Below are 57,671 nucleotides of genomic sequence, written 5' to 3'. Positions count from 1 at the left end.
GGCGGCGGTTACTTTCTGTCAGGGTATTGAGGGATTGGATGATGCCATTTGGCTGCTGGTGCACGATGCGCAAGCGCTGTATGGCTTCGCCACGCTAAAACAGCGGCTGAGTGAACATTTTGCCGGGGATGAAGCGCTGGCGCAGGCGGTTAGCGCACGCGTGCTGGGTTGTCGACGTCAGTTTGATTTTGTTACCGATGAATGGCGTGACGCACTGCTGCAGGATGTCGAAAGCGCTGGCGCAGCATCGCCAGTGATTTCACTCAGCGCCCAGCTCACTCGCCTGCCCGACCGCTTCAGTGCTGCGCATTTGCAGCCGCTGCTGAACACGGGCTGGGGCAGCGAACGCATCTTCACGCTGTTGCAAGCGGTGGCTTTCGCCAGCTGGCAGGATCGCCTGCTGATGGCGCTCGGCGAACCCCGTTAATCGGGCAGATGTCGCCGCGCTTCATCAAAGAAATGCTGAGCCAGCGGCGATGCTCTGCCCGGCTCGGCAATCACTAATGCCGCCTGCCGGCCCATCGGCGCCATCTCAATCGGCCGCCGCGCCAGATTCTGCATCAGCTCCGGCAACAGATGCCCGCGTGGCGACACCATCACGCCCAAACCAACCTGCGCACTTTGCAGCAGTTGCATAATCGACGCGCTCTCAACGATCACACGTGGGATCAAGCCGGTTTCCCGCAGCTGCCCATCAAGATAGCGTCGAAAATAGCGCGTAGGTTCCGCCAGACAAAGCGGCTGGCAGGCAAGCGTGGCGAGCGAGATGTTCTCTTGCTCGAGCAGCGCCGGAAAGTGCGCCGGATTGAACAGCGCCTCGACACCCGGATCTTTCAACAGCGCAGTTTGAAAATGCAGCTCGCGCAGTGACGTCAGTTCAAAAAAGCCGATACCGCCATCCACGGTGTGGCTGTTGAGCGCTTCCAGCAGCTGATCGGCGCTCATCGCGGCCACGCGATAATCCAGCTGTGGATAACGCGCTTCAACCGCTTTCAACAACGCTGGCAGCGCCACGCTGCACTGCGGCATCACGCCAAGCCGCAAGGTGCCGTTGACGCCATGCTTGAGCGACTCCACTTCCAGCTTCAATCCCTGATACACCGAAACAATTTCCCGCGCCCAGGTCAGTACGCGCTCGCCTTCTGGCGTAAAGCCATCGAAATTATTACTGCGGTTGATCAGCGACAGCCCTAATTCGCGTTCGAGGTTTTTAAGGCGCATCGATAGCGTCGGCTGGCTGACAAAGCTGACCTCTGCCGCGCGGCCAAAGTGGCGTTCGCGTTCAAGATTTGTCAGATAGATTAATTGTTTGATGTCCATGGAAAGCAGAATTGGCTGGAAAACAGCAGTGTATCATGGCGGTTGCCGCTGCGCTGCGTCCACGCGCAGCGGCCATTGTGTTACGCCACACCCAAGGCACTTTTTACGTCGTTGGCGATCTTCTCGACCTGCGGGCCGTAAATCACCTGGATATCATGTTCGCTGACGCGATTGATGCCGTTCGCGCCGGTGGTCAGTAACGTTTGATCGACCACCTCATTCATCTGTTTGACCCGCACCCGCAGCCGGGTGAAGCAGCAATCGACGTCCTCTATATTGGCTTCGCCGCCCAGCCCACTGATGATCACTTTGGTGCGCTCATCCGCCGCCACCTGTTCGGGTTTGTGCTCCTCATCGGATTCCCGTCCCGGCGTTTCAACCCGCATCCGCGTGATGACAAAACGGAAGCCGTAGTAGTAAATCGGCACGTAAATCACGCCGAGCACAATCGTCCACCACCAATGAGTTTTGCTGCCACCGAGAATGCCAAACACCACCAGATCGATGGCGCCGCCCTGCACGTTGCCAATCATCAAATGCAGCATCGACATCAACATAAATGACAGGCCGGTTAATAGCGCATGCAGGATATAGAGCACCGGCGACACGAAGATGAAACAGAACTCCAGCGGCTCGGTGATGCCGGTGGTAAAGGAAGTCAGTGCACCGGCCAGCACCAGCGCTTTAACGCGCTGCTTATGCTCAGGGCGCGCAGTGTGGTAGATCGCCAGCGCGGCGGCTGGTAAGCCAAACATCATTACCGGAATTTTGCCCTGCGCGAGGAACTGCGTCGCGCCGCGCACCGTATCGTCCGGGATGGCGCCGGGATGCGTTAGCGAGGTGTTGAAGATGTTCAGCGCGCCAACGATGCTTTGTCCATCAACCGTTGCCATGCCGCCAATCGGTGTGAAGCGCACGGTTTCGTTGAGGATATGGTGCAAACCGGTGGGAATCAGTAAGCGTTCGCTGGTGCCAAGCAGGAAGGCGCCGTATTGCCCGCTTTTACCAATCATCAAACCCACCCACGCGATGCCTTCGCCGATGGTCGGCCAAATCAACGCCAGCAGCACGCCCACCAGCGGCAGCACCACCACGGTCACGATCGGCACAAAGCGGCGTCCACCAAAGAAGCTGATCGCCGTCGGCAGTTGCTGAGTGTAAAAACGGTTATGCAGCAGCACGGTAATCAATCCAGCAATCACGCCGCCCAGCACGCTCATGTTGTAAGTAAAGATGCCGAGCATGTCGATGTATTCAGCCGACGTCATCATCGCTGCGGTTTGATCCATACCCGCTTTCTGCAGCGCTTCTGGCGTGGTGGTAGCGGCTGTCAAACCTTTTGACGCCAGCGTGGAGCTGATACCAACATTCATGGCGATATAGCCAATTACGGCGGCAAAGGCGGCGGTCGGTTTCTCCGCTTTCGCCAGCCCGATGGCGCTGGCCACCGCAAAGAACAGCGGCAAATTGGCGAACAGCGCGCCCGCCACCTTGCGGATAAACCCGATAATCAGCTGTGGCACCTGCAGACTGGCGAAGGCATCGCCGGTGATGGCCGGATTTTGCATTGCGGCGGCCAGGCCAAGAAAGATCCCTGCGGCAGCAATCACCGAGATGGGCATCATTAAGGCTTTACCGAAGGCGTGAATTTGGCTTGCCAGATTCTTCATGCTGCGTGCCCTTTTCAGAATGGAAAGAGCAATTATTAGTCAGTTATCTCAGCAGCACGTAACTGCCGCCCCTTAACAGCCGGGGAAGTTTGACTTAGGTCACGCTTTGCGTGCGTTTCACGATAAACGCCACCTATCGCACCATTAAACCAATCAATTAGACAACTTTTAAGGAGAGTCGCACACTTCCCGCTAACAGAAGACATATTCTGATAACAACTCATAAACAAATAAGCCTGCAACTATGAAATTTAAACGTAAGATTCAACCCTATCGCGCTGCTGCGGGCGGCTGGGGTTCATTGGAAGCCACCACCCGTTTCGTCCTTGATAGTAAAGCTGCCCTGAAGAACATGCGAAACCTGATGCGCATGAATAAAGCGCGCGGTTTCGACTGCCCAGGTTGCGCATGGGGCGATGACAACAAAAGCACCTTCAGCTTCTGTGAAAACGGGGCAAAAGCGGTGACGTGGGAAGCCACGCGTCGTGTGGTTGCGCCGGAATTTTTTGCCCAGCACAGCGTCAGCACTCTTTATCAGCAGAGCGATTACTTCCTTGAGTACCAGGGACGCTTAACCCATCCGATGCGCTACAACAGCGCGACCGACCACTACGAACCTATCAGTTGGGACGATGCGTTAGCCTTGATTGCTCGCCATTTGAAGGCGATGGATCATCCAAATCAAATGGAGCTTTACACCTCCGGCCGCGCCAGCAACGAAGCGTCCTGGCTCTATCAGCTGTTTGGCCGTGTGATGGGCACCAACAACTTCCCCGACTGCTCCAACATGTGCCACGAAGCCAGCGGCACCGGCCTGAAACGCAGCATCGGCGTGGGTAAAGGCACCATTCGTCTGGACGATTTTGATCATGCCGACGCGATTTTCGTGTTGGGTCAGAATCCGGGCACCAACCATCCGCGCATGCTGCACAGCCTGCGGCACGCGGCCGATCACGGCGCGAAAATTGTCACCTTTAACACGCTGCGCGAGCGCGGCCTCGAGCGTTTTGCCGATCCGCAAAAGCCGCTGGAGATTGTCACGTCGATGGCGGGCACCATCAGTTCCGCCTATTACCAACCTAATCTGGGCGGCGATATGGCAGCGGTGCGCGGCATGGTGAAAGCCCTGCTTGAGCTACAGCGTGCACGTTTGGCTGCCGGTGAAGAAGGTATTTTCGATCAGGCTTTTATCGATGCCAACACCCACGGTATTGACGCGTATCTTGCCGCCGTTGATAACACCCGCTGGGACGATATCGTGCGCCAATCCGGTCTCAGCGAAGTGCAGATTCGTGAGGCGGCGGCGATCTATCAAAGTGCTGAACGCGTGATTGTCACCTGGGCGATGGGCATTACTCAGCATAAACACTCGGTGGATACCGTTCGCGAGATCACCAACCTGCAGCTGCTGTTTGGTCAGTTGGGCAAGAAAGGCGCAGGCCTGTGTCCGGTGCGCGGCCACAGTAATGTGCAGGGCAACCGCACCATGGGCATCGATGAGAAACCGGGCAAGCCGTTCCTCGATGCACTCGGCGCGCACTTTGATTTCGAACCCCCGCGCGAGCATGGTCACAACACCGTTGAAGCGCTGAACGCGATGCTGCGTGACGAAGTGAAAGTGCTGATTGCGCTGGGCGGCAACCTCGCGGCGGCCGCACCGGATTCACCGGTCACCGAAGAAGCGTTGCAGCATTGCGGTTTGACCGTGCACATCAGCACCAAACTCAATCGCAGCCATTTGGTGCCGGGCCGCGAAGGGCTGATTCTGCCAACGCTGGGCCGTACCGAACGCGATCGTCAGGCAAGCGGTAATCAGTACATCACCGTGGAAGACTCGTTCAGCATGGTGCACGCCTCAGAAGGCGTCGGCATTCCCCTGGCAGAGACGCAGCGTTCTGAAACCGCGATTGTGGCTGGCATAGCCCATGCGACATTAGGCAGCGATAAAATCGACTGGCTGGCGATGGCAGGCAATTACGATCTGATTCGCGATCACATCGCCGCCACGATTCCCGGCTTTGCTGATTTCAATAACAAGTGCGACATTCCGGGCGGTTTCTACCTGGGTAGCGCTGCCGCCGAGCTGCGCTTCAATACGCCAAGCAAACGTGCTGAGTTCAGCGCCGCCGCCCTGCCAACGTCGCTGTTCCCGCAGTTAGGCGATGTCGCGGTGCCGTTCACGCTGCAAACCCTGCGTTCACACGATCAGTACAACACCACGATTTACGGCCTCGATGACCGTTATCGTGGCGTGTACGGTCAGCGCGAAGTGGTGTTTATCCATCCGGATGATATGACGTCGCTGGGCTTCACTGAAGGCCAGTTGGTGGATATCGAGACGCTGTGGAATGACGGTTTAACCCGTCGCGTCAGCGGTTTCAAGCTGGTGCCGTATAACATTCCGCGCGGTAACCTCGCGGCGTATTATCCGGAAACCAACCCGCTGGTGCCGCTCTCGAGTTTTGGCGACGGCAGCGGTACGCCGACCTCAAAATCGGTGCCGGTGAAGCTGGCATTAAGCGCCGCCACACCGTCACAACGTATCGCCTGACCAAAGCGTTATCAGAAGGTAAAAAGCCGCGTAAAGCGGCTTTTTAGCCTGTTTTGGCCTTGCCGCGCGGACCCGATTCGCGTAAAACTGTCAGCCGCTCTTAGGCCACGAAACTATATAAATTATGTTCCAGGATAATCCGCTGCTCGCGCAGCTTAAAGAGAAGCTTCACGCGCAGACTCCGCGCGTCGAAGGTGTTGTTAAAGGTACGGAAAAAGGCTTTGGCTTCCTCGAAGTTGATGCCCAGAAAAGCTACTTCATTCCGCCACCGCAGATGAAGAAAGTGATGCACGGCGACCGTATTTCAGCCGTGATCCACACCGATAAAGACCGCGAGAGTGCCGAGCCGGAAACCCTGGTTGAGCCGTTCCTGACCCGCTTTGTCGGCCGCGTGCAGAAGAAAGACGATCGCCTGTCAATTGTGCCGGATCATCCGCTGCTGAAAGAGGCGATTCAGTGCCGCGCCGAACGTGGCGTGACCCACGATTTCCAGAATGGCGATTGGGCGGTAGCAGAGATGCGTCGTCACCCGCTGAAAGGCGATCGCGGTTTCTATGCTGAGCTGACCGAATTCATTGTCACTGCGGACGATCACCTCGCGCCGTGGTGGGTAACGTTGTCGCGCCATAACCTCGAACGTCAGGCTCCGGACGTCGGTTTTGGTGAGATGCTCGACGAAAATCTGCAGCGTGAAGATTTGACCGCACTGAACTTCGTCACTATCGACAGCGCCAGCACCCAGGATATGGATGATGCGCTTTACGTGGAAGAGGCTGCCGACGGCAATCTGATCCTGACCATCGCCATCGCCGATCCAACCGCTTACGTGGCGGAAGGCAGCGAGCTGGATAAGCTGGCGTCGAAACGCGCGTTCACCAACTATCTGCCGGGCTTCAACATTCCGATGCTGCCGCGCGAACTCTCTGACGACGTCTGTTCCCTGCGTCCGAACGAGCGTCGTCCCGCGCTGGCTTGTCGCGTTACCGTGCTGAAAGATGGCAGCCTGGCTGATGACGTGCATTTCTTTGCTGCGTGGATCGAGTCGAAAGCCAAGCTGGTTTATGACGAAGTTTCTGATTGGCTGGAAAACAGCGGCAGCTGGCAGCCTGAGAACGACGCCATTGCCCAGCAGATTCGCCTGCTGCATCAGGTTTGCCTGGCGCGCAGCGAGTGGCGTCAAACCCACGCGCTGGTGTTTAAAGATCGTCCGGACTACCGCTTTGTGTTGGGCGAAAAAGGCGAAGTACTGGATATCATCTCTGAGCCACGTCGCATCGCCAATCGCATCGTTGAAGAGTCAATGATTCTGGCTAACGTCTGTGCCGCGAAAGTGCTGCAGGAGAAGCTGGGCTTCGGTATCTATAACCTGCACACCGGTTTCGATCTGGCCAATGCTGAGCAGGCCGCTGGCGTGCTGGCAGGGCATGGCATCACCGTGGATCCGCAGGCGATTACCACGCTGGAAGGCTTCCGCCAGCTGCGTCGTCAACTCGATGCGCAGCCAACCCAGTATCTGGATAGCCGCATTCGTCGCTTCCAGTCGTTTGCAGAAGTCGGCACCGAGCCGGGCCCGCACTTTGGTCTTGGCCTCGAAGCCTACGCGACCTGGACTTCGCCGATTCGTAAGTTCGGCGACATGATCAACCATCGCTTGCTGAAGGCGATCGTGCGCGGTGAAAGCACTGGCCGTCCGCAGGATGAGCTGACCACCATCATGAGCGAACGTCGTCGCCTGAACCGCATGGCCGAGCGCGATGTTGGGGACTGGTTGTATGCACGTTTCCTTGCACCGTTTGCCGCTACCGATCGCAAGTTCAGCGCCGAGATCATCGACGTGTCTCGCGGCGGCATGCGCGTTCGTCTGCTGGAGAATGGCGCGGTAGCCTTCATTCCGGCGCCGTTCATCCACGCGGTGCGTGATGAGCTGGTGTGCTCGCAGGAAAGCGGCACCGTGCAGATAAAAGGTGAAGTCGCTTACCGTGTCACTGACATCATCGACGTGACCATCGCCGAAGTGCGTATGGAAACCCGCAGCGTGGTCGCGCGTCCGGCCGCCTGAGCATGAAAACTCGCGGGATAACAGCCGTTATCCCGCATTTCTCTCCGCCCGCTTTAGCAAATGTTAAATTTGCTTTCCGCTTCACATTTCTAATGCCTTTGTCTGTCGTTAACAATTCATTACATTACTTTTAACTTGTTGTATTCGATCGCCTCTTTTCCCGGTCCCTACAAGGAGTTAACTCATGAACAACGTCAAAACCAGTCTCATCTGGTTAGCGGTGGCGTTAATTGGCGCGGGCGCATTTGCCATGCTGGCCCTCAGCCGTGGCGAACACGTCAACGCGGTGTGGCTGGTGATTGCCTCCGTCGCCTGCTACAGCATTGCCTATCGCTTTTACAGCCTGTTTATCGCTAAGCGTATTTTCGAACTGGACGATCGCCGTCGCACGCCGGCGGAGCGCTTAAGTGACGGCCTCGATTATGTGCCGACCAATAAATGGGTGCTATTCGGCCACCATTTTGCAGCGATTGCCGGTGCGGGCCCGCTGGTTGGCCCGATTCTCGCGGCGCAGATGGGCTTCCTGCCAGGCACCATCTGGATTCTGGTTGGCGTAATGTTTGCCGGTGCGGTGCAGGATTTCCTGATCCTGTTTATCTCAACGCGTCGTGATGGCCGCTCGCTGGGTGAGATGGCGCGTCAGGAGCTCGGCTCATTCGCTGGCGTGGTCACTATGCTGGGCGCGCTGGGTGTGATGATCGTCATCCTCTCCGCGCTGGCGCTGGTGGTGGTGAAGGCGCTGGCCAACAGTCCATGGGGTTTGTTCACCATTGCCGCAACCATTCCGATTGCGCTGTTTATGGGCGTGTATATGCGCTTCCTGCGTCCGGGAAAAATCGCGGAAGTGTCGATCATTGGCTTCGTGCTGATGATGGCGGCGATTATTTACGGCGGCAACGTGGCGGCCGATCCCTATTGGGGCCCACTGTTCACGCTGAAAGGCACGGAGCTGACGTGGGTGCTGGTGATCTACGGTTTTGTCGCCTCTTCGCTGCCGGTGTGGCTGCTGCTGGCACCGCGCGATTATCTCTCCACCTTCCTGAAAATTGGCGTGATCATCGGTTTGGCCATCGGCATCGTGTTTGCCATGCCCGAGATGAAGATGCCCGCAGTGACCAAATTTATTGATGGCACCGGGCCGGTCTTCTCCGGTGCGCTGTTCCCGTTCCTGTTTATCACCATCGCCTGTGGCGCCATTTCAGGTTTCCATGCGCTGGTTTCGAGCGGCACCACGCCGAAACTGGTGGAGCGCGAGAGTCATATCCGCTTCATCGGCTACGGCGCGATGCTGATGGAATCCTTTGTGGCGATCATGGCGCTGATTTGCGCCTCGGTGCTCGATCCGGGCGTCTACTTTGCCATGAACTCCCCTGCCGCGCTGATTGGCACCACGGTGGAAAATGCGTCGCAGGTGATTAACGGCTGGGGCTTCGTGGTGACGCCCGAGATGCTGAGCGGCATTGCGCGCGACGTCGGCGAAAGCACCATTCTTTCGCGTGCCGGTGGTGCACCAACCTTTGCGGTCGGCATGGCGCATATCATTACCGAAGTGTTTAACAGCCGCGCCATGATGGCGTTCTGGTATCACTTCGCCATCTTGTTTGAAGCGCTGTTTATCCTGACCGCTGTGGATGCCGGCACCCGCGCCTGTCGCTTTATGGTGCAGGATCTGGTGGGCACCGTGGTGCCGTCGATGGCGAATAACCGTTCATGGTTGGGCAACATGGCGGGAACCACCGTCGCGGTAGCGGGCTGGGGCTTCTTTGTGTATCAGGGCGTGGTCGATCCGCTCGGCGGCATCAATACGCTCTGGCCGCTGTTTGGTATCGGCAACCAGATGCTGGCGTCAATGGCGCTGATTCTCGGCACCGTGGTGCTGTTCAAAATGAAGAAGCAGCGTTATGCGTGGGTGACGATTGTTCCAACCGCCTGGCTGTTCATTACCTCGATGACCGCGGGCTGGCAGAAGATTTTCCACGAAAAACCTTCGATTGGTTTCCTGGCGCAGGCCAACAAGTTCCGCAAAGGCATTGATGACGGCATCGTCATCGCCCCGGCGAAGAGTGTTGCTGACATGCAAACCATCGTCTTCAGCAATCAAATTAATGCGGCCCTGTGCGCCTTCTTCATGCTGGTGGCGGTGACCATGCTGGTGGCGGCCTTCTTCGTGATTCGTCGGGCGCTCAACAGCACGGTGCCAACCACCCATGAATCTGAGATCTCACTGCGCAAAGAGGTGCGAAATGTCTGAGTCCATTTATCACTGGAGAAAACCCAACGGGGCGTGGCACATTCAGCAGTGCTTACCAATCGCCCCCGCCACGGCTGGGCAAAATCTTACGCGCTGGCAGCGCATCTGGCGGGGATTGCAGCAAAGTTTTCGTTTAATGGTCGGCGTTCATGACTATCAAACTTATCTGAAGCATATGCGCGAACATCATCCAACGATCGCCCCCATGGATGAGCGCGCTTTTCACCGTCACTGCCTCGATGCCCGCTTTCCCAGCCAGGCCGGAAAACTCGGTAAGTGCCCTTGCTAACAGAGATTAGCCCCGCTTGTCGGGGCTTTTTCGTGCCATTCTTTAATAAAAACAAAAATATATTTGGATTGCATCTTGTGCTGACGCAGGAGGTTGAATACTGTTGCTAAAATAATGAGATACCGCCCGCTGAGCATTCCCCCGGAGGAAGTTTCCATGACCGATGAACAAGGGCAAACATTGCTATATACCTTGTTTGGCACCACCAGCCCTCATTGGCGTTTAACTTCAGATAGTGATGCTCTGCATTTTGCCGAAGATGAGAACGCAAACACCAATATGGCGGTGCCGCTGACTCCCGCACAAGCCAGTTTATTACGTGCGATGACGGTCATTACCTCAAGTATTAACCTCACGCTGTCGCTGCATGGCGAACCTGTTCCGATGCATTTTGTCGGCCGTAAAGTCAATCAATCTACCTGGGCAGGCACCTCGTCAGCCTGGGGCGATACGTCGTCTGTCGCGCGCGATTTGACGCTGGGTTTATCCTTCGCCGAGCAAGTGGTTTCTGAGGCGAATTCCGTCATCGTGATCCTCGATCAACGCGGCAATATCCAGCGTTTCAACCGTTTGAGTGAAGAGTACACCGGGCTGAAAGAGCAGGAAGTGATTGGCCGCAACGTATTCCAGCTGTTTATGACCAAGCAGGAAGCGCAGGCATCACGCCGTAATATCGCCGGTTTCTTCCGTGAAGGCAGTTCTTACGAAGTTGAACGCTGGATAAAAACCCGTAAAGGTCAGCGACTGTTTCTGTTTCGTAATAAGTTCGTTCACAGCGGCAGCGGGAAAAATGAAATTTTCCTCATCTGTTCCGGAACCGACATAACCGAAGAGCGCCGCGCTCAGGAACGTCTGCGCGTGCTGGCCAATACCGATACCGTCACCGGCTTGCCCAATCGCAACGCGATCCATCAGCAGATTAGTCTGGCACTGGAGCTGGCGAATGGCAGTCAGACCGGTGTGGTGTACCTTGATTTAGACAATTTTAAGAAGGTAAATGACGCTTACGGCCATATGTTTGGCGATCAGCTGTTGCAAGCCGTGTCGCTGGCCATCCTCAGCTGTCTTGGCAAAGACCAGACGCTGGCGCGCCTTGGCGGCGATGAGTTCGTGGTGCTGGCGGAACACACCAGCCAGGCAGCGCTGGAAGCGATGGCGTCGCGTATTCTTGAGCGGCTGCGTCAGCCATTCCGCATTGGCCTGATTGAGGTTTACAGCGGCTGCTCGCTGGGTATCGCCCTCGCCCCGCTGCATGGTGAAGATCGTGAAAGCCTGATTCGTAACGCCGATACCGCGATGTATCACGCCAAAGAAAACGGCCGCGGCAAATTTTGCGTGTTCGCTAATGAGATGAATCAGCGCGTGTTTGAGTATCTGTGGCTCGATACCAACCTGCGCAAAGCGCTCGAGCTGGATCATCTGGTGGTGCATTACCAGCCAAAACTCAATGCCGAAGGCGAAGTGCTGAGCGCCGAAGCGCTGGTGCGCTGGAATTCTCCAGAGCGTGGTCTGGTGCCGCCGGGCGATTTTATCTCCTACGCCGAAGAGTCCGGTTTGATTGTGCCCTTGGGCCGCTGGGTGATGCTCAACGTGCTGCAGCAGATCATTAAGTGGCGCAGCGAAGGCATCTTTCTGCGCGTCGCGGTTAACGTCTCGGCTAAGCAGCTGATCGACCAGAGCATTTACACCGATCTGAAACAGGCATTGAATGAAGCCGGTTTGACCGATTGTCCGATTGATATCGAACTGACGGAAAGCTGTCTGATTGAGAATGAAGCCGGTGCGCTGATGCTGATGAAACAGTTCCAGGAGCTGGGTGCGCAAGTGCATCTCGATGACTTTGGTACCGGTTACTCCTCACTTTCTCAGTTGGCACGCGTCCCGATTGATGCCATTAAGCTGGATCAGAGCTTTGTACGTAATATCAACAAACAACCCGTGGCGCAGTCGCTGGTGCGTGCGATTGTCGCGGTGGCCAAAGCCCTGAAGCTGCAGGTGATTGCCGAGGGCATTGAAACCAAAGCCGAAGAGAAGTTTGTTATGGCCAACGGTGTTGATGGGCGTCAAGGTTATTATTATGCAAAACCAATGCCCGCAGAACAGCTCGGGCATTGGCTGGCTAAGCATCCTGCCCGCGTTTAACGCTGGTCTGCGAGATTAGCCGGCTTTGCGCAAGGATGCGCTATGACGGTTCTGCAGTTGTACCAGTCGTTCCATGTAAGCAATGTCTTTAGGTTCCAGTGTGAAGGCATAATCGACCCAGTCCTCCGTGATATCCATCAGCTCAGCGCGTGATAACTGCAATACGCGTTGACGCGCTTTCAGCATTGCCCGCACGCCGTTCAGTTTTGGACGTAACGTATCGATGAAGGTGCGTGTGGTGCGATAACCATCGCCCGGCTGGAACACCTTGTCGACCAGACCACGCGTTTCATACCATTCCGCGCTGTGTGACTCACCTTCCATAATCAGCTCTTCGGCCAGCTTCATGCCAGACCGACGCGCCACTAACGAGTAGCCGCCCATACCCGGGAACAGGTTGAATGCGATCTCCGGGAAACCCATGCGCGCGCTGTTCTGCGCCAGAATGAAGTGATGTGCCAGCGCCGCTTCAAAGCCGCCGCCGAGCGCACTGCCCTCAATCATCGCCAGCGTGACCGCACCGGTATCGAAACCCCGCGCTGCGGAGTGGATGCAGTCGACACAGGCACGCGCATAAGCGCGCAGTGCTTCACGACGGTTGTTGCGAATGCATTCCACAAAGAAACGCAAATCGCCTCCGGCGTTAAACATCTGTGGCACTAACGAACCCGTCACCCAGAAATCAATCGGCAGACCGGAACGTTGAGCGGAATAGCTCAGGTTCATGATCTCCTCAATTAATTCGTGGTTGAAACTCGGACGGGGTTGCGCACGCAGCATCATCCACATGGTGCGGCGACCCTCTTCATAGTAGGCCGCGAGCTGTGTGGTTTGTCCAACTTCGGTGAACAGTCTGCATGTTGGTTGGTTAATTACTGTCATTGTCTCATCCTCTGTTTATGTTTATGTAGTGCGTTAAACGCCACATCAGCGTAATCCAGAGTGAGGCCAGACCAAATGAGAGATTGATTTATAAAGCAAAATCCAGAGATATCCCCGACCAGCGGCCGGGGAAGCATTAGCGGGCTTACTTGATGGCAGCGCGTTGCCCCACAGCAACATGAGAACGCTTAACGCGTCGTGAATAAACCGCGGTGATGATGGGGACAATGACGGAGGTGACAATGACCGACGTGGCGACTAACGCCGTTGCGGCGGGTGCGACCGGTTTAAACTGTGGCAGCATCTCGGCGATCAACACTGGCGTGGCTACGGCAGCGCCTGCGGTGCTGGATGCCGCAATCCCCGCTGTCCCATCGCCGCCGCCAATCAGTCGATCGGCAATAATCAGCGGAATGCCGGTGACAATGATCACTGCGACACCCAGCATAATGCCCAGCAGGCCAGTTTGCGCGATGACGGTCAAATCAATGGTATTACCCAACGCGAAAGCAAAGAACGGAATCAGCGTGTGAACCGCTTTGCCAAAGAACTCGCGCAGTTCGGGATCGAGATTACCCAACGCGAACCCGACGATAAACGGCAGTACCGCGCCAACGAAGACATGTGGCTCAAACGATGCGATGCCTGCGGTGCCGAGAATCACCATCGTCATCAGCGGCCCGGACTCCAGCGACATCAAGACAAACGCACCGGCCTCTTCTTTCGAACCGTATTGCTGCATGATGGATGCGTATAAACCGCCATTGGTCATATCCATCGCCGCCACTAACGCCAGCGTCGAGAGACCGGCAAACATACCCACTTCCACGCCATTTTCCGGCATCACACGTGAAGCAAGCGCCGCGACCACCCACGCCACCGCAATCTTGGTGAGCACGAGCGTGCCCGATTTACGCAGTACTGTGCCGGTGGCGCTGAGTTTGATGGATGCGCCCATGCAGAAGAACCACACTGCAAGAATCGGGACGGTGCCGGTCATCAACCCATTGGTGAACGAACCAAAGTATTTACCTGCGCCCGGAGAGAACGTATGGCACAGCGCGCCCAAAAACAGCGGAATCAGCATCATGCCGCCAGGAATTTTATCGATTGCACGTTTGATATGCATAAAGGTGTCACCTTAACTGAGCCAGAGGGAGGTGTTTTTATGAATTGCCAGATGGCATGGCGAGCAAGATAACGATTGGCAGAAAGGAAAAAAGTGATCGCAAATGCATTTATGAAACGCTGTTTTATTTTTATTGATCGATCATTTTGTATTTATGATACACATCGCCATACCAGGTGATTTGAAGTTAAAAGAGAGGAGCCGGGAGGCGTTTTTGCTCAAAGGATGGATTATCTTTGCGGGCGCTGACACATCTGCCCTTTTCAACAACTCGCACTGAAGCTTAAGAGCAGGCCGGGGGCGCTTTTGTGCCGGCAATCCGCAGCGCTGAACGAAGCGAGGAGGCCAGGAGAGCCCGCAGGACGCGGGCGAAAGGCGGAGCCGGGACAAGGACGTCCCGTCTCCGCCGGTCCGTCAGGCAGACGAACGAAGTGAAGGTACCGCGCTAGCGGCGCGAGGACCGCCGGACCAAAAGTGCCCCGGCCTGCGCGCTCACCATTAGCTTAATTAACTGGCATTACGCCAGCAGGCGTATATGTTTCAGAATTGACTTTAATTCTGCCCATACCAGGCATTTTTACCGTGCTTACGCAGATAGTGCAGATCAAGCAGTGTTTGCGATATCGGCAGTAACTCAGTGCGCAGCTGCTCGGTATGCAATGCCATATAGGCCACCTCTTCTAATACCACCGCACTGTGTACCGCAGCATGCGCATCTTTACCCCAGGCAAACGGGCCGTGGGAATTCACCAGCACGGCGGGGATTGCCGTTGGTTCAATTCCGCGCTGCGCAAAAGTTTCAATGATCACCTGGCCGGTATTCCACTCGTATTCCTGCTCAATCTCTTCGCGCTTCATCTGCCGCGTGCAGGGAATGGTGCCGTAAAAATCATCGGCGTGCGTGGTGCCTAACGCGATGATTTCACGTCCAGCCTGAGCCCAAATGGTGGCATGGCGCGAGTGCGTATGCACGATGCCGCCGATCTCTGGCCAGGCGAGATAGAGCGCGCGGTGGGTGGCGGTATCCGAGGATGGGCGCATTTTCCCTTCTATCACCTCGCCGCTGGCGAGATCGACGACCACCATATCGTCGCGCTGCATCTGCTCGTACTTCACACCCGACGGCTTGATCACCAGTAAACCCCGATCGCGGTCCACCGCACTGACGTTGCCCCAGGTAAAGGTGACCAGGTTGTAACGGGGTAAATCGAGATTGGCTTCCAGCACCTGCTGCTTTAACGCTTCCAGCATCTTTTTTCTCCTGCGAACTGTGATAGCTGAATTGTGCGGAGCAGGGAGAAAAAGCGTTATGGATGGAACGGCTGTAAAAGCTGCGGAAAGTGGCTAAGGCGTTAAATGTGTGGCGCGGGTTGGTTTTGATGATTAAACAAGAAGTGGCTTGCAAACTCGCATTTTAGGACCGTTTTACCCTGCCGAGTGCGGTGTAACATCTATACTTATATGGTTACCACGGTGTTAACAATCAAGGAGAAGTTAATGACTACAACAATGAAACGTCTTACTGCTGCCGTATTGGCAACAACACTAGTTGTCGCGCTGAGCGGCTGTTCTAATTGGTCTAAACGCGACCGTAATACCGCAATCGGTGCGGGTGCAGGTGCCATTGGTGGTTCAGTGCTGACCAACGGTAGCGGACTTGGTACCGTTGGTGGCGCAGCTGTCGGCGGCATCATCGGCCACCAGATCAGCAAATAAATTATAATTATCAGGCTACGCAGCGCATCTACTTAACAACGGGCCACCTAAAAGTGGCCCGAACTGCTTCAACCGCCCGCCAGTTTGACTTTCATGCCTTTGGCTTCCAGCAGCGTTTTTATCAAATCGCGTTTATCGCCCTGAATCTCAATCACGCCCTCTTTCACTGCCCCACCGCAACCACACTTTTTCTTCAGTTCAGCAGCCAGTTTTTCGAGAGCGCTATCATCCAGATCGACACCGGTAATCAGACACACGCCCTTACCTTTACGTCCGCTGGTTTGGCGTTGAATACGCACGATGCCATCGCCTTTAGGTCGTGGCGCTTTCTCTTCTTCATGGATGATACGACCGCTATCGGTCGAATACACCAATCGATTGTCCTGAGCCATTAAGCCTCCTGTAAACTTTGCAGGATTTGCTGCAGCGTGGCGGCCGGATCGGCGGATTGGGTGATCGGACGCCCGATGACCATATAATCCACGCCCGCGAGTTTTGCCTGCTGCGGCGTCATGATACGGCGCTGATCGCCCGCATCGCTGCCGGCCGGACGAATGCCTGGCGTAACCAGCGCGAAATCCTGACCTATCACCTGCTTAAAATGCGCGGCTTCCTGCGCCGAACAAACCACGCCGTGCAGGCCGCAATTGCGGGTCAAACGTGCCAGCCGCTCAGCCTGCGCGGCTGGAGATAAGGTAATGCCCAAACCTTTGAGGTCGTCTTCATCCATGCTGGTCAATACGGTGACGGCAATCAGCAGCGGCGCATCGTTGCCGAATGGTACCAGTGCTTCACGAGCCGCGTTCATCATGCGAGCGCCTCCGCTGGCATGCACGTTCACCATCCACACGCCAAGATCCGCCGCTGCCGCGACTGCATGTGCGGTGGTGTTTGGGATGTCATGAAACTTGAGATCGAGGAACACTTCAAAACCCCGTTCCTGCAGCGTTTTCACCAGCGATGGACCAAACAGTGTGAACATCTCTTTGCCCACTTTCAGGCGACACTGGCCTGGATCGATGCGGTCTACAAACTGCAGCGCGCTGTTGAGATCATGATAGTCGAGTGCCACCAGAATAGGTGAAGTGGTTACAGGCATAACGTTTCCTCAGTAACTGGCACCCGCAGGCGCGATGGACAAACGGCAAGCATTCTACCTGCGCAGGCCGGTGCCGACAATCACGCTGCCGCCAGAACTTGCCTGTTTGACTGCTGGCTGCACGATGCCAAGGCAGTTTCTTAATTAAGCTCACAAGTATGTTGTAACTAAATAGATGTAACCAGACGCGTGATGCGGCCATTTATTGGCCGTCGAGTCCACGGATGGGTTTAATTGAAGACCAGGCGCGACAAGATGGGCAATGCCAGTACAAAGCATGGGCAGTGAAGCCACATTTCTGGCAGCGATATCGCGGCTTAGTGCGGATCTGCTCGCCGACCATATCGCGCAGCACCATCAAGCTCTCTTTCGCACGTCCGTCTTCCGCTTCGTGTAAGTGGAAATCCATCAAACGATGAAACACACGCATCGTCGGATGACGCTGAAGCTGACGATTGATATACAGCTGTGCCGCTTCCGGTCCCTGCTGTTGCTCAAGAATATCAGAGAGATAAAGCTCTGCTGCGGCGCCGGTATTCTCGTCGACACAACGCTGTAAAAATTGCGCCCAGTTTTCGGGTTGGTTCAGGCGCTGGTAGCAGGTTTCCAGCATGGGTAACGTTTCACTCACCAGCTCTTTGTCCTGCTCCAGCACGCGCTGCAGTCGGCTGGCGGCTTTAGCGTACTCGCCCTGCTCCATCAAAATGCGGCCCATCATGATTGAGACGCGCGCACTTTGATGATCGGCTGACTCGCCCTTCTTCAGCAAGCTCATCGCCCGATCAAGGTCGTCACTGCTTAATGCCTGCAACGCCAGCTCACAGTAGAAATGGGCAATTTCCCCTTTCTGCTTGTCTTTGCCGAGCTTAACCAGCTTTTCCGCCACGTCGATGGCTTTTTGCCAGTCGCTGGTTGCCTGATGAATCAACAACAATTGCTGCAACGCGCCAATACGGAAATCGGTCTCTTCCACCAGTTGCCCAAACATATCTTCGGCACGATCGTACAATCCGGCTGCCATGTAATCGCGGCCGAGTTGCTGGATCGCCAGTAAGCGCTGCTCGTAGCTGAGCGACGCACTTTCCATTAGGGATTGGTGAATGCGAATGGCGCGATCAACTTCACCACGCGAACGGAACAGATTGCCAAGCGTCAGATGCGCCTCAACCGTGCCGCTGTCCTCTTTCAACATGTCGAGAAAGAGATCAACCGCTTTATCCTGTTGATTGGAGAGCAGGAAGTTTACACCGGTCACATAATCGCGCGACAGGCGGTTCGCTTCCTGTTGCTTATCCTGGTGGGCACTGCGGCGGCCCATATACCAGCCATACGCCGCAGCAACAGGAAGAAGCAGAAACAGCAATTCAAGCATCGAAAATTAATCCCGACGACTGGCAGTTGGTGATGGGATCACTGCAGTTGATTGTTCATTCTGTGCCTGCATACGTTTAAGTTTACGCTGCGCATTTGCCAGAGAAACACGTAAGCGTAACCAGAACAGGCCGCAAATCGCCCATCCCAGCAGGAATCCAGCGCCAAACAAGCTGGCGAGCAGTGTTGAAATGCGGAATTCGCCCTGCGCTAGCAGATAGTTAAAGGTGATGATTTGGTCGTTATGCGCTCCGAGCGTGACGGAGATAATGAAAATGACCAATACCACGAGAAAAATAAGCAAATATTTCACAATGCGTCCTGTCGAGAGGTTATCCAATAGAAGTATGCCAAAAAACCGCCGTCGATGCTGCTTATCCCCACATCAGTTAGCGCTTTTTTCTGCAAGCACAATCAATCATATGGGGATGAATAGGCTGATTACAATCCATCATCACGTTGCGCGATCTCACGATGTTCCTCTGGTGGAATGGTGAGCGGGCCGCAGAAACGCTGGGCCAGCAGCGTAGCTACGGTCACCAATAACCAGGATATCAGCGTTGCCATCACTAAATCACGCGGCCAGTGCATACCCAGCACTAAACGGCTGCCCATCACCGCGGTCGCCCAAACGAATAATACGGCAACGGTGGCAAAATGACGGCGCGGCCATAACAGGCCGATGGCTAAAAGCGCCCAGCTGGCGGCAAACATGGTATGCCCGGAAGGAAACGCATAACCGGTTTCAAATGCCCAATGATTCTTCAGCCATTGCGGCAGCTGAGTGTCATTGGCCAGCAAAGTTGAGACCATTTCGCCGCGCTGCTGGCGATGAAGCTGATAAAACTCATCACCGTTAATGCCATGACTTTTTTCCAGCCAGATGACGTAGGGGCGCGGTTCCTGCACATGCTCTTTGATTGAGGATTTGGTGTACTGACCAGCAAGAATCGCACCATTCATGATGAGAATGAGCAGAATCGCGGGTTTGAGCCGAAAGCGTAAACACCACAACACCCAGGCGCTGAGGATGATACTGGTGAGGATACCCCACGGACTGGTAACGGTTTCCGTCATCCAAAACAGCACGCGTAGTAGATTGCCGCTTTCCCCGGGTTGCCATTGCCAGTTTGATATCCACACGCCCAACGGCATCAACAACAATAAAAACGCCCCTAAGGTGGTGCGCTGAATGATTTTTAACATTCGCTTCCTTTTAGATCCGGATTAACAGGTGCGTTAAGCATAACTTTAGCTGAAAAAAGAATAACATACCCATTGCGGCTTGGATAATTGTGCTTTATCACTACAATCACTCTGACCGATTAACGGCAGCCGTTCGGGTTGTGGCACAATAGCGTAAGTTTCATCGGGCCACATGGCCCGTGCGTTATCATGATGATAGCGCATCCTCTGAAGGTTCTGGAGAGTCACATGCAGCTTAAACGGGTAGCAGAAGCCAAACTGCCCACGCCATGGGGAGATTTCCTGATGGTTGGTTTTGAAGAACTGGCAACCGGCCACGACCATGTCGCGCTGGTTTATGGTGATATTAGCGATCACAATCCGGTGCTGGCGCGCGTCCATTCCGAATGTCTCACCGGCGATGCCCTGTTCAGCTTGCGCTGTGACTGCGGTTTCCAGTTGGAAGCGGCGTTAACGGCGATTGCGGAAGAAGGTCGTGGAATTCTGATGTATCACCGTCAGGAAGGTCGTAACATCGGTTTGCTGAATAAAATTCGTGCTTATGCATTGCAGGATAAAGGCTACGACACGGTCGAAGCCAACCATCAGCTCGGTTTCGCCGCTGATGAGCGTGACTTCACGCTATGTGCAGATATGTTCAAACTGTTGGGCGTCAATGAAGTGCGCTTGCTGACAAACAATCCGCGCAAGGTTGAAATCCTGAGTGAAGCAGGTATCAATATCGTCGAACGCGTGCCGTTGGTTGTCGGGCGTAACCCGAAAAACGCGCACTATCTCGATACGAAAGCCGAAAAAATGGGTCATCTGTTGCCAAAGTCGTAAGCGGTCTTTATAGCAGATAAAAAAAGCCGGGAAATCCCGGCTTTTTCTTTTAGTTCAGCATATTGCGTATCACAAAATGCAAAATGCCGTCGTTCTGGTAATAGGTTAGCTCGTTACCCGTATCGATACGGCAGCGCGTTTCCAGCGTCTCCTGGCTGCCATCCGCGCGCGTCAGAATTACGGTTACCGTGCCACCCGGCTTAAGCTGCGACAGGTTTGCCACATCTATAAACTCTTCACCCGTAAGCTGCAGCGTTTTACGCGTCACGCCAGCCGGAAACTCGAGCGGCAGAATCCCCATACCAATCAGGTTTGAGCGGTGAATACGCTCGAAGGATTCGGAGATAACCACGCGCACGCCCTGTAAGCGCGGCCCTTTTGCTGCCCAGTCCCGACTTGAGCCTGAACCGTACTCTTTACCAGCAATCACCGCTAACGGCACACCTTCCTGCTGATACTTCATCGCCGCATCGTAAATCGCCAACTGCTCGTTAGTCGGGAAGTGTTTGGTATAACCGCCCTCGACACCCGGCACCATTTCGTTACGAATACGGATATTAGCGAAGGTGCCGCGCATCATCACTTCGTGGTTACCACGACGCGAACCGTAAGAGTTGAAATCGGTGCGCTCAACGCCATGCGACAGCAAATAGCGTCCGGCTGGACTTTCGGCTTTGATGCTTCCCGCAGGAGAAATGTGGTCGGTGGTGACGGAGTCACCCAGCATCGCCAGAATGCGCGCGCCTTTGATATCCTGCACCGGCTTCGGCGTTTTCTCCATGTCGTCAAAGAATGGCGATAAACGAATGTAGGTGGAATCGCCATCCCAATCGTAGGTTGCCGCTTCGCTGACTTTGATCTGCTGCCACTCAGGCGTGCCGTTAAACACCTCGGCATACTCTTTGTGGAACATATCGCTGGTGACTTTTTGCACCGCTTCCGCAATCTCTTCCGGCGAAGGCCAGATATCCTTGAGGAAAACATCGTTGCCTTGGCGATCCTGGCCGAGCGGATCGGATTGCAGATTGAGCTTCATATTACCCGCTAAGGCATAAGCAACCACCAGCGGCGGCGAAGCCAGCCAGTTGGTTTTAATTAACGGATGAATTCGGCCTTCGAAGTTGCGGTTACCCGAAAGCACCGCGGCAACCGTGAGGTCACCTTCTTTAATCGCGCTTTCTATCGCGTCCGGTAACGGGCCGGAATTACCGATACAAGTAGTACAACCGTAACCGACCAGATTGAATCCTAACTCGTCCAGATATGGCGTAAGCTGGGCCACAGCAAGGTAGTCAGAAACCACTTTGGAACCGGGTGCCAGTGAGGCCTTAACCCAGGGCTTGCGCATCAGACCGCGTTCAACGGCTTTCTTCGCCAGTAAACCGGCAGCCATCAGCACGCTAGGGTTTGAGGTATTAGTACAAGAGGTAATCGCCGAGATCACGACCGCACCATCATCCAGCTGATAGCTTTCTCCAGTTTCGCTATCGCGGTAGCTCACGGTTTTATGCGGTTTTTGCGCCTGATTAACTTCCAGTTCGTTGCTGGCATCAAAGGCAGTAGGAACATCACCGAGTGATACGCGATCCTGCGGACGTTTTGGACCGGCCAGGCTGGACTCGACGTCGCCCATATCCAGCGCTAGAGAGCTGGTGAACACCGGCTCATCACCCGCGTTACGCCACATACCTTGTTGCTTAGCATAAGCCTCAACCAGTTCAACCTGCTCCGCATCGCGGCCGGTGAGCGTCATATAACTCAGGGTGACATCATCGACGGGGAAAAAGCCGCAGGTCGCACCATACTCAGGCGCCATGTTGGCGATGGTGGCGCGATCGGCAAGCGGCAGGTCGGCTAAGCCGTCGCCGTAAAATTCTACGAATTTACCCACAACACCATGTTTGCGCAGCATTTGCGTAACGGTTAACACCAGATCCGTTGCGGTGATGCCCGGACGCAATTTACCAGTGAGTTTGAAACCGACTACGTCAGGAATCAGCATTGAGACCGGCTGGCCAAGCATCGCCGCTTCAGCCTCAATCCCGCCAACGCCCCAACCCAATACGCCGAGCGCATTGATCATGGTGGTATGCGAATCGGTGCCCACCAGCGTATCGGGATAGGCGATCTCTTGCCCATTCAGCGTCTCATGCCAGACAGATTTACCGAGGTATTCCAGATTGACCTGGTGACAAATCCCGGTGCCTGGCGGAACTACGCGGAATCGATTGAAGGCTTTTTGCCCCCAGCGTAGGAAAACGTAGCGCTCGTGGTTGCGCTCCATTTCCAGGTGCACATTTTCATCAAAGGCTTTGTCATCACCGAAATGGTCCACGGTGACAGAGTGGTCGATAACCAAATCTACCGGGGATAAGGGATTGACTTTGGCGACGTCGCCGCCAAGGCGTTTCACCGCTTCGCGCATGGCAGCCAAATCTACCACCGCCGGTACACCGGTAAAATCTTGCATTAATACACGCGCGGGACGATAGGCAATCTCACGATCGGCGTGAGCATCTTTTTGCCAGGCGACCAGCGCTTCAATATCTTCAAGCGTGACAGAATCACCATCCTGCCAGCGTAAAAGGTTTTCCAGCAGGACTTTCATCGACTTGGGCAAGCGATCGATATTGCCCAGTTGCTGAGCTGCTTTGGGCAAGCTGTAGTAATGATATTTTTTTGCCCGAACATCCAGCGTGTCCTGACTCTGCTCGCGTAACGTTAACGACATAGCGCCTCCATGTAAGTGAATCTTTTTTAAACCTCAGTGACTGCAAGGTTTAACTTAAAGATAGACTACATTGCCGTTAACGTTTTGATAACAACACGAATAGACACATTAAAACACAATGAAAAATGCCCCGACGTTTGTCAGGGCATTTATAAAATTCAGTATAATTTGAGTTAGGGCTTAAATCATCGCCCAAAAGGCGGCGGCCCAAAAAGCCAGGGAAAAGGTATAAACGCTCACCCAGGATAATGTCGTTGTATTGATGTTCATCATTCACTCCCTCCCGGATTCCGGGCAAAAAAAGTCCACCGTCTTCAGCGTTGTACTGATGACACCGTTTTTTTAATGCTGAGTGTTAAAGGACGGGCTTTTAACTTGCCCACCGGATAATCCGGCAAAAAGAGGGACTAAACGACTAAATATAGTACGGAACGCATGCTGCGTTATTTCGACTTCATATCCATGAAGGATTCAATAAAGTTGCGCTGATTCTCGCTGAGTTCCCACGAAGTCGGAATGGTGACCTGAGGTTCAGTGGATACAACGTCTTTAACTTTGCACGCAGGCGTTTGCGGCTGACGTGCAGAAACCGGATGCTTACGACTGAGTGTATTTGCCCACATGGCTTAACCCCACATACGCCAAATCATTAACGCCACCACTACCCAGAACAGTGCTGAAGCAGCGAAGACAGTCATCCAAGCTTTGCGACGGGTATTACCAGTACGCTCAACTTTGGTGCTTTTAGTCCGGAAGCCCGGCTGTACAGTTATTCTCGTGTTCATAGTTTTTGATAATCACTCTCAATAAAACGATTGATGACAACGATTAAGATTTAGGACGAATCCTAAACTTGTTAAGACCGAAAATCCAGTTATTTTTATTGAGCACAACGATTAACGCTATTTATCAAAACGCCAAAAATTGATGAGATAAATTTAATTACCAACACAACTATTAATTAAATCGTTACATTGTAAATTTGGGTTAACAGCAAATTAGATCCAATCTAAATTTGAGTTTAATTTACCAAGCCAGTTAAAAAGCCCTTCTTCATCAACTCTTAACTAGAGTATGGGAATATTCCTGGCGAGCTGCAAAGCAGCATCGTAAAAATTGTGTACTGATTCGCATTTAATAGATAACAATGAAAAAACATGTGACCTATGTTTCATTTACAAAAAAATAATGATTTTTTTTGAAGTACTCGTGGCGCTAAGCGCTAAGGGATTCCGAAGGTGCCCACTGGACACCTTGGCAAAAGAATGAGTTAGGAATTTACTTGAAGGGTAACTTGATGTCGCGGAACATGGCTTCGATGTCTTCATTGGAGCGCAATGCGACCGCCGCATCCACCACATCACGCGTCAGGTGTGGTGCGAAACGTTGAATGAAATCATACATATAGCTGCGGAGGAAAGTGCTACGTCTAAAGCCAATTTTGGTCGTACTATTCGTAAAGATTTCTGAAGCTTCTATACGCACCAAATCGGGGTCTGCAACCGGATCAACCGCCATACTGGCAATTACGCCAACGCCAAGGCCTAAACGCACATACGTCTTAATGACGTCAGCATCCGTCGCGGTGAAGACGATGCGTGGCGTTAATCCGGCGCGATTAAACGCGGTGTCCAATTCTGAACGGCCTGTAAAGCCAAATGTGTAAGTCACTAACGGGAAATCCGCCAGCTCTTCTATCGTCACATTTGATTTACCCGCCAACGGATGATCTGGCGTTACCACAATGGCGCGGTTCCAGTGATAGCACGGCAGCATAATCAAATCGTCATACAGATGCAGCGCTTCTGTGGCAATGGCAAAGTCTGCATTGCCCTTTGAAACCGCCTCAGCTATTTGCGTCGGCGATCCCTGATGCATATGCAAAGAGACGCGAGGATAGCGCTCAATAAAGCCTTTAATCACGCCTGGCAGCGCATAACGTGCCTGCGTATGGGTAGTTGCTACATACAGCGAGCCTTTATCTGGCCAGGTGTGTTCACCAGCAACAGATTTAATCGCGTCAACTTTGGACAGCACTTCGCGCGCAATCCGAATAATTTCTTCACCTGCAGGCGTTACTTGCGTCAGATGCTTACCACTGCGTGCAAATATCTGCACGCCCAGCTCATCTTCTAACATACGGACTTGCTTACTGATGCCTGGCTGCGAGGTATATAAGCCTTCGGCGGTCGATGAGACATTAAGATTGTGATTAACCACTTCGACGATGTAACGCAACTGCTGCAATTTCATAGTTATATCTTCCTGGTAGCGACAGAGGTGCATTCCCGGCAGGCGTGTTTCCGCTTTAATTGCGGTGAGGGAGGGAAAGCGAATCAGCGAAACGAAAAGAGTTCTATAACTACTATATCAGTTAAAGGAAGAATGTAGAACGATTAGCTATAAGGATAAGAGAAAGGCCAGCGAATGCTGGCCTTGCGGGGAATTACTTTTTCGCTTCCTGCCATTTGCCGTCAACATAGAACATTGACCAGCCAGTGGCTTTGCCATCCTTTTCGGAAGAGACGTATTGCTGTTTGGTCTTGCGACTGAAACGTACCATCGTCTTATTCCCTTCCGGATCGGCGGCTGGCGCTTCTGACAGATATTTCAGCTTTTCTGGCAGGCGGTCGGCAAAGCGTTGCAGCTCTTCCACCAGCGGCGCGCGCGTTTCACGTGATTTCGGGAAGGTATTCGCAGCAAGGAACACGCCCGCTGCACCATCACGCAACACAAAGTAAGCATCCGATTTTTCACACTGCAATTCTGGCAGCGGCACCGGATCTTCTTTTGGCGGCGCGACGTCGCCGTTACGCAAAATCTTACGGGTGTTTTTGCACTCGTCGTTGGTACACGCCATGTACTTACCGAAACGACCCATTTTCAGATGCATTTCAGAACCACACTTCTCGCACTCAACAATCGGACCGTCGTAGCCCTTGATGCGGAATTCGCCCTGCTCAATCTCGTAGCCGTCGCACTCTGGATTATTACCGCAGACGTGTAACTTGCGCTGGTTATCGATCAGATAGCTGTCCATCGCGGTGCCACACTTTTGGCAACGACGACGAGCGCGCAGCGCATTGGTTTCAGCATCATCGCCTTCCAGCACGTTGAGCACTTCATTTTCCGGGATCAAGTTGATGGTCTGCTTGCAGCGCTCTTTCGGCGGCAAAGCATAACCCGAGCAACCCAGGAACACGCCGGTACTGGCGGTGCGAATCCCCATCGGGCGGCTACAGGTTGGACAATCAATTGACGTTAAAACCATCTGGTTCGGCTGCATGCCGCCCTCTTCCGGATCTTTCTCAGCATCATCTAGCTGCTGGCTGAAATCACTGAAGAAGGAGTCGAGTACCGCTTTCCATTCGGCTTCATTATTCGCCACCTGATCGAGGCTATTTTCCATGCGCGCGGTGAAGTCATAGTTCATCAGCTCGCGGAAATTAGACTCCAGACGGTCGGTAACAATTTCACCCATTTTTTCGGCGTAGAAACGGCGGTTCTCAACACGCACGTAACCACGATCCTGAATGGTGGAGATAATCGAGGCATACGTTGATGGACGACCAATGCCACGTTTTTCCAGCTCACGCACCAGGGATGCTTCACTGAAGCGCGCCGGCGGTTTGGTGAAGTGCTGGCTTGGCATCAACTCTTTAAGATCCAGCATATCGCCAACATCTACCGGCGGCAGCGTCAGATCTTCATCATTTTTACGCAGCGCAGGCATCACGCGCGTCCAGCCATCGAAACGCAGCGTGCGGCCTTTGGCTTTCAATTTGAATTCAGCCGCGCCCACGGTCAGCGTGGTGGAGTCGTACTGAGCCGGAACCATCTGGCAGGCAACAAACTGGCGCCAAATCAGCTGATAGAGTTTCTGCGCATCAGCTTCCATATCTTTCAACTGCTCAGCCACGATATTCACATCAGAAGGACGAATTGCTTCGTGCGCTTCCTGTGAGTTCTCTTTGCTGGCGTAGGTATTCGGCGCTTCTGGCAGATACTTTTTACCGAAACTGCTCTCAACATAACCGCGTGCCATCGCCACGGCATCCTGGCTTAGGTTGGTGGAGTCGGTACGCATATAGGTGATGTGGCCCGCTTCATACAAACGCTGCGCCATCATCATGGTCTTCTTCACGCCGAAGCCCAAACGCGTACTCGCCGCCTGTTGCAGCGTTGAGGTAATAAAAGGTGCAGAAGGCTTGCTGCTGGTCGGCTTGTCTTCACGATCCAGCACTTCGTAACGCGCTTTCTGCAAAATCGCTACCGCCGCGTGAGTTTGCTCACGATTGACCGGACGGAACGCTTTGTCATTCTGATGCGTCACCTGCATGGCCAGATCGGCGCCTTTCGGCGTGGCGAAATCAGCATCGATTTCCCAATACTCTTCTGGCACGAAAGCTTTGATTTCGTGCTCGCGCTCAACGACCAGACGCACCGCAACCGACTGAACGCGGCCGGCTGACAGGCCGCGGGCAATTTTCTTCCACAGCAGTGGCGACACCATGTAACCCACCACGCGATCCATAAAGCGGCGCGCTTGCTGTGCGTTGACACGTTCAATATTAAGCTCGCCAGGCTTGTCAAACGCCTGACGAATCGCATTCTTGGTAATTTCGTTAAATACTACGCGGCTAAAGCGCTTATCGTCCCCACCGATCACTTCCCGCAGGTGCCAGGCAATGGCTTCCCCTTCGCGGTCAAGGTCGGTTGCGAGATAGATGTGGTCTGCATCGGCAGCCAGGTTTTTCAGCTCAGCGACAACTTTTTCTTTGCCCGGCAGAATTTGATAATCCGCTTCCCAACCATGCCAGGGATCCACACCCATGCGGTTTACGAGTGCGGCTTTCTCATCCTTTTTAACCTTTTTTCCAGGTTTCGCTTTTTCCCCGTCGGCACTTTTACGGGCAGTTGAACCGCTGGTCGGCAAATCACGGATATGACCGACACTGGATTTCACCACGTAGTCATTACCGAGGTATTTATTGATTGTTTTGGCCTTTGCCGGGGACTCAACGATTACGAGTGATTTACCCATATGTACCTTTACCTAAATGAAACGTCCTGATAAACGGGAGAGAATTGGAGGTCCCAAAACCCAATGGGTTCAATATTGCTGCCGGCATTTCGCATTTCAAGGCAGCAGGGATAATCTCAGGTCAGATTGCGTCGACTTCTGCAACTTTATGATTAGGAGCGAGTTTTCCATCTGACAGAACCACACATCCGGGTGTGATCTCCCTGAAAGCTGAATCGCCCACACTCTACCTGATAAAATCCGTTACGCAACTTAATTAGCATTCTGCCTAATTTTGCGTCAGTTTTACGACGCCATGCTGATTTGCTGAACGCGATAGCTCGCAAGTAATATAGAAGGAGAAAAATGGCTGTCAAAAAAGAGGTGAAAAATGTCAGTGCCAACGGAAGCTATTTCACGCCACGCGTTACTGGAAATAGCTAATCAGATAATCACGCAGCACGACGATTATTTTGTCGGATTAGAAGCCAATGATGTGATTCAGCAAGGTGATGTTTTGGTGTTTCGCGGTCCCTATTTTCTCGATGATGAAGGCTTGCCCACCGCAAAAACCACCACGGTATTTAACGTGTTTAAACACCTCGCGGTCGAACTCTCCTCTCAATATCATCTGGCATAAAAAAGCCCGGCAGTTGCCGGGCTCGGTTACAACAGCGGCTTCTCGCCGCGCTGCCATATTTTCAGAATCAACCGCTCTGCCGCCAGACTGGCGCTGTTGGTAAAGCGATCCATCATTTTACGCTTACGTGCGTAATGGACGCCCAGCACGGTGAAGCGATCCATATGCTTGATAATCAACGCATCGCTGGTGCCGATTTCATCAATCAAACCCAAATCCAGCGCCTGACGACCATACCAATGCTCGCCGGTCGCCACTTTGTTCAGATCAAGCGACGGACGCATCTGCTGCACGAAATCTTTAAACAGCTGATGCGTTTCGTTGAGATCTTCCTGGAATTTCTCGCGCCCTTCTTCGGTGTTTTCACCAAACAGCGTCAAAGTCCGTTTGTACTGACCGGCGGTATGCAGCTCGACGTCAATATCGTTGCGCTTCAACAGGCGGTTGAAGTTAGGGATCTGCGCGACCACGCCAATTGAACCAATAATAGAAAACGGTGCGGCCACAATGCGATCCGCCACGCAAGCCATCATGTAACCGCCGCTGGCAGCGACTTTATCCACCACCGCCGTCAATTGCAGACCGGCATCGCGCAGGCGTTGCAGCTGCGAAGCAGCCAAACCGTAGCCGTGTACTACGCCGCCGGGGCTTTCCAGGCGCAGTAGCACTTCATCGCCCGGCACCGCAACTGCCAGCACTGCGGAGATCTCTTCACGCAATGAGGTGACCTCACTCGCGTCCATGCTGCCTTTGAACTCCAGCACATACAGCGTGGGCTTCAGCGTCTCGCTCACGCCGGCTTTAGCATTGCGTTTATCAGCTTTCGCCTTTTGCTTCTCTTCTTTCTTATGCTGCTTGAGCCACACTTTTTGCGCCTGTGGCTTCATTTTGGCGAGCTGCAGATCTTCCTTCATCTCACGATAATCATCATCAAGATGCGTCAAACGCAGCTGACCGCTGCTGTGACGTTTACGCAGCGCGGCATTTAGCACAATCAGAACAATAGCTGCGATCGCCACCACCACGGTGACGGCCTTAGCCAGAAATAATCCATAACTGGAGAAAAAATCCATTCTGCCGCCTTATTAAACAGTAAATTACAACAGCTGTAAGTTTACCCGCTTTACGCGCTGTCGTCGCCTGAAATGCCCGCAGGCGGCACAGAATGCGAGGCTCAAGCGTTGCACCGCGCGGCAAATTCAGGCATAAAGCCAAAAACCTTCTGACCCGAGCAAAGGACATCGCTGTGCATTATCAACCGAAAAGCGATCTGCTGGAAAATCGCATCATCCTCGTCACCGGCGCTTCCGATGGCATTGGCCGTGAAGCGGCGCTAACCTACGCGCGCTACGGCGCGCGCGTCATCCTGTTGGGCCGCAACGCCGACAACCTGCAGAAAACGGAGCAGGCCATCAACCAGTTAAACAAGCAGCCAGCCGCTTCTTTATTACTGGATCTGGCCAAAGCTACGCCAGAAAGCTGCCAGCAGTTAGCCGACCAGGTTACTGCGCTGGTGCCGCGACTGGATGGCGTGCTACACAACGCTGGCATTCTGGGCGAAATCGTACCGTTGGAGGAGCTCGATCCACAGATCTGGCGTGACGTGATGCAGATAAACCTTGATGCCACCTTCTATTTAACCCAGGCATTACTGCCGCTGCTGCTGAAATCGGATGCCGGATCGCTGGTGTTTACCACGTCCAGCGTGGGCCGCAACGGCCGTGCAGGCTGGGGCGCGTATGCGGTTTCGAAGTTTGCCACCGAAGGTATGATGCAGGTGCTGGCCGACGAGTATAAAAACCGTCACTTGCGGGTCAACTGCATCAATCCCGGCGGTACGCGCACCAAAATGCGCGCCAGCGCTTTCCCGGATGAGGATGCCAATTTACTCAAAACCCCCGCGGATTTGATGCCGCTCTACCTCTATTTGATGGGTGATGACAGCCGACGTAAAACCGGCACCAGCTTTGATGCGCAGCCGGGACGCAAAGCGGGGCCGGCAACCGCATGAACGATCGCCATCAGCAACGCCAGCAGCGACTAAAAGAGCAGGTTGATGCCCGAATCGCCGCCGCCACCGAGACGCGCGGCATTTTGATGGTGTTCACCGGTAACGGCAAAGGGAAAACCACCGCGGCTTTTGGCACCGCGTTGCGCGCCTGCGGACACGGTAAAAATGTGGCGGCGGTACAGTTCATTAAAGGCGAATGGCCCAACGGTGAACGTAACTTATTGGAACAGCACGGCGTTGAATTTCAGGTGATGTCCACCGGTTTTACCTGGGATACGCAGAACCGTGAGACTGACACTGCCGCCTGCCAGGTAGTGTGGCAGCAGGCGCGTCGTATGTTGGCCGATAGCCGCGTCGATCTGGTGATCCTGGATGAAATCACGTACATGGTGAGCATGGATTATCTGGATTTAGCGGAGCTGGTCGATGCGCTGCAACAGCGCCCTGCACAGCAAAGCGTAATCATTACCGGTCGCGGCTGTCATCGTACGTTACTGGATTTGGCAGATACCGTAACGGAAATGCGTCCGGTGAAACATGCGTTTGATGCGGGAATTCAGGCACAGCAAGGAATAGATTGGTAACACGCTGACGCCGCAAAGCGCGGCGTCAGGCTTAGGATCAGGCACCGCGTTTAGTGTTATTCCGACGCGGATTGTTGCTCACCACACCGTGACGTTTTACCGCACGACGAATTTGGTTAGCCTTGGTGCGACGACGATCCTTTTCAACGGCCACTTTCGTTACCGTCTCTTCCGGCATACTGACTAACGTACGCAGATAGTTGACTGCCGGTAATTCCATCTCGATCCAGCCGCCGCGTGGCAAGCCTTTTGGCAACTGTATATCACCGTAACGCACACGCATCAGTCGGCTAACCTGCACGCCAACCGCTTCCCACAGACGGCGCACTTCGCGGTTACGACCTTCGGTCAGCGTCACGTTGTACCATTGGTTGATGCCTTCGCCACCGGCAAACTTAATGGTTTTGAACGATGCCGGGCCATCTTCCAGCTGCACGCCTTTGCTCAGCTGACGGATTTTATCGTCATCCACTTCGCCAAACACGCGAACCGCATATTCACGCTCCACTTCACGGCTTGGGTGCATCAAACGGTTAGCCAGTTCACCATCGGTGGTGAACAGCATCAAACCGCAGGTATTCACATCCAGACGACCGACGGCAATCCAGCGTGAACCACGCAGACGCGGCAGACGATCAAATACGGTTGGACGCCCTTCCGGATCGTTACGCGTGCAGAGTTCACCTTCTGGTTTGTAGTACGCCAATACGCGACACACTTCGGTCGCCGACTCAGCGATGGAAACCAGATGGCCATCGATACGAATTTTCAGGGATTTATCACTTTCGATGCGATCGCCAAGCGTCGCCAGTTTGCCGTCAACGCTGACGCGTCCGGCTGAAATCATGGTTTCGATTTCGCGACGCGAACCGTGACCGGCGCGCGCTAATACTTTCTGTAATTTTTCGCTCATGGAGCCTCGTTGTCGCCTTCCCAGGCGTCGTGGTAAGAAGAGGTGCGATACAGGGATTACCAATTCCCATATCAGAATCTGTTACCGCTCTGCATCGCTGCTGCAATCTCAGACGGCCCGCGATTTTACACTAACGCAAGTTTTGTTAACACCTTTTCCTTTGCTGCCGATAACAGAGGGTCTGGTAAAAACATGGCCATTAAGACCATGACGATAAACATTCAGCTGGCTGATAGATCGGTCTTATTTGCATCCGCAGCATCCACGCCAAGTGACTGAATTATTATTACTTGTCCCTAACCTTTCCCGCCTGAGCCTATTATCAACTTAAGACAACTGATACATTAGCACTTTGCAAGACTGCTTAACCGCTATTGCTCGCCACGCTTAAGGATAATCACAAACTTTAAATCTAAGTAAAAACAATAAAACAGCACAAAAAACTATTTAATAGCATTAAATAAGGTCTATTACAGTAATAAATGCAAACTTATAGTTTATTGGCACTACAGGTTGGATTAAGTCTGTATTTTTGTATTATTTGATTAATATTAAATTTGATGAATTGTTCTGCAGAAAAAACTGTGTAAAATTTAAGCCTGAAATCCAGTGCGTCGTCATAATAACATAGCTTTCATTTACTATTTATATTCGTTCAACTTACAAATCATTAACGAACCACTGTGTAATTTCACTGATATTACAAACCGGCGCGCGGGATTAGACGCGTTTATTCATTTACGGAATGAATTTAATTTGCATGTCGAAAGTCTTCACCAGGGATTTTACGGACATGCTTTAAAGAAGATCACAGCCATGAAAACCTCTCTGCTTTGGCCTGCGCTCGCTGCGCTGGCACTGAGCGGTTGTTCCGTGGGCCACACTGAGTACAGTCGTACTGCGATGCAACACGTTGATATGAGCGTGACAGGCATCCCGACCGTGCTGGGTTTGGGCATTCTCGGTACAACCATTCCTTTGACGCCAGAATACAGCCTGACGGCGGCGCACGTGGCAAAAACGGCCGTGCAGCGTGTCAAGGCCTATCATCCTTATTGCGACGTCGCGATTATTTATCATAAAAACAGTCCAGAAACGCTGGCGAAATTCCGCAACGGTGCTATTGGCGAACCGATTAAAATGTACGGTTATAGCTTTATTTCCGCTATGCCGGTGGAATCGAGCGGCGTTAATTTAGCGCGTACCGCCATCACCAATAAATGGAATAAAAAGCCCTGCATGGCAATGGCATCAAATGCTGGCGTGGTGCAAGGGATGTCGGGTGGCGCGGTATATAATGCGGACCAAACTATTGGCGGGGTGATTGTCGGTTACAGCCATGAAATATCTAACGTTCGCAGCAAGAAAGTCATCTTAAAAGATGTCTCGCTGTATATTCCGTACGGGGATTTCAAAACCTGGCTGGAATCCAATATTGGTCAGACGCAGGAAGCCACGCCTGACCATGCATGATTACTGGAACGGGCGCGTGTCACCGACACCTTCGCGCACCACCACCGGCGCATCGCTGGTGAGATCGATCACCGTGGTCGGCTGCTGTCCCAGCGTGCCGCCATCAATAATCAGATCCACCAGCTTGCCAATGCTGTACTGAATCTCTTCCGGATCGGACTCGGTGAAATCATTGCCGGGCAGCATCAGCGAAGTCGACATCATCGGCTCGTTGAGGCGCTCCAATAGCGCCAGCGCCACCGGGTTGGACGGCACGCGTAGCCCGATGGTTTTACGTTTGTCATTCATCAGACGACGCGGCACTTCTTTCGTCGCCTTCAAAATGAAGGTGTAGTTGCCCGGCGTGTTGTTTTTCAGGAGGCGAAACGCGGAGTTATCCACCTGCGCGTAAGTCGACAGCTCCGACAGATCGCGGCACATCAGCGTAAAGTTGTGATTGCCATCCAACTGGCGAATGCGACAAATGCGTTCCATGGCATTTTTCTCTTCCAGACGACACCCCAGCGCATAGCCAGAGTCGGTTGGATAAACAATCACGCTGCCTTTATTGAGATAATCAACGGCCTGATTTACCAGGCGCGGCTGCGGATTGTCGGGATGAATGTGAAAATATTGACTCATAAAAACCTCATATCACCTGTCTGTAACAGCACTGCTGGGCGCCAATGCGGGGAAGCGTTCCCAAACCGGCTCCACGCCGCCCGGTAGCCATAACTTGCGTCCCAGTTCTATCCACGGACAAGGTTGGTGGAAATCTGATCCCTGCGACCCGGCTAACTGATGGTCACGCGCATAGGTTGCCAGCTGCGTGCGCTCGTTGGGCGCTTGCTGGCACTGCGCGACCTCCATGGCATCGCCACCCACGTCGGCAAAATGCGCAATCAGCCGCTTTAACCATTTAGCCGACAAACCATAACGACCGGGATGCGCCAAAACGGCATAGCCGCCAGAATGATGAATAGCATCAATGGCTTGTTTAATTGTACACCATTGCGGCGGCACGTAGCCGGTTTTCCCGCGCGCCAGATAATTCTTGAATACCTGCGCCATATTGTCGGCTTTGCCAATCTCCACCAGATAACGCGCAAAGTGGCCACGCGTGATCAAGCCGCCCTGCGCCAGTCGCTGCGCACCGGCTAGCGCATCAGGAATGCGAGCGCGCTCGAGGCGTTCGGCAATCTGCTGCGCACGATCAAGGCGTGTCTGATACTGCTGCGCAAGGAATTCAGTCAGCGCGGGATGCTGGCAATCGACATTCAGCCCCACAATGTGGATTTCGTGATTTTCCCATAAGGTTGATGCTTCTAAACCGGCTAGCACGCGGATCGGTAGATCCTGTTGCATCACTGCCGCCTGCGCTTCTGCCACGCCCGCCACCGTGTCGTGATCGGTAATCGCCAGCACACCGACTTTCATCTCAACCGCGCGCTGCACCAGCGCGGTCGGCGTCAATAAGCCGTCAGAAGCCAGCGTATGGCTGTGTAAATCGTAAAGGGGAAAACGAGCGATGTCCGACAAAATAACTCCAGCAACTGCATAAACCGGCAGGCATGATAACGATTTTGCCCCTGGCTGAAAAAGGGTATTGACATTTTTCGCCCGAACCAGTTAACTAGTACACAAGTTCACACGTAACGGGTATTTAATCATGACTATTTTTGGTACGCATCTAAATGGTTGGTGGCGCGAAGATCCCTTTATCGGGCGACGTCGTCGTGCACAATTTGCGTAACCGCAGTGCAGATTGATACCTAAGCCCGCCACCGAGCGGGCTTTTTTTTGAGCGAAATTCAGAGAATCCATTATGGCTATTGCGAAACCTACATTGAAGTTGATAACCGGTACCGCGCCCTACCGCGAAGATCCGGCCGCAGTGTTTCATCAGTTATGCGGCGCACGTCCAGCAACTCTGCTGCTTGAATCCGCAGATATCGACAGCAAACAAAACCTGAAAAGCCTGTTAATCGTGGATAGCGCGCTGCGCGTCAGTGCGCTGGGCAACATCGTCACCATCAAAGCGCTGTCGGAAAATGGTCGCGCCATCTTGCCGCTGCTGGACGAGGCGCTGCCCTCTGAGGTGCGTATCGAGGTGCGCCCTGATGGCCGCGAGCTGCATTTCACCCAGCCGCAAGGCATGCAGGACGAAGATTCCCGCCTGAAGGCCCTTTCCGTATTTGATGCGCTGCGCCTGATCCCGCAACTGGTGAACAGCCCGGAAGAGGAGCGTGAAGCGATGCTACTTGGCGGCTTGTTCGCTTATGACTTAGTGGCCGGTTTCGAAGATCTGCCGCAACTGCGCAACGAACAGCGTTGCCCGGATTACTGCTTCTATCTGGCCGAAACCTTACTGGTGATCGACCATCAGCAGCGCACTGCTCGCCTGCAGGCCAGCTTATTCAGCCCATCGACCAGCGAGTTCCAGCGTCTGCAAGGCCGCATCGAACAACTGCGCGGCCAGATGACGCAAGCAGCGCCCGCATTGCCGGTCCAGCGCGTCGAGCACATGACGCTGAGCACCAGTCAGAGCGATGAAGAGTACTGCAACGTGGTGCGTGAGATGCAGGAAGCGATTCGCATTGGCGAAATCTTCCAGGTTGTCCCTTCACGTCGCTTCTCGCTGCCGTGCCCTTCTCCACTGGCCGCTTACGACACGTTGAAAAACAGCAATCCAAGTCCTTACATGTTCTTTATGCAGGATCAGGATTTCGCGCTGTTTGGTGCCTCGCCAGAAAGCTCACTGAAATATGACGCGACGTCGCGTCAGATTGAGATCTACCCGATTGCCGGTACGCGTCCACGCGGCCGCCATGCCGATGGCTCGCTGGATCGCGATCTCGACAGCCGCATCGAACTGGAAATGCGCACCGACCATAAAGAGATGGCTGAGCACCTGATGCTGGTGGATTTAGCACGTAACGATTTGGCGCGTATCTGTGTGCCGGGCAGCCGTTACGTGGCAGACCTGACTAAAGTTGACCGCTACTCATTCGTGATGCATCTGGTGTCACGCGTGGTCGGCACGCTGCGCGCAGATCTCGACGTGCTGCACGCCTACCGCGCCTGCATGAACATGGGCACGCTGAGCGGCGCACCGAAAGTGCGTGCGATGCAACTGATTGCCGGGAAAGAAGGCACACGTCGCGGCAGCTACGGCGGCGCAGTCGGCTATTTCACCGCTAACGGCGACCTTGATACCTGCATCGTTATCCGTTCCGCGTGGGTTGAAGACGGTGTAGCCACCGTACAAGCCGGCGCCGGTGTGGTGCTGGATTCCCAGCCTCAGGCAGAAGCGGACGAGAGCCGCAATAAAGCGCGCGCGGTATTGCGTGCCATCGCAACAGCCCATCACTGCAAGGAGATTTTCTGATGGCCGATATCCTGCTGCTCGATAACATCGACTCCTTTACTTACAACCTCGTTGATCAGCTGCGTACCTTTGGCCATAACGTGGTGATTTACCGCAACAACGTGCCCGCTGAGGTGCTGATTGAACGCCTGCAGCAGATGGAAAACCCAATTCTGATGCTGTCGCCGGGTCCGGGCGCGCCGAAAGATGCCGGATGCATGCCAGATTTGCTGCAAGCGCTGCGCGGTCGTCTGCCGATTATCGGCATCTGTCTCGGTCATCAGGCGATTGTTGAAGCTTACGGCGGCCATGTCGGTCAGGCCGGCGAGATCCTGCACGGCAAAGCCTCTTCTATTACCCACGATGGCGAAGGCATGTTCGCTGGCCTGAGCAATCCGCTGCCGGTGGCGCGCTATCACTCGCTGGTCGGTAGCAATACGCCAGCCGAATTGACCGTTAACGCCAGCTACAACGGCATGGTGATGGCCGTGCGCCACGATGCCGACCGCGTCTGTGGCTTCCAGTTCCACCCCGAATCCATTCTCACCACTCAGGGCGCGCGCTTATTAGAACAGACGTTGGCCTGGGCGCTGGCGAAGTAATAGGGAGATTATGATGCAAACTATTCTGGAAAAACTTTATCAGTCTGAGACGCTGAGCCAGGGCGAAAGCCACCAGCTATTTAGCGCTATCATTACCGGTCAGCTGGAGCCGACGCAGTTAGCCGCCGCGCTGATTGCCATGAAAGTCCGTGGCGAGCGTCCGGAAGAGATCGCCGGTGCCGCTTCCGCGCTGCTGGCCGATGCAAAACCGTTCCCGCGCCCGGATTACACCTTTGCCGATATCGTCGGTACCGGCGGTGACGGCAGCAACAGCATCAATATCTCCACCGCCAGCGCCTTTGTTGCGGCAACCTGCGGCCTGAAAGTGGCAAAGCACGGTAATCGCAGCGTCTCCAGCAAATCGGGTTCTTCCGATCTGCTGGCGGCATTTGGCATCAATTTGGATATGCCTGCGGAACAAGCACGTGAGGCGCTGGACGATCTCAACGTCTGCTTCCTGTTTGCTCCGCAGTATCACAGCGGTTTTCGTCACGCAATGCCGGTACGTCAGCAGTTGAAAACCCGTACCATCTTTAACGTGTTGGGTCCGCTGATTAACCCTGCGCGTCCACCGCTGGCGGTGATTGGCGTGTATAGCCCGGAGCTGGTACTGCCAATCGCCCAAACGCTAAAAGTGCTCGGCTATCAACGTGCGGCTGTGGTTCACGGCGGTGGCATGGATGAAGTGGCGCTGCATAGCCCAACGCAGGTCGCCGAGCTGCGTGATGGCGAAATCACTGGCTATCAGCTGACGCCAGAAGACTTCGGTTTTGGCTTCCATGATAAAGACGCGTTGGCAGGCGGCACGCCGGAAGAAAACCGTGACATTCTGACCCGTTTACTCCAGGGTAAAGGCCAGCCCGCCCATGAGCAGGCGGTGGCGGTCAACGTCGCAATGTTACTGAAAGTGTTCGGAAATGAAGATTTGCGCGACAACGCACAGCGCGCCATCGCTGCCATTCGCAGCGGACAGGCCTACGAGCGCGTTGTCGCTCTGGCAGCGAGAGGATGAGATGAGTATTAAGGGCACTGTTTTAGAGAAAATCGTACAAGATAAAGCCGTCTGGGTTGAAGCGCGCAAAGCACAGCAGCCGCTGGCCACCTTCCAGAACGATTTGCAGCCTGCGGAACGTCATTTTTACGATGCACTGCGCGGATCGCGCACGGTATTCATCCTGGAATGCAAAAAAGCATCGCCCTCCAAAGGGCTGATTCGCGAGGATTTCGATCCCGCCACCATCGCTGGCGTATATCGTCATTACGCTTCTGCGGTGTCGGTGTTAACCGATGAGAAATACTTCCAGGGCGATTTTGCGTTCCTGCCGATTGTTAGCGCCGCCATCACGCAACCGGTGTTGTGCAAAGACTTCATCATCGATCCGTATCAGATCTATCTGGCACGACATTATCAAGCCGACGCCATTTTGCTGATGTTGTCGGTGCTGGATGATGAGCAATATCGTCAGCTCGCCGCCGTGGCGCACAGCCTGAAAATGGGCGTGCTGACCGAAGTCAGTAATGAAGAAGAGATGGAACGCGCGATTGCGCTGGAAGCCAAAGTCGTCGGCATTAATAACCGCGACCTGCGCGACCTGTCCATCGACCTGAATCGCACGCGTCAGTTAGCGCCGCGCCTCGGACATGGCGTCACCGTCATCAGCGAATCTGGCATTCACAATTATGCGCAGGTTCGTGAGCTGAGCCACTTCGCTAACGGCTTCCTGATTGGCTCCGCGCTGATGGAAGAAGCCGATCTCACCGCTGGCGTGCGACGCGTATTGCTCGGTGATAATAAAGTCTGCGGCCTGACCCGCGCCGAAGATGCACGTGGAGCGCAGGAAGCCGGCGCCATTTACGGTGGCTTGATCTTCGCTGAAGGCTCACCGCGTAAAATCAGCCGCGAGCAGGCGCAGATTGTGCAGGCGGCTGCCCCGCTGAAGTATGTTGGCGTATTCCGCAACAATGCGGCAAGTGACATTGTCACGCTAGCGGAAAGTTTAAAACTTTATGCGGTGCAGCTGCACGGCGATGAAGATCAGGCGTTCGTCGCAGAATTGCGTCAGGCGCTGCCAGCAGACACCAAAATCTGGAAAGCGCTGAGCATTAAAGAGCAGTTACCTGCGCGCGACTGGCCGCACGTCGATCGTTACGTGTTTGATAATGGCCAGGGCGGCACCGGCCAGCGTTTCGATTGGTCACTGCTGCAAGGCCAGGATCTCAGCAATGTGCTGCTGGCCGGTGGCCTAAGCGCTGACAACTGCGTAGAGGCCGCGCAGCTGGGCTGTGCCGGCCTCGATTTCAACTCCGGCGTAGAATCTGCGCCAGGCATTAAAGATGCCAGCAAAGTCGCGGCGGTATTCCGCACGCTGCGCGCCTATTAATTTCGCTTGCCCGCCATGGCGCGGGCCGAATAAGGAAGATGAAAAAATGACCACGTTATTGAATCCCTATTTTGGCGAGTTTGGCGGCCAGTACGTACCACAAATCCTGATGCCAGCCTTGCGCCAGTTGGAAAATGCGTTTGTTGAAGCGCAGCGCGATCCCGAGTTTCAGGCCGAGTTTACTGACCTGCTGAAAAACTACGCTGGACGCCCAACGGCTTTGACGCTGTGCAGCAACCTGACTAAAGGCAGCAAAACCCGCCTCTATCTAAAGCGTGAAGATCTGCTGCACGGTGGCGCGCACAAAACCAACCAGGTGCTGGGTCAGGCGCTGCTGGCCAAACGCATGGGCAAAAACGAGATCATCGCGGAAACCGGCGCCGGTCAGCACGGTGTCGCGTCAGCGTTAGCCTGTGCCCTGCTGGGTATGAAGTGCCGCATCTACATGGGCGCCAAGGACGTTGAGCGTCAGTCGCCAAACGTATTCCGTATGCGTCTGATGGGCGCGGAAGTGATTCCGGTGCATAGCGGCTCAGCCACGCTGAAAGATGCCTGTAACGAGGCGCTGCGCGACTGGTCTGGCAGCTATGAAACCGCGCACTACATGCTCGGCACCGCCGCTGGCCCGCATCCGTTCCCGACTATCGTGCGTGAATTCCAGCGCATGATTGGTGAAGAGACCAAAGCGCAGATTCTGGAGCGCGAAGGTCGCCTGCCGGATGCGGTGTTAGCCTGCGTGGGCGGTGGTTCGAACGCTATCGGCATGTTCGCTGATTTTATCGAAGAAGAAAGTGTTGGCCTGATCGGCGTAGAGCCGGCCGGTCACGGGATCGAAACCGGAGAACACGGTGCGCCGCTCAAGCACGGTCGCGTAGGGATCTATTTCGGTATGAAAGCGCCGATGATGCAGACCGAAGAGGGGCAGATTGAAGAATCTTACTCAATCTCTGCGGGTCTGGACTTCCCGTCAGTGGGTCCTCAGCATGCGCATCTGAACAGTATCGGCCGCGCGGAATATGTTTCGATCACCGATGACGAAGCGCTCAGCGCCTTTAAAGAGCTGTGCCGTGCTGAAGGGATTATTCCTGCGCTCGAATCCTCACACGCGCTGGCACATGCACTGAAAATGATCCGCGAAAATCCGGAAAAAGAGCAGCTGCTGGTGGTTAACCTTTCTGGTCGCGGCGATAAAGACATCTTCACCGTTCACGATATTTTGAAAGCCAAGGGAGAGATCTGATGGAACGTTACAATCAGCTGTTTCAACGTCTGTCGGCGCAGCAAGAAGGCGCGTTTGTCCCCTTCGTTACTCTCGGCGATCCGTCACCTGAACTGTCGCTAAAAATTATCGATACCCTGGTGGAAGGCGGTGCGGACGCGTTAGAACTCGGTATTCCGTTCTCGGATCCGCTGGCCGACGGCCCAACCATTCAGGGCGCGACGCTGCGTGCCTTTGCTTCCGGCACCACCGTGGCGCAGTGCTTTGAAATTCTGGCGACCGTGCGCCAGAAATATCCCGAGCTGCCGATTGGCTTGCTGATGTACGCCAATCTGGTGTTCAGCAAAGGTATCGATAACTTTTATGCACAGTGTGAAGCGGTGGGCGTCGATTCCGTGCTGGTTGCGGATGTGCCGCTGGAAGAGTCTGCGCCCTTCCGTCAGGCTGCGCTGCGCCACAATGTGGCGCCGATCTTTATCTGTCCACCAAATGCTGACGATGAACTGCTGCGTGAGATCGCTGCGCACGGTCGCGGTTATACCTATTTGCTGTCACGCGCAGGCGTCACCGGTTCGGAAAATCGTGCCAGCCTGCCGCTGCATCACCTGATCGAAAAGCTGCGTGAGTTTAACGCTGCGCCGCCGCTGCAGGGCTTTGGTATCTCTGAACCCGGCCAGGTGAAAGAAGCCATCGCCGCCGGTGCGGCGGGTGCCATTTCCGGGTCGGCAATTGTGAAAATCATTGAGCGTAACCAGAACGATCCGGCAACGCTGCTCAGCGAACTGAAAGCCTTTGTGAGCAGTCTGAAAGCAGCCACCCGCTAAAATCTTCAGGGCCTTATTCGCTGGTGCGGATAAGGCCTTTTTATTGCCACAATTATCCCCAAACTCAAATTTCCGGCTACTCTCAGGTTTTCTCGCCCAGCTAAAACTGCGATTGGATCATTAAGTGGTAAAAACGTCCTTTTTCTGACTTTTTCGCGCGCGCCGATTTGCTGATTTCGCATCTCCAGACCACAATTAACTGCGCCGCCCCATTGCGGCGAAACATCATCTAAGACAGGGAGATAACCAATGAAATTTTTCAAAGTCGTTGCAGGATTTATGATGGCTGCGGTAATGGCGCTGGCACTTAGCGCGTGTGCACCCACAGCAACCAAAGAAGGCACTGGCGGTTACATCGACGATACCGTGGTAACCACCAAAGTTAAGGCTCAGCTGTTGAATGACGAGTCGCTGAAATCGACCGAAATCAATGTTGAAACCTTCAAGGGTAAAGTTCAGCTGAGCGGTTTTGTCAGCTCACCGCAGATGGCAAATCGCGCGGTGGCCGTAACGCGTAGCGTGGCGGGCGTGAAATCTGTGGTTAACAATATGCAGATCAAATAACACAACGGGCGACCTTCTGGTCGCCCGCTTCATTTCTGGTTGCCGATTAGAATCGATATCCCGCACCAAAGAAGAACACCCACGGATCGATACGCGTGTTGATGTTTTGCTGCTCACCGCCAGCTTTAAATTTCACTTCGGTATCAATATCCATGTACCACAGCGATGCATTCAGCATCCAGTCGCGGTTGATTTGATAATCCAGACCGACCTGGCCTGCCATGCCCCACGAATCTTTGACGCTCAGGTCGCTTAAACCGGCATCCTCACCCGTTTGGTTGAATTTGGCATCGTAGAAGGTGGTGTAGTTGATACCGACGCCAACGTACGGGCGGACTTTACTTTTGCTATCAAAGAAATAGTACTGCGCCATTAAGGTTGGCGGCAGCTGACGCACGGTGGCCAGATTACCGGTGGCGCCCAGTCCAACCTTATGACGGAACGGGGTTGCAGCCAGCAGCTCAACGCCGATGTTATCCGTTGCCATATAGGTGAAGGTCAAGCCCAGCTGCGTATCGTTGCTAACGTTAAAGCCGCCCATACCCAGCACATTGTCAGAGCCTTCGGTCGGACGAACGGTGGCGCTACCTGCACGCATAAAGAAATCACCGGCTTCATGAGCGAGAGCCAGTTGCGGAATTGCCAGCGCCATCAGCAGTGCGCATTTTGCCAGTTTCATAATCACTCCTTTGCCAAATAAAGATGGGTCACAATGTTGAATGCGGCACAACATTTACCCCTTTTTTGGTAAAAGATCATCTGCATCAATCTAAATTAATCACTTAAAAAACAATGAATTGATTCAGATCAATTTTGGCTTTACAGCGCGTAATAAAAGTCCGCTTGCGAAAATTTTTCGCCGTGACTATTTTAACTTTCCCCTGTGTGATTTTGGTTCGATACCTTAAAGGTGGCGGGCGATCAGATGAGCGATTCACTAAATCCTTGCGTGACCTGTGGCGCATGCTGCGCGCACTTCCGTGTCTCATTTTACTGGGCCGAAGCCGATGATGGCGCCGGTGCTGTTCCCGTTGAATTAACCGAACCGTTAACCCCGTTTATGCGCAATATGCGCGGCACCAACCAACGCCAGCCGCGCTGTATTGCGCTGCAGGGCGACGTCGGCGGCTGCGTATCCTGCGGCATTTATCAGCAGCGTCCTTCGCCCTGTCGGGAGTTTTCGATGTCCGGCGAGAACGGTGAACAGAACGAAGCCTGCGATCGCGCCCGTGCTCGCTACGGTCTTCCTGCGCTTTTTCACCCTTCTTTACCTGTTATGACAGAAAGTTATCCCAATGCGGGTGCCAGCACGCCAGTAGAACATGTACAATCGCCGGGTTAATTAATCCGGTTCTTTCAAGGAGTTTACATGTCTATCACGGCAAGCTCGTTATACCGTGACACAGGAAATTTTTTGCGCCATCAGCTGGTTACTATTTTACTGCTGGCGCTGCTGACCTCGTTCATTACTGTGATCGTCGGCCACGCGTTAACGCCAGGTGAAGACCAGCTCTCGTTGTTGAGCCAGTCCGATGACAGCGCATCGTCGCTGTTTGAGCTGGTACAAAATATGTCTCCGGATCAGCAGCGCATTTTGCTGCGCGCTTCCGCTGCAGGCACGTTCGCTGCGTTGATTGGCAACACGCTGCTGCTGGGTGGCATGCTGCTTCTGATCCCTATGGTATCGGGCGGACAACGCGTCAGCGCGCTGCGCGCTATTGGTGCATCTGCGCCCATCCTGCCAAAGCTGCTGCTGCAGACCTTCCTGATTACCCTGCTGGTTCAATTGGGCTTTATGGTGCTGATGGTACCGGGCGTGATTCTGGCGATCCTGTTTTCACTGGCACCGGTGATTCTCGCCAATGAGAAGCTCGGCGTGATTGGCGCGATGCGTGCCAGCATGCGTCTCGCCTGGAAGAATATTAAGGTTATCGCACCGGCTATTGTGCTGTGGCTGCTGGCCAAAATTGTGCTGATGTTCTTCTTCTCATCGCTGACCGTGCTGCCCGCCAATATCGCCTCCGTGGTGTTGAACGCGCTGGGTAACCTGGTCTCCGCAGTGCTGATTATCTACCTGTACCGGCTGTATATGCTGTTACGTTAATCGTTATGGCGCTCACCCGGGCGCCATAACTGTACGCTCCTGCCTACTTGGAAACGCTATGAAGCAGTTACTCGATTTTCTTCCCCTGGTGGTTTTCTTCATCTTCTACAAGCTGTACGACATCTTTGTTGCTTCTGGCGCACTGATCGTTGCCACCGGTCTGGCGCTGGTCGTCAGTTGGGTGCTCTACCGCAAGCTGGAAAAGATGACCATTTTTACCTTTGTGCTGGTCGCGGTATTCGGCACGCTGACGCTGGTATTCCATAACGATGAATTCATCAAATGGAAAGTCACGGTGATCTATTCGCTGTTTGCCGTCGCGCTGCTCTACAGCCAGTGGTTTATGAAGCAACCGCTGATCCAAACCATGCTGGGTAAAGAGTTACAACTGCCTTCAGGCGTGTGGCGCAATCTCAACATTGCCTGGGCAATCTTCTTCCTCGCCTGCGGCTTAGCGAATATTTATGTTGCGTTTTGGTTATCGCAGGAATTTTGGGTTAACTTTAAGGTGTTCGGTCTGACCGGCCTGACCCTACTCTTTACCCTGTTAAGCGGCGTGTATATCTGGCGACAGATGCCGCAACAAGAACAAAAATAATGCCACTCCGCCCGACAGCGTCGGGCTTCTCTTCACCTGCAGAAGAACTGAGCAATGGACGAAAAACATAAGTCGCCGCAAGGCGAGATGGTGTTGCGTACCCTGGCCATGCCAGCGGATACCAATGCTAACGGAGATATCTTTGGTGGCTGGTTGATGTCGCAGATGGATATGGGCGGCGCAATTAAGGCGAAAGAGATTGCCGAAGGACGTGTCGTCACCGTGCGCGTGGACGGAATGACGTTCCTTAAACCGGTGGCGGTTGGCGATGTGGTGAGCTGCTACGCACGCTGCATCCGCACCGGCAACAGTTCCATGACCATAAACGTCGAAGTGTGGATAAAGAAAGTGTCGTCCGAACCGATTGGACAGACCTACTGCGCAACCGAAGCGGTGTTTGTCTACGTCGCTGTCGACAATACCGGTCAATCTCGCCCGTTGCCGCCCGGCAGAAGCAATTTAAGCGATCTGTAACATTAAAAAAGCGGTCATCTGACCGCTTTCTTATTGCCTCTCAGCCACGAGTGCTTATTCGATATTGGCGCCACCATTGATGCGGAATACGATGTTCATGGTGAGATTCTTGCCCGGACGACCTGGCTGATAACGCCACTTCTTCATCGCCTGCTTCACTTCGCGCTCGAACATGTTGCGCGGTTCTGCCGACAAAATCTGGACGTTATCCACACGACCGTCGCTATCAACGTCAAACTGCACCCGCACACGTCCCTCAACACGCAGCGCGAACGCACGTGCCGGATAGGCAGGCTTGCTGACGCTCATCGCTTTCGGACCATCTGAAATGCTCGGCGTTGCGGTCGGATTGGCTTTCGGCGCGGTTGTTGGACGCGTCTGCGTGGTTGGCGCTTCCTGCTTAAACGGATTTTCCTGCGGCTTCACTTGCTGACGCGGTTTCGGCTCAACCTTCTTTTCAACCTTTGGCTTCGGTTTAGGTTTTGGCTTCGGCTTAGGTTCCGGTTTAGGAATCGGTACCGGCTCAACCTTCGGCGGCTCTGGCGCCACTTCAGGCTCCGGCTCAGGTTCAGGTGGCGGCGGCGTGACCTGAGCAGGCGCAGGTTCGGGTTGCACTTCCGGAGCCACCAGCGAAACGCTGATAGGCTGGGACGCTTTTGGAACTTCAATCACCTGATGAAAAGATGCATAGAGAATGCCAGCGATCAACGAACCGTGAAGTACCACGGATAAAATTACAGCAATGGGGGTACGTGAAGGTAAAGGCGTAGTCAACGTGGTCATATCATTCATGTTCATTGAGTGAAGCGCAGATTTTAAATGCAAATAGCAATCAGTTTCAATAAGCGATGTGCAAGCGCCCCGCAGAAAGGTCTTTTTTAACCCTGATTGCGCTGAATGACAGCGTATTTATCTTTCGTTTGCACTCTGATTAACGATCACTTAACGTGTCACGCAATTTCGGCAAGTCTAACGGGAGTATCCCATCGTGCTTTACGTCATTTATGCGGAAGATACCGCTGATTCACTGGAAAAACGCAACTCGGTACGTCCCGCGCATCTTGCTCGTTTGAAGCTGTTGCAAGATGAAGGTCGACTGATTGCTGCGGGTCCGCTACCAGCAGTTGACAGCAACGATCCAGGCCCGGCCGGTTTCAGCGGTTCCGTGATCATCGCCGAATTCTCTTCGCTGGAAGTCGCGGAATCATGGGCCAAGGATGATCCCTACATTGCCGCAGGCGTGTATGAGAAAGTCGCGGTCAAACCGTTCAAACGCGTTTTCTAATCTATGTGGTTGTCAGTTTTACTGCTGGTGATAGCATTCGCTCTCATCGGCAGAGCACTTTGGCTATGGCGTCAGCAAGGCTGGCGCAACGCTCGTCAGCACGTTGTAATGTTAATTGTGCTGGCAGCGGCAGTAGAGATGGTCAATGTCATCCGGGTGCTACGCGGCGCATGATGGCCGCGTAAACCCATCAGTCCATTTGCGAGATAAACAGGATGGAGCGGCGATGTTGCTGCGCCACCTGATGACGAATGGTATGGATGCGCTTATAACGACGCGACTGCCCTTCCAGCCAGCGAGAACGACGACGGTGTACCTGACGTAACATTCTCCAGCGCGCCACTTCATTTTTGCTGCGTCTCATAACATCCTCTCAGACAGGCTAAACTCGGCAGGCATTATAAAGATCTGCCAGGAAATGCCAAATCGAAAGCTTCATCGAAACGTCATTCACGATTAAAGGTTTCACTCCCTGTGATCAGCACGTAAACTTTGCACAACAAAGCGCGAACAGGACGTCCACTTAATGACCACATTTTATACCCTAATCAGTTGGTTGCTGCTGTTTGGTTACTGGCTGCTGATTGCGGGTGTCACGCTACGTATTCTGATGAAACGCCGCGCAGTCACCTCAGCAATGGCCTGGCTGCTGATCATCTACATTCTACCGCTGGTGGGTATAATCGCTTATCTCTCTTTTGGTGAGCTGCATTTAGGTAAAAGGCGTGCTGAACGCGCGCGCACCATGTGGCCCTCCACCGCCAAATGGCTCAACGATCTCAAACAGTGCCGGCATATCTTCGCCACTGAACACAGCGACGTGGCGCGGTCCCTGTTTGATTTGTGCCGCCATCGTCAGGGCATCGCCGGCGTGAAAGGTAATCAGCTGCAGTTGCTGACCAACTCCGATGACGTGATGCACGCACTGATCCGTGATATCCAGCTGGCACGGCATAATATCGAGATGGTGTTCTATATCTGGCATCCCGGCGGGCTGGCCGATGAAGTGGCGGAATCGCTGATGGCTGCATCGCGTCGCGGTGTACATTGCCGTTTGATGCTGGATTCAGCGGGCAGCGTCACCTTCTTCCGCAGTCCGTGGGTCAATATGATGCGCAATGCCGGCATCGACGTGGTTGAAGCATTGCAGGTAAGCCTGCTGCGCGTGTTCCTGCGCCGCATGGACCTACGTCAGCATCGCAAAGTGGTGCTGATCGATAACTACATCGCTTATACCGGCAGCATGAATCTGGTCGATCCACGCTTCTTTAAGCAGGAAGCCGGCGTGGGCCAATGGATTGACCTGATGGCGCGCATGGAAGGCCCGGTGGCCACCACCATGGGCATTGTGTATGCCTGCGACTGGGAGATTGAAACCGGTAAACGCATTCTGCCGCCCGCGCCGGATGGCAACGTGATGCCCTTCGAACAGGAGAGCGGGCATACCATTCAGGTGATCGCTTCTGGGCCCGGCTTTCCGGAAGATATGATCCACCAGGCGTTACTCACAGCGGTCTACTCCGCGCGTCAGCAGCTGATTATGACCACGCCCTACTTTGTGCCGAGCGATGACCTGCTGCACGCCATCTGTACCGCAGCGTTACGCGGTGTGGAAGTGAGCATCATTGTGCCGCGCCATAATGATTCGCTGCTGGTAGGCTGGGCGAGTCGTGCCTTCTTCACCGAACTGCTGGAAGCCGGCGTGAAGATTTACCAGTTTGAAGATGGCCTGTTGCATACCAAAAGTGTGCTGGTTGACGGGCAGCTGAGTCTGGTCGGCACGGTAAATCTGGATATGCGCAGCCTGTGGCTCAACTTTGAGATCACTCTGGTGGTTGATGATGACGGCTTTGGCAGCGATCTCGCTACCGTGCAGGATGATTACATCGCCCGCTCACGCTTACTGGATGGTGCTCGCTGGGCTAAACGTGCCTGGTGGCAACGCATCGTTGAACGACTGTTTTACTTCTTTAGTCCTTTACTGTAAAACGAGCGAAAATATTACCGCCTCAGGGCAAGCAGGAATGACCATGGATTTAAATAATCGCCTTACTGAAGATGAAACGCTGGAGCAGGCTTACGATATTTTTCTTGAGCTGGCTGGCGACAATCTCGATCCCGCTGACATTATTCTGTTCAATCTGCAGTTTGAAGAGCGCGGTGGCGCGGAACTGTTCGATCCTGCGGAAGACTGGCAGGAACATGTTGATTTCGATCTCAACCCAGACTTCTTCGCAGAAGTGGTGATTGGATTAGGTGAAGCCGACGGAGAGCCGATCACTGATGTGTTCGCACGCGTCCTGCTTTGCCGCGAGAAAGATAACAAACTCTGCCACATCCTGTGGCGCGAGTAAGCGACAGACAAAAAAACGCCGGGCAATCGCCCGGCGTTTTCATTTACAGCGGATCGACTTTTAAACAAGAGACCGCATGACGGAAGCTGCCTTCCAGCAGCGGCCGGGTTTTCGCGCACTCTGGTCCGGCAATCGGGCAACGGGTGCGGAACACGCATCCCGATGGCGGATTGATCGGCGATGGCAGCTCTCCTTCCAGCAGCTGGATTTGCTTGTTCTTCTCCAGGTCCGGATCGGGAATCGGCACCGCTGACATCAGCGCGCGGGTGTAAGGATGCTGCGGATTGTTATACACCGCATCGTAAGTACCCAGCTCAACCGCATGCCCGAGATACATCACCAGCACGCGATCGGAGATGTGTTTTACCACCGCCAAATCGTGCGCGATAAAGATCAGTGACAGCCCCATTTCTCGCTGCAATTGCTGCAACAGGTTAACGACCTGCGCCTGAATCGACACGTCCAGCGCCGATACCGGCTCATCGCAGATGATCAGCTTTGGCTCGAGAATCAGCGCACGCGCGATGCCAATACGCTGACACTGGCCGCCCGAGAACTCGTGCGGATAGCGGTTGATGAGGTTAGGTAACAACCCGACCTTCATCATCATGGTTTTCACCTTATCCTTCACTTGCTGGCCCGGCATCTTTGGGTAATAGGTGCGCAGCGGTTCCGCAATGATATCGCCAATGGTCATACGCGGATTGAGCGATGCCAGCGGATCCTGGAAGATCATCTGGATATCGCTGCGCGCCTGACGCCATTGCTCCTGGCTTTGCCCGAGCAGATCGCGTCCTAACCAGGCGACGCGCCCTTCTGTGGCTTTTACCAGGCCAATGATGGCACGGGCCAGCGTTGATTTACCGCAGCCTGACTCGCCTACCACGCCCAATGTTTCACCTTCGTACAAACGCAGACTGACGCCGTCGACCGCTTTCAGGGTATGCGGTGGCTGCCAGAACCACTGTTTGCCATCCTTAATCTCGAAGTGCACCTTAAGGTCGGCGATCTCCAGCAGGACTTTTTTCTCTTCGACTACGGTGCTCATACTAACTCCTCCACCGGCTTGAAGCAGGCACGTAAGCGCCCTTCAGCGAAAGGCTCCAGCGGCGGTGCCTTGGCACAAATGTCCATGGCGTAGGCGCAGCGAGGCTGGAACGGACAGCCTTGCGGCAGGCGCAGCAAATTTGGCGGGTTGCCTGGAATGGTGGTCAGCGACTCGCCCTCCTCAGCATCCAGACGCGGCACCGCACTCAGCAAGCCAATCGAGTATGGATGGGCAGGATGATAGAACACATCGCGTGCGCGTCCATATTCCATGGTACGACCGGCGTACATCACCAGCACTTTGTCACAGATACCCGCTACCACGCCGAGATCGTGGGTAATCATCACAATCGCGGTATTGAATTCGCGCTTCAGCTCATTCAGCAGCGTCATGATCTGCGCCTGTACGGTCACGTCGAGCGCCGTAGTCGGCTCATCGGCAATCAGCAGCTTCGGCCGACACAGCAGCGCCATCGCAATCATCACACGCTGACGCATACCGCCCGAGAACTCATGCGGAAACATCTTCATACGCTTACGCGCTTCCGGCATTTTCACCGCATCCAGCATGCGCACCGACTCTTCGAACGCCTGCGCGCTGTTCATGCCTTTATGCAGCTTCAGCACTTCCATTAACTGCTCGCCGACGCGCATGTAAGGGTTAAGCGACGTCATTGGATCCTGGAAGATCATCGCAATCTGCTCTGCGCGCAGTTTGTTGAGCTTGCTTTCCGGCAGATTGAGGATCTCTGCGCCGTTAAATTTCGCTGAACCGCCAATGCGCCCATTTTTTGCCAGCAGCCCCATCAAGGCAAACGCGGTTTGCGATTTCCCCGAGCCGGATTCGCCAACAATGCCCAGAGTTTCACCCGCATGCAGTGAAAAGTTGAGGTCGTTCACAGCGGTGACATCGCCATCGTGGGTGCTGAAGGTGACGCGCAGGTCTTTTACATCAAGCAGCAGGTTATTGTTTCCCGCACGTGCAGCCAGGGCTGGCTGAAATTCATGAATGGTCATCGGGAAACTCCTTAACGATCTTTCGGGTCGAGGGCATCACGCAAGCCATCGCCGATAAAGTTAAAACAGAACAGCGTGACCACGAGGAAACCTGCCGGGAACATCAGTAACCACGGCGACACTTCCATCGAGTTGGCGCCATCGCTTAGCAATGCGCCCCAACTGCTCAGCGGTTCCTGAGTTCCGAGGCCAAGGAAGCTGAGGAAAGATTCGAACAGTATCATGCTCGGCACCAGCAGCGAGGCATACACCACCACCACGCCTAATACGTTTGGCACAATGTGACGCAGCACGATTTTGAAGGTGCTCACACCGCCGACCTGCGCCGCTTCGATGAACTCTTTGCGCTTCAGGCCCAGCGTCTGCCCACGTACGATACGCGCCATATCCAGCCACGACACCATGCCGATCGCCACAAAGATCAGCAGAATGTTGCGACCAAAGAAGGTTACCAGCAGGATAACGAAGAACATGAACGGGAAGGAGTTGAGGATCTCCAGAATACGCATCATCACTGAGTCGGTTTTACCGCCCAGATAACCCGCCAGTGAGCCATACAGCGTGCCCACCAGCACCGCGATCAGCGCGGAGGCAATGCCCACCATCAGCGAGATACGGCCACCAATCGCAACGCGCACCAGCAGATCGCGACCCGATGAATCGGTGCCAAACCAGTGGCCGGAGACGGTATCCGGCGCGGCAGACATCATCGCCCAGTCGGTATCGTCATATTTGAACTGCGACAACATCGGGGCGAACACCACGAACAAAGTGATCACCAGCAGCACCAGCAGGCTGATGAAGGCTGCACGGTTGTGAATAAAGCGGCGACGCGCATCCTGCCAGAGGCTGCGCCCTTCGACTTCCAGTTTTTCACTGAAGGCATCCAGAGCTTCGCTGTTTTTCTTACTTAACATCATGGGCGAGCTCCACAATCAGTAACGGATTTTCGGATCGATCACGGCGTACAGCACATCAACGATCGCGTTAAACAGAATGGTCAGCACGCCAACCAGAATGGTCAGACTCATCACCAGCGAGTAGTCACGGTTCAACGCCCCGTTAACGAACAGCTGGCCGATGCCCGGCAAACCATAGATGGATTCAATCACCATGGAACCGGTGATGATGCCGACAAACGCCGGTCCCATATAGGAAAGCACCGGCAACATGGCAGGCTTCAGCGCGTGACGCAGCACGATACGACGCAGTGGCAGTCCTTTAGCGCGCGCGGTACGGATGAAGTTTGAATGCATCACTTCAATCATCGAACCACGGGTAATACGCGCGATGCTGGCGATGTAGGCCAGCGACAGCGCCACCATTGGCAGCAACATGTAATTCCATTGGCCGCCGTTCCAGCCGCCGCCTGGTAGCCAGCGTAAAGTAATCGCAAACACCAGCACCAGTAACGGTGCCACGACAAAGCTGGGGATCACCACGCCGGTCATCGCGACCCCCATCACGGCATAATCCCACAAACTGTTTTGCTTCAGGGCGGCGATCACGCCAGCCGTTACGCCCAGCACCACGGCGAGGAAGAAGGCAGCCAGACCAAGTTTGGCTGACACCGGGAAGGCGTGGCCGACCAGATAATTGACCGAGTAATCTTTGTATTTAAACGAAGGGCCAAAGTCGCCATGTGCCAACTGCACCAGGTAGCTCAGGTACTGCTTGCCAATGGGATCGTTGAGATGGTACTTCGCTTCGATATTCGCCATCACTTCCGGCGAGAGGACACGTTCGCCGGTAAATGGACTGCCGGGTGCCAGTCGCATCATAAAGAAAGAGATGGTGATGAGGATAAACAGCGTCGGGATGGCTTCAAGGAGCCGACGCAGGATGAATTTTAACATTGCCGTACCTACCAGGCTGTTGCTTCACAAAGTAAAAAGGCGGTGCCGCAGCACCGCCACTGTCGATAGCCTGAGTGCTATTAATGCTTAATGATATACAGGTTTTTATCGACGGTTTTATCCAGCGGATCGTTGCCGGTGTAACCGCCCACGTAAGGTTTCACCAAACGCGCATTGACGTAGTAGTAAACCGGTACGATGGTGCTGTCTTTATCCAGAATCTGCTCAGCTTTCTGATAATCCGCTACGCGCGCTTTATCGTCTGTGGCTTTCACCGCATCGTGAATAACTTTATCGAAGTCAGCGCTTTTGTAATGCGAGGTGTTACTGCTGCTGTCAGACAGCATGATGTTCAGGAATGAAGTCGGTTCGTTGTAATCCGCACACCATGCCGCACGAGAGACATCAAAGTTGCCCTGATGACGCGTGTCGAGGAAGGTTTTCCACTCCTGGTTTTCCAACTTGATGTTCACGCCGATGTTTTTCTTCCAGATAGAAGAGGCCGCGATCGCCAGTTTCTTGTGCAGATCGGAGGTGTTGTACAGCAGGTTGAAGGTCAGCGGTTTATCCGCGGTGTAACCCGCTTCAGCCAGCAGCTTTTTCGCTTCTTCGTTACGCTTGTTCTGATCCCACTTGAACCAATCCGGCGGCAGCAGTTCCATGCCATCGGTGGCTGGCGGGGTGAAGCTGTAAGCCGGTTGCTGACCTTGTGCCAGAACCTTGTTCACCATGATGTCGCGATCCAGACCGAGTTTCAGCGCGGTACGCACGCGTGGATCGGTGAATGGCGCTTTCTGGTTATTGATTTCGTAGTAATAGGTGCACAGGTATGGCTTGACCATCAACTCTTTGCCGTTGTCCCGCTGCAGTTTTTTGAACAGCTCGATAGGCATGTTGTTGTAAGTGATATCGCTGCCGTTCTCAGAGAAGTAACGGTTAACGTCGCTGACTTCGGAGTTAATTGGCAGGAAGGTGACTTTGTTCAGCACGGTGTGCTCGTTATCCCAATACTGCGGGTTACGCACCAGCGTTACGCGTTCGTTGATCACGTGCGATTCAAGTTTAAAGGCGCCGTTACCGACCCAGTTTTGCGGTTGAGTCCACTGATCGCCAAATTTGTCGATCGCCGGCTTATACACCGGAGACATCACGGAGTTGATCAGCAGTTTATAGAAGTACGGCACGGGCTCGCTCAGCGTCACTTCCAGCGTGTGATCGTCGATGGCTTTTACGCCCAGCTCGGAAGTTGGCTTTTTACCGGCGATGATGTCGTCAACATTGACGATGTGGCCGTATTGCGGATAGCTGGCATAAGGCGATGCGGTTTTCGGATCGACCAGGCGCTGCCAGCTATATACGAAATCTTGTGCAGTAACCGGCTCACCGTTGGACCATTTTGCGTTCTTGCGCAGGTGGAAAGTCCAGACTTTGAAATCTTTGTTTTCCCAGCTTTCTGCCACGCCCGGTACCGGTTTGCCATCGCTGTCGCTGGTGATTAAACCTTCATACAGGTCACGCGCGATGTTGTCTTCGGGTACACCTTCAATCTTGTGGGGATCCAGCGACTGTACTTCATCGCCGTTACCGCGAACCAGTTCCTGTTTTGCTGCCAATTCAACGCCTGCTGGCACTGTTGCTGCCAGCGCGGCATTCCCTGCCAGCGCGCCGATTGCGGCTGATACGCCCGCGGCAATCAGGCTTTTTTTTGTGATGTTGTTCATTATTACGCTCCAGTTTTATTATCTTTACCGGGTCGATTTAACGCCCGGCGTACCCCGTTTCCAGGTGATCTTCGCGTGTCTGAACGAAGACCCTAATCACCCTTCAGGGTTTACCACGGTAAAGTGTCGCCCGACTGTAGCGCCGGATCGGCCCATTACTCAATGTTTCTTTATGTAATAGTATTTCAACGCCAGCATGTCCTGCGGATCCTTGCCGGTAAAACCGCCCACCCAGGGTTTTACCAACCGCACGCTAACGCGGTAATAGACAGGTACGATTGGCGAGTCTTTATCGAGTTGCGCTTCCGCCTGCTGATAAAGCGAGGCGCGCTTTGCTTCGTCTGCGCTGGTTAATGTTTGCTTCATCAACTGGTCAAACGCCGGGCTGTGGTAAAACGCGGTGTTATTGGATGAACTGCTCAACAGCATATTCAGGAAGGTAGAAGGTTCGTTGTAATCTGCGCACCATGTGGCGCGCACCACGTCATACTGCGCCTGATGGCGCGTCTCCAGCAGCGTTTTCCACTCCTGGTTCTGCAATGTAACCACCGCCCCCAAATTTTTTTGCCACATCGAGGCCGCAGCAATCGCCTGTCGCTTGTTTTGTTCGGAGGTGTTGTACAGCAGCGTAAAACGCAGCGGGTTTTGCTGATTAAAGCCGGCATCGGCTAATAACTGTTTGGCGCTGGCATTACGCTCGGACTGCGTTTGTTGCGCCCAGGCCGGTGGGGAAAGCGTGATACCGTGGGTAAACGGCGGCGTCAATCCGTAGGCAGGAATCTGGCCCTGGCCCATGATCTTCTGCGCAATGATGTCGCGATCGAGGGTTAACTTTAGCGCGGCGCGTACGCGCGCGTCATCGAATGGCGCTTTTTTGTTATTAATTTCGTAATAGAAGGTGCACAGCAGTGGGCTAATTTTGACCTCATCGCCGAGATCCTGCTGTAACTTTTTGAACATTTCCGGCGGCACCACGCTGTTGGTCATATCGGTGCCACCGCTGCGATAGCGGTTGATATCGCTGTTCTCTGAGGAGAGCGGTAAAAATACGCCCTCTTCTATCACCGTGTGGGCATTATCCCAATACTGTGGATTGCGTTTCACCACGATTTTTTCATTTACCACCCACTCCGCGAGTGTAAAAGCGCCATTGCCAACATAGTGTTGCGGCTGTGTCCACTGCTCGCCCCACTGCTCTATCGCCGGACGATAGACCGGTTTCATCGCGCTGTGAGCCAGCATGGCAACAAAGTAGGGAACGGGTTCAGAAAGGGTGACTTGCAGATGACGATCGTCGAGGGCTTTAACGCCGAGTTCAGAGGGTGCGGCTTTGCCAGACAGAACGGCGTCAACGTTCGCCACATGCGCAGCCTGTAAGTAGCTGGCGTAAGGCGAAGCTGTTTTAGGATCGGCCAGGCGCTGCCAGCTGTAGACGAAATCCTGAGCAGTAACAGGCTGGCCGTTACTCCAGCGCGCATCGTCACGCAGCGTGAAAATCCAGATGCGCCCTTCTTCGCTTTGCCATTGCTTAGCGACACCGGGGACGAGTTGACCGTTATTATCGGTTTCAACCAGGCCTTCCAGTAAATTACGCATGACATTGGATTCCGGCACGCCTTCTGCTTTCTGCGGATCAAGCGTTGCCACCTCACTGCCATTATTAATCACGATACGCTGTAATTCAGATAATTGCGTGCCCGCGGGAATTTGGGCTGCCTGGCTTGCTGCCAGTGCGCCTGTAAGGCAGAGGGCAAGCACTGAACGTACTGCCGTTTTCGCTACCATGCATTTCATCAACAAATATCAACCTTAATCATAAGCCTGATAGCCTGTAAGCAAGAAGCGTACACATTTGTCACTATCATATAAAAAATTTGTGATGTGCCGAAAATTATCAGAACAGATGCCCGCACGCCAAAGCTAAACTGCAAAAATGTTAGCAGATTCTCTTTTATCACGTTCGGGTGAGTAGGAAAAGTGTTAATTCTTTTATTGAATTATCGATTAACCAAGTGATTTTAAAGTTATTTGTAGGATAACTGCATGTAATTTACTCGTTATTGTTCTTTCAATATGATTTTTACGAATTCGACTATAAAATTAGCCATTATCCGCATAAAGAGTCATCGAATAACTTATCAACTTTTCTCAAATGCTAATTTCAAAGATATGTGCAGAACAATTATCTGTGACGATTATCACAGTTTAGTGTGAGGTTTTACTCGGATGGGATGAGGATAGTAGTAAAAGTGATGCTGGACGTTTGCAGTTAAGGCTAATGAATAAATTAACCAAAATGGTGCAATAAAATGAAGATATGCACCATTTTGGATCGTGAAATCTCTTAAAAGAAAAAAATAACTTCGTTTAATTCAGCAAACCAGGAAAAATAGATTT

The 57,671-nt window shown here is 53.8% G+C and carries 53 protein-coding genes, 1 pseudogene and 1 other annotated feature (2 of these 55 running past the window's edge); of the genes and pseudogenes, 25 read left to right on the top strand and 29 right to left on the bottom strand.

The genetic code is table 11. From position 1 onward, the window contains the following. Nucleotides 1-427, top strand: partial view of an oxidoreductase gene (locus KVT28_RS01910; RefSeq protein WP_101764286.1) — the 3' portion only. 695 nt of this gene lie to the left of the window's left edge; 427 of the gene's 1,122 nt are visible here — the last part of the coding sequence; its start codon lies off the left edge, out of view; the stop codon is at nucleotides 425-427. On the opposite strand, the gene KVT28_RS01905 is transcribed toward KVT28_RS01910, so the two are convergent. Both KVT28_RS01905 and KVT28_RS01900 read right to left on the bottom strand, forming a co-directional pair. Next, nucleotides 424-1,320 (bottom strand): LysR family transcriptional regulator, encoded by an 897-nt coding sequence (locus tag KVT28_RS01905; protein WP_101764285.1) that lies wholly within the window; start codon nucleotides 1,318-1,320, stop codon nucleotides 424-426. The genes KVT28_RS01910 and KVT28_RS01905 overlap by 4 nt on opposite strands. Nucleotides 1,321-1,400: 80 nt before the next feature. Then, nucleotides 1,401-2,990, bottom strand: coding sequence for a PTS transporter subunit EIIC (locus tag KVT28_RS01900; protein WP_101764284.1), 1,590 nt, complete (start codon nucleotides 2,988-2,990; stop codon nucleotides 1,401-1,403). A gap of 244 nt (nucleotides 2,991-3,234) precedes the next feature. On the opposite strand from KVT28_RS01900, the gene KVT28_RS01895 reads away from it, so the two are divergent. The 5 genes from KVT28_RS01895 (at nucleotide 3,235) to pdeR (ending at nucleotide 12,282) form a co-directional block, all read left to right on the top strand. Continuing rightward, on the top strand, nucleotides 3,235-5,541 hold the full coding sequence (locus KVT28_RS01895) for an FdhF/YdeP family oxidoreductase (RefSeq protein WP_217546508.1): 2,307 nt from the start codon (nucleotides 3,235-3,237) through the stop codon (nucleotides 5,539-5,541). A gap of 124 nt (nucleotides 5,542-5,665) precedes the next feature. After that, on the top strand, nucleotides 5,666-7,600 hold the full coding sequence (locus tag KVT28_RS01890; RefSeq protein WP_192233995.1) for an exoribonuclease II: 1,935 nt from the start codon (nucleotides 5,666-5,668) through the stop codon (nucleotides 7,598-7,600). A gap of 184 nt (nucleotides 7,601-7,784) precedes the next feature. After that, nucleotides 7,785-9,851 carry a carbon starvation CstA family protein gene (locus KVT28_RS01885; protein WP_217546506.1) on the top strand — a complete coding sequence of 689 codons (2,067 nt, stop codon included), beginning with the start codon at nucleotides 7,785-7,787 and terminating at the stop codon, nucleotides 9,849-9,851. Beyond that, complete coding sequence (locus KVT28_RS01880) at nucleotides 9,844-10,140, top strand: YbdD/YjiX family protein (RefSeq protein WP_217546504.1); 297 nt, start codon at nucleotides 9,844-9,846, stop codon at nucleotides 10,138-10,140. The genes KVT28_RS01885 and KVT28_RS01880 overlap by 8 nt, the downstream gene beginning before the upstream one ends. Before the next feature lie 156 nt (nucleotides 10,141-10,296). Further along, the gene (pdeR, locus tag KVT28_RS01875; protein ID WP_101764279.1) at nucleotides 10,297-12,282 is read left to right on the top strand and encodes a cyclic di-GMP phosphodiesterase; all 1,986 of its coding nucleotides are present in this window, start codon (nucleotides 10,297-10,299) and stop codon (nucleotides 12,280-12,282) included. 15 nt (nucleotides 12,283-12,297) lie between these two features. On the opposite strand, the gene KVT28_RS01870 is transcribed toward pdeR, so the two are convergent. From KVT28_RS01870 to araD, 3 genes are all read right to left on the bottom strand, one after another. Then, complete coding sequence (locus KVT28_RS01870; protein ID WP_007892438.1) at nucleotides 12,298-13,164, bottom strand: crotonase/enoyl-CoA hydratase family protein; 867 nt, start codon at nucleotides 13,162-13,164, stop codon at nucleotides 12,298-12,300. A 145-nt stretch (nucleotides 13,165-13,309) separates the two neighbouring features. Then, on the bottom strand, nucleotides 13,310-14,293 hold the full coding sequence (gene kdgT, locus KVT28_RS01865; protein ID WP_217546502.1) for a 2-keto-3-deoxygluconate transporter: 984 nt from the start codon (nucleotides 14,291-14,293) through the stop codon (nucleotides 13,310-13,312). Nucleotides 14,294-14,845: 552 nt separating this feature from the next. Beyond that, entirely contained in the window at nucleotides 14,846-15,544 is a 699-nt protein-coding gene (gene araD / locus KVT28_RS01860) for an L-ribulose-5-phosphate 4-epimerase (RefSeq protein ID WP_217546499.1), read from the bottom strand. A gap of 246 nt (nucleotides 15,545-15,790) precedes the next feature. Here araD and osmB point away from each other — a divergent pair, with 246 nt between their 5' ends. Then, nucleotides 15,791-16,009, top strand: coding sequence for an osmotically-inducible lipoprotein OsmB (gene osmB / locus KVT28_RS01855; RefSeq protein ID WP_008106509.1), 219 nt, complete (start codon nucleotides 15,791-15,793; stop codon nucleotides 16,007-16,009). Nucleotides 16,010-16,077: 68 nt separating this feature from the next. On the opposite strand, the gene yciH is transcribed toward osmB, so the two are convergent. The 5 genes from yciH to pgpB form a co-directional block, all read right to left on the bottom strand. Next, nucleotides 16,078-16,401, bottom strand: a complete 324-nt coding sequence (gene yciH, locus KVT28_RS01850) for a stress response translation initiation inhibitor YciH (protein WP_101764276.1) — start codon at nucleotides 16,399-16,401, stop codon at nucleotides 16,078-16,080. Next, nucleotides 16,401-17,108 (bottom strand): orotidine-5'-phosphate decarboxylase, encoded by a 708-nt coding sequence (pyrF, locus tag KVT28_RS01845; protein WP_217546497.1) that lies wholly within the window; start codon nucleotides 17,106-17,108, stop codon nucleotides 16,401-16,403. Before pyrF ends, yciH begins: the two co-directional genes overlap by 1 nt. Before the next feature lie 202 nt (nucleotides 17,109-17,310). Next, nucleotides 17,311-18,480, bottom strand: a complete 1,170-nt coding sequence (lapB, locus tag KVT28_RS01840; RefSeq protein ID WP_101764274.1) for a lipopolysaccharide assembly protein LapB — start codon at nucleotides 18,478-18,480, stop codon at nucleotides 17,311-17,313. Nucleotides 18,481-18,486: 6 nt separating this feature from the next. After that, nucleotides 18,487-18,792, bottom strand: a complete 306-nt coding sequence (locus KVT28_RS01835; RefSeq protein WP_101764273.1) for a LapA family protein — start codon at nucleotides 18,790-18,792, stop codon at nucleotides 18,487-18,489. Between the two features lie 128 nt (nucleotides 18,793-18,920). After that, complete coding sequence (gene pgpB, locus KVT28_RS01830) at nucleotides 18,921-19,685, bottom strand: phosphatidylglycerophosphatase B (RefSeq protein WP_101764272.1); 765 nt, start codon at nucleotides 19,683-19,685, stop codon at nucleotides 18,921-18,923. A gap of 228 nt (nucleotides 19,686-19,913) precedes the next feature. Between pgpB and ribA the strand changes: the two genes are divergently transcribed. Continuing rightward, nucleotides 19,914-20,507 (top strand): GTP cyclohydrolase II, encoded by a 594-nt coding sequence (gene ribA / locus KVT28_RS01825; protein WP_097097212.1) that lies wholly within the window; start codon nucleotides 19,914-19,916, stop codon nucleotides 20,505-20,507. Between the two features lie 49 nt (nucleotides 20,508-20,556). Here ribA and acnA read toward each other — a convergent pair whose 3' ends face one another. From acnA to topA, 5 genes are all read right to left on the bottom strand, one after another. After that, entirely contained in the window at nucleotides 20,557-23,238 is a 2,682-nt protein-coding gene (gene acnA / locus KVT28_RS01820) for an aconitate hydratase AcnA (protein ID WP_217546494.1), read from the bottom strand. Nucleotides 23,239-23,681: 443 nt separating this feature from the next. After that, nucleotides 23,682-23,861, bottom strand: a complete 180-nt coding sequence (locus tag KVT28_RS01815; protein ID WP_064738813.1) for a hypothetical protein — start codon at nucleotides 23,859-23,861, stop codon at nucleotides 23,682-23,684. Nucleotides 23,862-23,864: 3 nt separating this feature from the next. Then, nucleotides 23,865-24,023, bottom strand: coding sequence for a YmiA family putative membrane protein (locus tag KVT28_RS01810; protein ID WP_071531660.1), 159 nt, complete (start codon nucleotides 24,021-24,023; stop codon nucleotides 23,865-23,867). Between the two features lie 493 nt (nucleotides 24,024-24,516). Further along, nucleotides 24,517-25,491, bottom strand: a complete 975-nt coding sequence (gene cysB / locus KVT28_RS01805) for an HTH-type transcriptional regulator CysB (RefSeq protein WP_064738814.1) — start codon at nucleotides 25,489-25,491, stop codon at nucleotides 24,517-24,519. Nucleotides 25,492-25,684: 193 nt separating this feature from the next. Then, nucleotides 25,685-28,282, bottom strand: coding sequence for a type I DNA topoisomerase (topA, locus tag KVT28_RS01800; RefSeq protein ID WP_101764270.1), 2,598 nt, complete (start codon nucleotides 28,280-28,282; stop codon nucleotides 25,685-25,687). 370 nt (nucleotides 28,283-28,652) lie between these two features. Here topA and KVT28_RS01795 point away from each other — a divergent pair, with 370 nt between their 5' ends. Next, nucleotides 28,653-28,901, top strand: a complete 249-nt coding sequence (locus KVT28_RS01795) for a DUF2498 family protein (protein ID WP_101764269.1) — start codon at nucleotides 28,653-28,655, stop codon at nucleotides 28,899-28,901. Between the two features lie 26 nt (nucleotides 28,902-28,927). Here the strand turns inward: KVT28_RS01795 and sohB are convergent, their stop codons facing one another. Continuing rightward, nucleotides 28,928-29,974: a protease SohB gene (gene sohB / locus KVT28_RS01790; RefSeq protein ID WP_110866249.1), complete on the bottom strand. Its 1,047-nt coding sequence runs from the start codon at nucleotides 29,972-29,974 to the stop codon at nucleotides 28,928-28,930. Between the two features lie 173 nt (nucleotides 29,975-30,147). Here sohB and KVT28_RS01785 point away from each other — a divergent pair, with 173 nt between their 5' ends. Beyond that, nucleotides 30,148-30,912, top strand: a complete 765-nt coding sequence (locus KVT28_RS01785) for a YciK family oxidoreductase (protein ID WP_217546492.1) — start codon at nucleotides 30,148-30,150, stop codon at nucleotides 30,910-30,912. After that, nucleotides 30,909-31,496, top strand: a complete 588-nt coding sequence (gene cobO / locus KVT28_RS01780) for a cob(I)yrinic acid a,c-diamide adenosyltransferase (RefSeq protein ID WP_217546489.1) — start codon at nucleotides 30,909-30,911, stop codon at nucleotides 31,494-31,496. The genes KVT28_RS01785 and cobO overlap by 4 nt, the downstream gene beginning before the upstream one ends. 37 nt (nucleotides 31,497-31,533) lie before the next feature. Here the strand turns inward: cobO and rluB are convergent, their stop codons facing one another. After that, complete coding sequence (gene rluB / locus KVT28_RS01775) at nucleotides 31,534-32,409, bottom strand: 23S rRNA pseudouridine(2605) synthase RluB (RefSeq protein WP_217546487.1); 876 nt, start codon at nucleotides 32,407-32,409, stop codon at nucleotides 31,534-31,536. Nucleotides 32,410-33,225: 816 nt separating this feature from the next. Here rluB and KVT28_RS01770 point away from each other — a divergent pair. After that, entirely contained in the window at nucleotides 33,226-33,882 is a 657-nt protein-coding gene (locus KVT28_RS01770; protein ID WP_110866252.1) for a serine protease, read from the top strand. Here the strand turns inward: KVT28_RS01770 and KVT28_RS01765 are convergent, their stop codons facing one another. Both KVT28_RS01765 and KVT28_RS01760 read right to left on the bottom strand, forming a co-directional pair. Then, nucleotides 33,883-34,503, bottom strand: coding sequence for an L-threonylcarbamoyladenylate synthase (locus KVT28_RS01765; RefSeq protein ID WP_110866253.1), 621 nt, complete (start codon nucleotides 34,501-34,503; stop codon nucleotides 33,883-33,885). Between the two features lie 12 nt (nucleotides 34,504-34,515). Then, a complete protein-coding gene (locus tag KVT28_RS01760; RefSeq protein ID WP_217546485.1) occupies nucleotides 34,516-35,400 on the bottom strand; it encodes a PHP domain-containing protein in 885 nt (294 codons plus the stop codon). 154 nt (nucleotides 35,401-35,554) lie between these two features. Then, nucleotides 35,555-35,663: a sequence feature (Trp leader region), on the top strand. Between the two features lie 23 nt (nucleotides 35,664-35,686). Between KVT28_RS01760 and KVT28_RS01755 the strand changes: the two genes are divergently transcribed. From KVT28_RS01755 to KVT28_RS01725, 6 genes and pseudogenes are all read left to right on the top strand, one after another. Beyond that, nucleotides 35,687-37,249 (top strand): anthranilate synthase component 1, encoded by a 1,563-nt coding sequence (locus KVT28_RS01755; RefSeq protein ID WP_101764262.1) that lies wholly within the window; start codon nucleotides 35,687-35,689, stop codon nucleotides 37,247-37,249. After that, nucleotides 37,249-38,842: pseudogene (gene trpD, locus KVT28_RS27730) on the top strand (bifunctional anthranilate synthase glutamate amidotransferase component TrpG/anthranilate phosphoribosyltransferase TrpD). The gene KVT28_RS01755 and the pseudogene trpD overlap by 1 nt, the downstream one beginning before the upstream one ends. A 1-nt stretch (nucleotide 38,843) precedes the next feature. Continuing rightward, nucleotides 38,844-40,211: a bifunctional indole-3-glycerol-phosphate synthase TrpC/phosphoribosylanthranilate isomerase TrpF gene (gene trpCF, locus KVT28_RS01740; RefSeq protein ID WP_101764260.1), complete on the top strand. Its 1,368-nt coding sequence runs from the start codon at nucleotides 38,844-38,846 to the stop codon at nucleotides 40,209-40,211. A gap of 46 nt (nucleotides 40,212-40,257) precedes the next feature. Then, nucleotides 40,258-41,451 (top strand): tryptophan synthase subunit beta, encoded by a 1,194-nt coding sequence (gene trpB, locus KVT28_RS01735; protein WP_101764259.1) that lies wholly within the window; start codon nucleotides 40,258-40,260, stop codon nucleotides 41,449-41,451. Next, a complete protein-coding gene (gene trpA, locus KVT28_RS01730; protein ID WP_101764258.1) occupies nucleotides 41,451-42,254 on the top strand; it encodes a tryptophan synthase subunit alpha in 804 nt (267 codons plus the stop codon). Before trpB ends, trpA begins: the two co-directional genes overlap by 1 nt. Nucleotides 42,255-42,503: 249 nt before the next feature. Beyond that, nucleotides 42,504-42,818: a BON domain-containing protein gene (locus tag KVT28_RS01725; RefSeq protein WP_101764257.1), complete on the top strand. Its 315-nt coding sequence runs from the start codon at nucleotides 42,504-42,506 to the stop codon at nucleotides 42,816-42,818. A gap of 46 nt (nucleotides 42,819-42,864) precedes the next feature. On the opposite strand, the gene ompW is transcribed toward KVT28_RS01725, so the two are convergent. Next, nucleotides 42,865-43,497 carry an outer membrane protein OmpW gene (ompW, locus tag KVT28_RS01720; protein WP_064738828.1) on the bottom strand — a complete coding sequence of 211 codons (633 nt, stop codon included), beginning with the start codon at nucleotides 43,495-43,497 and terminating at the stop codon, nucleotides 42,865-42,867. A gap of 246 nt (nucleotides 43,498-43,743) precedes the next feature. On the opposite strand from ompW, the gene KVT28_RS01715 reads away from it, so the two are divergent. From KVT28_RS01715 to yciA, 4 genes are read left to right on the top strand one after another with little or no spacing between them, the layout of a single operon-like run. Next, nucleotides 43,744-44,160 carry a YkgJ family cysteine cluster protein gene (locus KVT28_RS01715; RefSeq protein ID WP_101764256.1) on the top strand — a complete coding sequence of 139 codons (417 nt, stop codon included), beginning with the start codon at nucleotides 43,744-43,746 and terminating at the stop codon, nucleotides 44,158-44,160. 27 nt (nucleotides 44,161-44,187) lie between these two features. Beyond that, a complete protein-coding gene (locus KVT28_RS01710) occupies nucleotides 44,188-44,922 on the top strand; it encodes a YciC family protein (protein WP_101764255.1) in 735 nt (244 codons plus the stop codon). Nucleotides 44,923-44,980: 58 nt separating this feature from the next. Beyond that, a complete protein-coding gene (locus KVT28_RS01705) occupies nucleotides 44,981-45,520 on the top strand; it encodes a septation protein A (protein ID WP_008106564.1) in 540 nt (179 codons plus the stop codon). Between the two features lie 54 nt (nucleotides 45,521-45,574). Continuing rightward, on the top strand, nucleotides 45,575-45,994 hold the full coding sequence (gene yciA / locus KVT28_RS01700) for an acyl-CoA thioester hydrolase YciA (protein ID WP_007892397.1): 420 nt from the start codon (nucleotides 45,575-45,577) through the stop codon (nucleotides 45,992-45,994). Nucleotides 45,995-46,048: 54 nt separating this feature from the next. Here the strand turns inward: yciA and tonB are convergent, their stop codons facing one another. After that, entirely contained in the window at nucleotides 46,049-46,777 is a 729-nt protein-coding gene (gene tonB / locus KVT28_RS01695; RefSeq protein WP_206098231.1) for a TonB system transport protein TonB, read from the bottom strand. 205 nt (nucleotides 46,778-46,982) lie between these two features. Here tonB and KVT28_RS01690 point away from each other — a divergent pair, with 205 nt between their 5' ends. Next, complete coding sequence (locus KVT28_RS01690) at nucleotides 46,983-47,279, top strand: YciI family protein (RefSeq protein WP_101764253.1); 297 nt, start codon at nucleotides 46,983-46,985, stop codon at nucleotides 47,277-47,279. 190 nt (nucleotides 47,280-47,469) lie between these two features. Here the strand turns inward: KVT28_RS01690 and KVT28_RS01685 are convergent, their stop codons facing one another. Further along, entirely contained in the window at nucleotides 47,470-47,643 is a 174-nt protein-coding gene (locus KVT28_RS01685) for a YciY family protein (RefSeq protein ID WP_137385893.1), read from the bottom strand. A 162-nt stretch (nucleotides 47,644-47,805) separates the two neighbouring features. Between KVT28_RS01685 and cls the strand changes: the two genes are divergently transcribed. Together cls and KVT28_RS01675 are read left to right on the top strand one after the other, a co-directional pair. After that, nucleotides 47,806-49,266: a cardiolipin synthase gene (gene cls / locus KVT28_RS01680; protein WP_101764252.1), complete on the top strand. Its 1,461-nt coding sequence runs from the start codon at nucleotides 47,806-47,808 to the stop codon at nucleotides 49,264-49,266. Between the two features lie 37 nt (nucleotides 49,267-49,303). After that, nucleotides 49,304-49,633 carry an HI1450 family dsDNA-mimic protein gene (locus tag KVT28_RS01675; protein ID WP_206098230.1) on the top strand — a complete coding sequence of 110 codons (330 nt, stop codon included), beginning with the start codon at nucleotides 49,304-49,306 and terminating at the stop codon, nucleotides 49,631-49,633. A gap of 43 nt (nucleotides 49,634-49,676) precedes the next feature. Here the strand turns inward: KVT28_RS01675 and oppF are convergent, their stop codons facing one another. From oppF to KVT28_RS01640, 7 genes are all read right to left on the bottom strand, one after another. Continuing rightward, nucleotides 49,677-50,681 carry a murein tripeptide/oligopeptide ABC transporter ATP binding protein OppF gene (gene oppF / locus KVT28_RS01670; RefSeq protein WP_101764250.1) on the bottom strand — a complete coding sequence of 335 codons (1,005 nt, stop codon included), beginning with the start codon at nucleotides 50,679-50,681 and terminating at the stop codon, nucleotides 49,677-49,679. Beyond that, on the bottom strand, nucleotides 50,678-51,697 hold the full coding sequence (locus KVT28_RS01665; RefSeq protein ID WP_101764249.1) for an ABC transporter ATP-binding protein: 1,020 nt from the start codon (nucleotides 51,695-51,697) through the stop codon (nucleotides 50,678-50,680). Before KVT28_RS01665 ends, oppF begins: the two co-directional genes overlap by 4 nt. Nucleotides 51,698-51,708: 11 nt before the next feature. Then, nucleotides 51,709-52,617, bottom strand: coding sequence for an oligopeptide ABC transporter permease OppC (oppC, locus tag KVT28_RS01660; RefSeq protein ID WP_101764248.1), 909 nt, complete (start codon nucleotides 52,615-52,617; stop codon nucleotides 51,709-51,711). A 15-nt stretch (nucleotides 52,618-52,632) separates the two neighbouring features. Then, nucleotides 52,633-53,553: an oligopeptide ABC transporter permease OppB gene (gene oppB / locus KVT28_RS01655; protein ID WP_007892378.1), complete on the bottom strand. Its 921-nt coding sequence runs from the start codon at nucleotides 53,551-53,553 to the stop codon at nucleotides 52,633-52,635. A gap of 80 nt (nucleotides 53,554-53,633) precedes the next feature. Then, nucleotides 53,634-55,274 carry an oligopeptide ABC transporter substrate-binding protein OppA gene (gene oppA, locus KVT28_RS01650; RefSeq protein WP_101764247.1) on the bottom strand — a complete coding sequence of 547 codons (1,641 nt, stop codon included), beginning with the start codon at nucleotides 55,272-55,274 and terminating at the stop codon, nucleotides 53,634-53,636. A 159-nt stretch (nucleotides 55,275-55,433) separates the two neighbouring features. After that, nucleotides 55,434-57,068 carry an ABC transporter substrate-binding protein gene (locus KVT28_RS01645; protein ID WP_101764246.1) on the bottom strand — a complete coding sequence of 545 codons (1,635 nt, stop codon included), beginning with the start codon at nucleotides 57,066-57,068 and terminating at the stop codon, nucleotides 55,434-55,436. Between the two features lie 573 nt (nucleotides 57,069-57,641). Continuing rightward, nucleotides 57,642-57,671: the end of a YchE family NAAT transporter gene (locus KVT28_RS01640; RefSeq protein ID WP_008106584.1), read on the bottom strand. The gene runs 618 nt beyond the window's last position; the window shows 30 of its 648 coding nt (coding positions 619-648); its start codon lies off the right edge, out of view — the gene reads right to left on this strand; its stop codon occupies nucleotides 57,642-57,644.

This window comes from Pantoea sp. GbtcB22 (assembly GCF_019091025.1).
GTDB classification, from domain to species: Bacteria; Pseudomonadota; Gammaproteobacteria; order Enterobacterales; family Enterobacteriaceae; genus Pantoea; species Pantoea leporis.
Note: the sequence above shows the minus strand (reverse complement) of the source record. Positions and strands in the feature narration are given on the sequence as shown.

Bases quoted from the DNA above. Each gene is read 5' to 3' on its own strand.
- KVT28_RS01905 (WP_101764285.1), bottom strand. From the start codon at position 1,320: ATGGACATCAAACAATTAATCTATCTGACAAATCTTGAACGCGAACGC.
- KVT28_RS01900 (WP_101764284.1), bottom strand. From the start codon at position 2,990: ATGAAGAATCTGGCAAGCCAAATTCACGCCTTCGGTAAAGCCTTAATG.
- KVT28_RS01895 (WP_217546508.1), top strand. From the start codon at position 3,235: ATGAAATTTAAACGTAAGATTCAACCCTATCGCGCTGCTGCGGGCGGC.
- KVT28_RS01890 (WP_192233995.1), top strand. From the start codon at position 5,666: ATGTTCCAGGATAATCCGCTGCTCGCGCAGCTTAAAGAGAAGCTTCAC.
- KVT28_RS01885 (WP_217546506.1), top strand. From the start codon at position 7,785: ATGAACAACGTCAAAACCAGTCTCATCTGGTTAGCGGTGGCGTTAATT.
- KVT28_RS01880 (WP_217546504.1), top strand. From the start codon at position 9,844: ATGTCTGAGTCCATTTATCACTGGAGAAAACCCAACGGGGCGTGGCAC.
- pdeR (WP_101764279.1), top strand. From the start codon at position 10,297: ATGACCGATGAACAAGGGCAAACATTGCTATATACCTTGTTTGGCACC.
- KVT28_RS01870 (WP_007892438.1), bottom strand. From the start codon at position 13,164: ATGACAGTAATTAACCAACCAACATGCAGACTGTTCACCGAAGTTGGA.
- kdgT (WP_217546502.1), bottom strand. From the start codon at position 14,293: ATGCATATCAAACGTGCAATCGATAAAATTCCTGGCGGCATGATGCTG.
- araD (WP_217546499.1), bottom strand. From the start codon at position 15,544: ATGCTGGAAGCGTTAAAGCAGCAGGTGCTGGAAGCCAATCTCGATTTA.
- osmB (WP_008106509.1), top strand. From the start codon at position 15,791: ATGACTACAACAATGAAACGTCTTACTGCTGCCGTATTGGCAACAACA.
- yciH (WP_101764276.1), bottom strand. From the start codon at position 16,401: ATGGCTCAGGACAATCGATTGGTGTATTCGACCGATAGCGGTCGTATC.
- pyrF (WP_217546497.1), bottom strand. From the start codon at position 17,108: ATGCCTGTAACCACTTCACCTATTCTGGTGGCACTCGACTATCATGAT.
- lapB (WP_101764274.1), bottom strand. From the start codon at position 18,480: ATGCTTGAATTGCTGTTTCTGCTTCTTCCTGTTGCTGCGGCGTATGGC.
- pgpB (WP_101764272.1), bottom strand. From the start codon at position 19,685: ATGTTAAAAATCATTCAGCGCACCACCTTAGGGGCGTTTTTATTGTTG.
- ribA (WP_097097212.1), top strand. From the start codon at position 19,914: ATGCAGCTTAAACGGGTAGCAGAAGCCAAACTGCCCACGCCATGGGGA.
- acnA (WP_217546494.1), bottom strand. From the start codon at position 23,238: ATGTCGTTAACGTTACGCGAGCAGAGTCAGGACACGCTGGATGTTCGG.
- KVT28_RS01815 (WP_064738813.1), bottom strand. From the start codon at position 23,861: ATGTGGGCAAATACACTCAGTCGTAAGCATCCGGTTTCTGCACGTCAG.
- KVT28_RS01810 (WP_071531660.1), bottom strand. From the start codon at position 24,023: ATGAACACGAGAATAACTGTACAGCCGGGCTTCCGGACTAAAAGCACC.
- cysB (WP_064738814.1), bottom strand. From the start codon at position 25,491: ATGAAATTGCAGCAGTTGCGTTACATCGTCGAAGTGGTTAATCACAAT.
- topA (WP_101764270.1), bottom strand. From the start codon at position 28,282: ATGGGTAAATCACTCGTAATCGTTGAGTCCCCGGCAAAGGCCAAAACA.
- KVT28_RS01795 (WP_101764269.1), top strand. From the start codon at position 28,653: ATGTCAGTGCCAACGGAAGCTATTTCACGCCACGCGTTACTGGAAATA.
- sohB (WP_110866249.1), bottom strand. From the start codon at position 29,974: ATGGATTTTTTCTCCAGTTATGGATTATTTCTGGCTAAGGCCGTCACC.
- cobO (WP_217546489.1), top strand. From the start codon at position 30,909: ATGAACGATCGCCATCAGCAACGCCAGCAGCGACTAAAAGAGCAGGTT.
- rluB (WP_217546487.1), bottom strand. From the start codon at position 32,409: ATGAGCGAAAAATTACAGAAAGTATTAGCGCGCGCCGGTCACGGTTCG.
- KVT28_RS01770 (WP_110866252.1), top strand. From the start codon at position 33,226: ATGAAAACCTCTCTGCTTTGGCCTGCGCTCGCTGCGCTGGCACTGAGC.
- KVT28_RS01765 (WP_110866253.1), bottom strand. From the start codon at position 34,503: ATGAGTCAATATTTTCACATTCATCCCGACAATCCGCAGCCGCGCCTG.
- KVT28_RS01755 (WP_101764262.1), top strand. From the start codon at position 35,687: ATGGCTATTGCGAAACCTACATTGAAGTTGATAACCGGTACCGCGCCC.
- trpCF (WP_101764260.1), top strand. From the start codon at position 38,844: ATGAGTATTAAGGGCACTGTTTTAGAGAAAATCGTACAAGATAAAGCC.
- trpB (WP_101764259.1), top strand. From the start codon at position 40,258: ATGACCACGTTATTGAATCCCTATTTTGGCGAGTTTGGCGGCCAGTAC.
- trpA (WP_101764258.1), top strand. From the start codon at position 41,451: ATGGAACGTTACAATCAGCTGTTTCAACGTCTGTCGGCGCAGCAAGAA.
- KVT28_RS01725 (WP_101764257.1), top strand. From the start codon at position 42,504: ATGAAATTTTTCAAAGTCGTTGCAGGATTTATGATGGCTGCGGTAATG.
- ompW (WP_064738828.1), bottom strand. From the start codon at position 43,497: ATGAAACTGGCAAAATGCGCACTGCTGATGGCGCTGGCAATTCCGCAA.
- KVT28_RS01715 (WP_101764256.1), top strand. From the start codon at position 43,744: ATGAGCGATTCACTAAATCCTTGCGTGACCTGTGGCGCATGCTGCGCG.
- KVT28_RS01710 (WP_101764255.1), top strand. From the start codon at position 44,188: ATGTCTATCACGGCAAGCTCGTTATACCGTGACACAGGAAATTTTTTG.
- KVT28_RS01705 (WP_008106564.1), top strand. From the start codon at position 44,981: ATGAAGCAGTTACTCGATTTTCTTCCCCTGGTGGTTTTCTTCATCTTC.
- yciA (WP_007892397.1), top strand. From the start codon at position 45,575: ATGGACGAAAAACATAAGTCGCCGCAAGGCGAGATGGTGTTGCGTACC.
- tonB (WP_206098231.1), bottom strand. From the start codon at position 46,777: ATGACCACGTTGACTACGCCTTTACCTTCACGTACCCCCATTGCTGTA.
- KVT28_RS01685 (WP_137385893.1), bottom strand. From the start codon at position 47,643: ATGAGACGCAGCAAAAATGAAGTGGCGCGCTGGAGAATGTTACGTCAG.
- cls (WP_101764252.1), top strand. From the start codon at position 47,806: ATGACCACATTTTATACCCTAATCAGTTGGTTGCTGCTGTTTGGTTAC.
- KVT28_RS01675 (WP_206098230.1), top strand. From the start codon at position 49,304: ATGACCATGGATTTAAATAATCGCCTTACTGAAGATGAAACGCTGGAG.
- oppF (WP_101764250.1), bottom strand. From the start codon at position 50,681: ATGAGCACCGTAGTCGAAGAGAAAAAAGTCCTGCTGGAGATCGCCGAC.
- KVT28_RS01665 (WP_101764249.1), bottom strand. From the start codon at position 51,697: ATGACCATTCATGAATTTCAGCCAGCCCTGGCTGCACGTGCGGGAAAC.
- oppC (WP_101764248.1), bottom strand. From the start codon at position 52,617: ATGATGTTAAGTAAGAAAAACAGCGAAGCTCTGGATGCCTTCAGTGAA.
- oppB (WP_007892378.1), bottom strand. From the start codon at position 53,553: ATGTTAAAATTCATCCTGCGTCGGCTCCTTGAAGCCATCCCGACGCTG.
- oppA (WP_101764247.1), bottom strand. From the start codon at position 55,274: ATGAACAACATCACAAAAAAAAGCCTGATTGCCGCGGGCGTATCAGCC.
- KVT28_RS01645 (WP_101764246.1), bottom strand. From the start codon at position 57,068: ATGAAATGCATGGTAGCGAAAACGGCAGTACGTTCAGTGCTTGCCCTC.